At 29.6% G+C, this 57,671-nt stretch carries 58 protein-coding genes (2 of these 58 running past the window's edge); 39 read left to right on the forward strand and 19 right to left on the reverse strand.

The window, feature by feature from the left end:
• Positions 1-1,152 carry the 5' portion of a CTP synthase gene (locus I1A51_RS04875; RefSeq protein WP_196891634.1) on the reverse strand. It extends 462 nt beyond the left edge of the window, so the window shows 1,152 of its 1,614 coding nt (coding positions 1-1,152); the start codon lies at positions 1,150-1,152; its stop codon lies off the left edge, out of view.
• 182 nt (positions 1,153-1,334) lie between these two features.
• On the opposite strand from I1A51_RS04875, the gene I1A51_RS04880 reads away from it, so the two are divergent.
• The 3 genes from I1A51_RS04880 to I1A51_RS04890 all read left to right on the forward strand — a co-directional run bounded on the left by I1A51_RS04880 (position 1,335) and on the right by I1A51_RS04890 (position 4,612).
• Positions 1,335-2,561, forward strand: coding sequence for a hypothetical protein (locus I1A51_RS04880; RefSeq protein ID WP_196891636.1), 1,227 nt, complete (start codon positions 1,335-1,337; stop codon positions 2,559-2,561).
• A 52-nt stretch (positions 2,562-2,613) separates the two neighbouring features.
• Entirely contained in the window at positions 2,614-3,216 is a 603-nt protein-coding gene (locus I1A51_RS04885; RefSeq protein WP_196891642.1) for a rhomboid family intramembrane serine protease, read from the forward strand.
• Positions 3,217-3,328: 112 nt separating this feature from the next.
• Positions 3,329-4,612: a hypothetical protein gene (locus tag I1A51_RS04890; protein ID WP_196891643.1), complete on the forward strand. Its 1,284-nt coding sequence runs from the start codon at positions 3,329-3,331 to the stop codon at positions 4,610-4,612.
• A 61-nt stretch (positions 4,613-4,673) separates the two neighbouring features.
• On the opposite strand, the gene I1A51_RS04895 is transcribed toward I1A51_RS04890, so the two are convergent.
• Together I1A51_RS04895 and I1A51_RS04900 are read right to left on the reverse strand one after the other, a co-directional pair.
• Positions 4,674-5,849 (reverse strand): MalY/PatB family protein, encoded by a 1,176-nt coding sequence (locus I1A51_RS04895; RefSeq protein WP_196891649.1) that lies wholly within the window; start codon positions 5,847-5,849, stop codon positions 4,674-4,676.
• 12 nt (positions 5,850-5,861) lie between these two features.
• Positions 5,862-6,737, reverse strand: coding sequence for an SDR family oxidoreductase (locus I1A51_RS04900; RefSeq protein WP_196891651.1), 876 nt, complete (start codon positions 6,735-6,737; stop codon positions 5,862-5,864).
• 191 nt (positions 6,738-6,928) lie between these two features.
• On the opposite strand from I1A51_RS04900, the gene rpmH reads away from it, so the two are divergent.
• From rpmH to I1A51_RS04915, 3 genes are all read left to right on the forward strand, one after another.
• Positions 6,929-7,087 carry a 50S ribosomal protein L34 gene (gene rpmH / locus I1A51_RS04905; protein ID WP_196885025.1) on the forward strand — a complete coding sequence of 53 codons (159 nt, stop codon included), beginning with the start codon at positions 6,929-6,931 and terminating at the stop codon, positions 7,085-7,087.
• Positions 7,088-7,205: 118 nt separating this feature from the next.
• Complete coding sequence (gene carB, locus I1A51_RS04910) at positions 7,206-10,052, forward strand: carbamoyl-phosphate synthase large subunit (RefSeq protein ID WP_196891658.1); 2,847 nt, start codon at positions 7,206-7,208, stop codon at positions 10,050-10,052.
• Between the two features lie 238 nt (positions 10,053-10,290).
• Positions 10,291-11,520 carry an MFS transporter gene (locus I1A51_RS04915; RefSeq protein WP_196891659.1) on the forward strand — a complete coding sequence of 410 codons (1,230 nt, stop codon included), beginning with the start codon at positions 10,291-10,293 and terminating at the stop codon, positions 11,518-11,520.
• A 132-nt stretch (positions 11,521-11,652) separates the two neighbouring features.
• On the opposite strand, the gene I1A51_RS04920 is transcribed toward I1A51_RS04915, so the two are convergent.
• The gene (locus I1A51_RS04920; protein ID WP_196892378.1) at positions 11,653-13,281 is read right to left on the reverse strand and encodes an acyl-CoA carboxylase subunit beta; all 1,629 of its coding nucleotides are present in this window, start codon (positions 13,279-13,281) and stop codon (positions 11,653-11,655) included.
• A 137-nt stretch (positions 13,282-13,418) separates the two neighbouring features.
• Between I1A51_RS04920 and I1A51_RS04925 the strand changes: the two genes are divergently transcribed.
• Genes I1A51_RS04925 through I1A51_RS04935 form a run of 3 tightly spaced genes read left to right on the forward strand, consistent with a single transcriptional unit; the run spans position 13,419 to position 14,763 of the window.
• Complete coding sequence (locus I1A51_RS04925) at positions 13,419-13,790, forward strand: DoxX family protein (RefSeq protein WP_196891661.1); 372 nt, start codon at positions 13,419-13,421, stop codon at positions 13,788-13,790.
• On the forward strand, positions 13,787-14,317 hold the full coding sequence (locus I1A51_RS04930; protein WP_196891663.1) for an NADPH-dependent FMN reductase: 531 nt from the start codon (positions 13,787-13,789) through the stop codon (positions 14,315-14,317). Before I1A51_RS04925 ends, I1A51_RS04930 begins: the two co-directional genes overlap by 4 nt.
• 8 nt (positions 14,318-14,325) lie before the next feature.
• Positions 14,326-14,763 (forward strand): MarR family winged helix-turn-helix transcriptional regulator, encoded by a 438-nt coding sequence (locus tag I1A51_RS04935; protein ID WP_196891665.1) that lies wholly within the window; start codon positions 14,326-14,328, stop codon positions 14,761-14,763.
• Positions 14,764-14,797: 34 nt separating this feature from the next.
• On the opposite strand, the gene I1A51_RS04940 is transcribed toward I1A51_RS04935, so the two are convergent.
• Together I1A51_RS04940 and uvrA are read right to left on the reverse strand one after the other, a co-directional pair.
• Positions 14,798-15,508, reverse strand: a complete 711-nt coding sequence (locus tag I1A51_RS04940) for an LOG family protein (RefSeq protein ID WP_196891667.1) — start codon at positions 15,506-15,508, stop codon at positions 14,798-14,800.
• Between the two features lie 24 nt (positions 15,509-15,532).
• Positions 15,533-18,361 carry an excinuclease ABC subunit UvrA gene (uvrA, locus tag I1A51_RS04945; RefSeq protein ID WP_196891668.1) on the reverse strand — a complete coding sequence of 943 codons (2,829 nt, stop codon included), beginning with the start codon at positions 18,359-18,361 and terminating at the stop codon, positions 15,533-15,535.
• Positions 18,362-18,562: 201 nt separating this feature from the next.
• Here uvrA and tgt point away from each other — a divergent pair, with 201 nt between their 5' ends.
• The 8 genes from tgt to I1A51_RS04985 all read left to right on the forward strand — a co-directional run bounded on the left by tgt (position 18,563) and on the right by I1A51_RS04985 (position 27,612).
• Positions 18,563-19,693, forward strand: coding sequence for a tRNA guanosine(34) transglycosylase Tgt (tgt, locus tag I1A51_RS04950; protein WP_196891670.1), 1,131 nt, complete (start codon positions 18,563-18,565; stop codon positions 19,691-19,693).
• Between the two features lie 3 nt (positions 19,694-19,696).
• A complete protein-coding gene (locus tag I1A51_RS04955; RefSeq protein WP_196891671.1) occupies positions 19,697-20,788 on the forward strand; it encodes an LptF/LptG family permease in 1,092 nt (363 codons plus the stop codon).
• The gene (locus tag I1A51_RS04960; protein ID WP_196891673.1) at positions 20,775-21,680 is read left to right on the forward strand and encodes a DMT family transporter; all 906 of its coding nucleotides are present in this window, start codon (positions 20,775-20,777) and stop codon (positions 21,678-21,680) included. Before I1A51_RS04955 ends, I1A51_RS04960 begins: the two co-directional genes overlap by 14 nt.
• A 48-nt stretch (positions 21,681-21,728) precedes the next feature.
• Positions 21,729-22,682 (forward strand): acetyl-CoA carboxylase carboxyltransferase subunit alpha, encoded by a 954-nt coding sequence (locus tag I1A51_RS04965; RefSeq protein ID WP_196891675.1) that lies wholly within the window; start codon positions 21,729-21,731, stop codon positions 22,680-22,682.
• A gap of 135 nt (positions 22,683-22,817) precedes the next feature.
• Complete coding sequence (locus tag I1A51_RS04970) at positions 22,818-23,756, forward strand: DUF368 domain-containing protein (protein ID WP_196891677.1); 939 nt, start codon at positions 22,818-22,820, stop codon at positions 23,754-23,756.
• Positions 23,757-23,758: 2 nt separating this feature from the next.
• Positions 23,759-24,772, forward strand: a complete 1,014-nt coding sequence (locus I1A51_RS04975) for a DUF368 domain-containing protein (RefSeq protein ID WP_196891678.1) — start codon at positions 23,759-23,761, stop codon at positions 24,770-24,772.
• Between the two features lies 1 nt (position 24,773).
• On the forward strand, positions 24,774-25,505 hold the full coding sequence (locus I1A51_RS04980; RefSeq protein WP_196891680.1) for a shikimate dehydrogenase family protein: 732 nt from the start codon (positions 24,774-24,776) through the stop codon (positions 25,503-25,505).
• A 190-nt stretch (positions 25,506-25,695) separates the two neighbouring features.
• Positions 25,696-27,612 carry a DUF349 domain-containing protein gene (locus I1A51_RS04985; protein ID WP_196891681.1) on the forward strand — a complete coding sequence of 639 codons (1,917 nt, stop codon included), beginning with the start codon at positions 25,696-25,698 and terminating at the stop codon, positions 27,610-27,612.
• A gap of 86 nt (positions 27,613-27,698) precedes the next feature.
• Here I1A51_RS04985 and I1A51_RS04990 read toward each other — a convergent pair whose 3' ends face one another.
• Positions 27,699-28,721 carry an RluA family pseudouridine synthase gene (locus I1A51_RS04990; protein WP_196891683.1) on the reverse strand — a complete coding sequence of 341 codons (1,023 nt, stop codon included), beginning with the start codon at positions 28,719-28,721 and terminating at the stop codon, positions 27,699-27,701.
• Between the two features lie 5 nt (positions 28,722-28,726).
• On the reverse strand, positions 28,727-29,347 hold the full coding sequence (locus I1A51_RS04995) for a PASTA domain-containing protein (protein ID WP_196891685.1): 621 nt from the start codon (positions 29,345-29,347) through the stop codon (positions 28,727-28,729).
• A gap of 74 nt (positions 29,348-29,421) precedes the next feature.
• Between I1A51_RS04995 and I1A51_RS05000 the strand changes: the two genes are divergently transcribed.
• The 3 genes from I1A51_RS05000 to yaaA all read left to right on the forward strand — a co-directional run bounded on the left by I1A51_RS05000 (position 29,422) and on the right by yaaA (position 31,712).
• Positions 29,422-30,414 (forward strand): D-alanine--D-alanine ligase, encoded by a 993-nt coding sequence (locus tag I1A51_RS05000; protein WP_196891687.1) that lies wholly within the window; start codon positions 29,422-29,424, stop codon positions 30,412-30,414.
• The gene (gene coaD / locus I1A51_RS05005; RefSeq protein WP_196891688.1) at positions 30,411-30,887 is read left to right on the forward strand and encodes a pantetheine-phosphate adenylyltransferase; all 477 of its coding nucleotides are present in this window, start codon (positions 30,411-30,413) and stop codon (positions 30,885-30,887) included. The genes I1A51_RS05000 and coaD overlap by 4 nt, the downstream gene beginning before the upstream one ends.
• A gap of 66 nt (positions 30,888-30,953) precedes the next feature.
• Positions 30,954-31,712, forward strand: coding sequence for a peroxide stress protein YaaA (yaaA, locus tag I1A51_RS05010; RefSeq protein ID WP_196891690.1), 759 nt, complete (start codon positions 30,954-30,956; stop codon positions 31,710-31,712).
• Between the two features lie 2 nt (positions 31,713-31,714).
• Here yaaA and I1A51_RS05015 read toward each other — a convergent pair whose 3' ends face one another.
• On the reverse strand, positions 31,715-32,455 hold the full coding sequence (locus tag I1A51_RS05015) for a biotin--[acetyl-CoA-carboxylase] ligase (protein WP_196891692.1): 741 nt from the start codon (positions 32,453-32,455) through the stop codon (positions 31,715-31,717).
• A 90-nt stretch (positions 32,456-32,545) separates the two neighbouring features.
• Between I1A51_RS05015 and rsfS the strand changes: the two genes are divergently transcribed.
• The 8 genes from rsfS to I1A51_RS05055 all read left to right on the forward strand — a co-directional run bounded on the left by rsfS (position 32,546) and on the right by I1A51_RS05055 (position 38,675).
• The gene (gene rsfS, locus I1A51_RS05020) at positions 32,546-32,917 is read left to right on the forward strand and encodes a ribosome silencing factor (protein ID WP_196891698.1); all 372 of its coding nucleotides are present in this window, start codon (positions 32,546-32,548) and stop codon (positions 32,915-32,917) included.
• Between the two features lie 40 nt (positions 32,918-32,957).
• Positions 32,958-34,964 (forward strand): ATP-dependent zinc metalloprotease FtsH, encoded by a 2,007-nt coding sequence (gene ftsH / locus I1A51_RS05025; RefSeq protein ID WP_196891704.1) that lies wholly within the window; start codon positions 32,958-32,960, stop codon positions 34,962-34,964.
• Positions 34,965-35,011: 47 nt separating this feature from the next.
• Positions 35,012-35,596 (forward strand): LUD domain-containing protein, encoded by a 585-nt coding sequence (locus tag I1A51_RS05030; protein ID WP_196891706.1) that lies wholly within the window; start codon positions 35,012-35,014, stop codon positions 35,594-35,596.
• A 12-nt stretch (positions 35,597-35,608) separates the two neighbouring features.
• Positions 35,609-36,397 (forward strand): phosphatidate cytidylyltransferase, encoded by a 789-nt coding sequence (locus I1A51_RS05035; protein ID WP_231373979.1) that lies wholly within the window; start codon positions 35,609-35,611, stop codon positions 36,395-36,397.
• A gap of 3 nt (positions 36,398-36,400) precedes the next feature.
• A complete protein-coding gene (locus I1A51_RS05040) occupies positions 36,401-36,985 on the forward strand; it encodes a phosphatidylserine decarboxylase (protein ID WP_196891709.1) in 585 nt (194 codons plus the stop codon).
• 23 nt (positions 36,986-37,008) lie between these two features.
• Positions 37,009-37,275 carry an acyl-CoA-binding protein gene (locus I1A51_RS05045; protein ID WP_196891711.1) on the forward strand — a complete coding sequence of 89 codons (267 nt, stop codon included), beginning with the start codon at positions 37,009-37,011 and terminating at the stop codon, positions 37,273-37,275.
• A gap of 12 nt (positions 37,276-37,287) precedes the next feature.
• Positions 37,288-37,950 (forward strand): hypothetical protein, encoded by a 663-nt coding sequence (locus tag I1A51_RS05050; protein ID WP_196891713.1) that lies wholly within the window; start codon positions 37,288-37,290, stop codon positions 37,948-37,950.
• Between the two features lie 95 nt (positions 37,951-38,045).
• On the forward strand, positions 38,046-38,675 hold the full coding sequence (locus tag I1A51_RS05055) for a YceI family protein (RefSeq protein ID WP_196891715.1): 630 nt from the start codon (positions 38,046-38,048) through the stop codon (positions 38,673-38,675).
• Between the two features lie 36 nt (positions 38,676-38,711).
• Here the strand turns inward: I1A51_RS05055 and I1A51_RS05060 are convergent, their stop codons facing one another.
• Positions 38,712-39,089 (reverse strand): hypothetical protein, encoded by a 378-nt coding sequence (locus I1A51_RS05060; RefSeq protein WP_196891717.1) that lies wholly within the window; start codon positions 39,087-39,089, stop codon positions 38,712-38,714.
• Positions 39,090-39,374: 285 nt separating this feature from the next.
• Here I1A51_RS05060 and I1A51_RS05065 point away from each other — a divergent pair, with 285 nt between their 5' ends.
• Both I1A51_RS05065 and I1A51_RS05070 read left to right on the forward strand, forming a co-directional pair.
• The gene (locus tag I1A51_RS05065) at positions 39,375-39,782 is read left to right on the forward strand and encodes an acyl-CoA thioesterase (RefSeq protein ID WP_196891719.1); all 408 of its coding nucleotides are present in this window, start codon (positions 39,375-39,377) and stop codon (positions 39,780-39,782) included.
• A gap of 140 nt (positions 39,783-39,922) precedes the next feature.
• Positions 39,923-40,765: a DUF2911 domain-containing protein gene (locus tag I1A51_RS05070; RefSeq protein ID WP_196891721.1), complete on the forward strand. Its 843-nt coding sequence runs from the start codon at positions 39,923-39,925 to the stop codon at positions 40,763-40,765.
• 80 nt (positions 40,766-40,845) lie between these two features.
• Here I1A51_RS05070 and I1A51_RS05075 read toward each other — a convergent pair whose 3' ends face one another.
• The 3 genes from I1A51_RS05075 to I1A51_RS05085 all read right to left on the reverse strand — a co-directional run bounded on the left by I1A51_RS05075 (position 40,846) and on the right by I1A51_RS05085 (position 42,625).
• A complete protein-coding gene (locus I1A51_RS05075) occupies positions 40,846-41,640 on the reverse strand; it encodes an alpha/beta hydrolase (RefSeq protein WP_196891723.1) in 795 nt (264 codons plus the stop codon).
• A 216-nt stretch (positions 41,641-41,856) separates the two neighbouring features.
• Complete coding sequence (locus I1A51_RS05080; RefSeq protein ID WP_196891725.1) at positions 41,857-42,204, reverse strand: cupin domain-containing protein; 348 nt, start codon at positions 42,202-42,204, stop codon at positions 41,857-41,859.
• A 37-nt stretch (positions 42,205-42,241) separates the two neighbouring features.
• Positions 42,242-42,625, reverse strand: coding sequence for a group III truncated hemoglobin (locus tag I1A51_RS05085; protein ID WP_196891727.1), 384 nt, complete (start codon positions 42,623-42,625; stop codon positions 42,242-42,244).
• A 176-nt stretch (positions 42,626-42,801) separates the two neighbouring features.
• On the opposite strand from I1A51_RS05085, the gene I1A51_RS05090 reads away from it, so the two are divergent.
• From I1A51_RS05090 to folD, 3 genes are all read left to right on the forward strand, one after another.
• Positions 42,802-45,009 (forward strand): nitric-oxide reductase large subunit, encoded by a 2,208-nt coding sequence (locus I1A51_RS05090; RefSeq protein WP_196891729.1) that lies wholly within the window; start codon positions 42,802-42,804, stop codon positions 45,007-45,009.
• Between the two features lie 200 nt (positions 45,010-45,209).
• Positions 45,210-46,538, forward strand: a complete 1,329-nt coding sequence (gene ffh, locus I1A51_RS05095) for a signal recognition particle protein (protein ID WP_196885169.1) — start codon at positions 45,210-45,212, stop codon at positions 46,536-46,538.
• Positions 46,539-46,654: 116 nt separating this feature from the next.
• A complete protein-coding gene (folD, locus tag I1A51_RS05100) occupies positions 46,655-47,533 on the forward strand; it encodes a bifunctional methylenetetrahydrofolate dehydrogenase/methenyltetrahydrofolate cyclohydrolase FolD (protein ID WP_196891731.1) in 879 nt (292 codons plus the stop codon).
• 198 nt (positions 47,534-47,731) lie between these two features.
• Here folD and I1A51_RS05105 read toward each other — a convergent pair whose 3' ends face one another.
• Positions 47,732-48,010: a hypothetical protein gene (locus I1A51_RS05105; RefSeq protein ID WP_196891733.1), complete on the reverse strand. Its 279-nt coding sequence runs from the start codon at positions 48,008-48,010 to the stop codon at positions 47,732-47,734.
• Positions 48,011-48,239: 229 nt separating this feature from the next.
• On the opposite strand from I1A51_RS05105, the gene I1A51_RS05110 reads away from it, so the two are divergent.
• Positions 48,240-48,608: a DoxX family membrane protein gene (locus tag I1A51_RS05110; protein WP_196891734.1), complete on the forward strand. Its 369-nt coding sequence runs from the start codon at positions 48,240-48,242 to the stop codon at positions 48,606-48,608.
• A 3-nt stretch (positions 48,609-48,611) separates the two neighbouring features.
• On the opposite strand, the gene I1A51_RS05115 is transcribed toward I1A51_RS05110, so the two are convergent.
• Positions 48,612-50,000 (reverse strand): tetratricopeptide repeat protein, encoded by a 1,389-nt coding sequence (locus tag I1A51_RS05115; RefSeq protein WP_231373964.1) that lies wholly within the window; start codon positions 49,998-50,000, stop codon positions 48,612-48,614.
• A gap of 129 nt (positions 50,001-50,129) precedes the next feature.
• Here I1A51_RS05115 and pyrR point away from each other — a divergent pair, with 129 nt between their 5' ends.
• From pyrR to I1A51_RS05140, 5 genes are read left to right on the forward strand one after another with little or no spacing between them, the layout of a single operon-like run.
• A complete protein-coding gene (pyrR, locus tag I1A51_RS05120; protein ID WP_196892382.1) occupies positions 50,130-50,672 on the forward strand; it encodes a bifunctional pyr operon transcriptional regulator/uracil phosphoribosyltransferase PyrR in 543 nt (180 codons plus the stop codon).
• A gap of 3 nt (positions 50,673-50,675) precedes the next feature.
• A complete protein-coding gene (locus tag I1A51_RS05125) occupies positions 50,676-51,608 on the forward strand; it encodes an aspartate carbamoyltransferase catalytic subunit (protein ID WP_196891736.1) in 933 nt (310 codons plus the stop codon).
• 3 nt (positions 51,609-51,611) lie between these two features.
• The gene (locus I1A51_RS05130) at positions 51,612-51,947 is read left to right on the forward strand and encodes a ribonuclease Z (RefSeq protein WP_196891738.1); all 336 of its coding nucleotides are present in this window, start codon (positions 51,612-51,614) and stop codon (positions 51,945-51,947) included.
• A 26-nt stretch (positions 51,948-51,973) separates the two neighbouring features.
• Positions 51,974-52,336 (forward strand): T9SS type A sorting domain-containing protein, encoded by a 363-nt coding sequence (locus I1A51_RS05135; protein ID WP_196891740.1) that lies wholly within the window; start codon positions 51,974-51,976, stop codon positions 52,334-52,336.
• Positions 52,336-53,256 carry a ribonuclease Z gene (locus tag I1A51_RS05140; RefSeq protein ID WP_196891742.1) on the forward strand — a complete coding sequence of 307 codons (921 nt, stop codon included), beginning with the start codon at positions 52,336-52,338 and terminating at the stop codon, positions 53,254-53,256. Before I1A51_RS05135 ends, I1A51_RS05140 begins: the two co-directional genes overlap by 1 nt.
• Here the strand turns inward: I1A51_RS05140 and I1A51_RS05145 are convergent.
• The 4 genes from I1A51_RS05145 to I1A51_RS05160 form a co-directional block, all read right to left on the reverse strand.
• Positions 53,248-54,153 (reverse strand): TIGR01777 family oxidoreductase, encoded by a 906-nt coding sequence (locus I1A51_RS05145; protein WP_196891743.1) that lies wholly within the window; start codon positions 54,151-54,153, stop codon positions 53,248-53,250. The genes I1A51_RS05140 and I1A51_RS05145 overlap by 9 nt on opposite strands.
• A 22-nt stretch (positions 54,154-54,175) precedes the next feature.
• On the reverse strand, positions 54,176-54,928 hold the full coding sequence (locus tag I1A51_RS05150) for a class I SAM-dependent methyltransferase (protein WP_196891745.1): 753 nt from the start codon (positions 54,926-54,928) through the stop codon (positions 54,176-54,178).
• A gap of 144 nt (positions 54,929-55,072) precedes the next feature.
• A complete protein-coding gene (locus tag I1A51_RS05155) occupies positions 55,073-56,869 on the reverse strand; it encodes an acyl-CoA dehydrogenase family protein (RefSeq protein ID WP_196891746.1) in 1,797 nt (598 codons plus the stop codon).
• Positions 56,870-56,899: 30 nt separating this feature from the next.
• Positions 56,900-57,671, reverse strand: the 3' portion of a protein-coding gene (locus I1A51_RS05160) for an acetyl-CoA C-acyltransferase (RefSeq protein WP_196891748.1). Its footprint extends 413 nt past the window's final position; only the last 772 of its 1,185 coding nucleotides appear in the window; its start codon lies beyond the right edge, outside the window — the gene reads right to left on this strand; it ends in the stop codon at positions 56,900-56,902.

Below are 57,671 nucleotides of genomic sequence, written 5' to 3' on the forward strand. Positions count from 1 at the left end.
ACAGATTCCTAAAAATGGTATTTTCTGCTCTCTTGCATATTGCACCGCAGCTATTTTCCCTTCTATTCCTCGTTCTCCAAATCCTGGTGCAACCAAAATTCCATCTAAGTTTTTTAGTTTTTCCGCAGCATTTTCTTCTGTAAATTCTTCTGAATGTAACCAATTTACATTTACTTTCGTTTCATTTGTTGCTCCTGCATGAATTAAAGCTTCTGTAATTGATTTATAAGAATCATGTAATTCTACATATTTTCCTATTAATCCAATTTCAATTTTAGATTTTGGATTTTTATGTTTATTTACAAACGTATTCCAATCTTCTAATAATGGATTTTGTTTTGAAGTCAGATTTAAATTCTTAAGCACAACACTATCTAAACCTTCTTGAAGCATCAAATTCGGAACATCATAAATTGTTTCTGCATCTAATGAAGAAATAATTGCTTCTTCTTCTACATTACAAAATAATGCTAACTTCCCTTTAATACTCTCTGAAAGTTTATGTTCTGAACGACAAACTAATACATCAGGACTCACTCCGCTTTGCATCAACATTTTAACAGAATGTTGCGTAGGTTTTGTTTTCAACTCTCCTGCCGCAGCTAAATAAGGAACTAACGTTAAATGAATAACCACAGAATTATTCTTTCCTAAATCCCAACGTAATTGACGAACAGCTTCCACATAAGGAAGAGATTCAATATCTCCAATTGTTCCTCCAATTTCAGTAATTACAATGTCATATTCTCCAGTATTACCTAAAATCTGAATTCTATTCTTAATTTCATCTGTAATATGCGGAATTACTTGTACCGTTTTCCCAAGGAATTCACCTTTTCTCTCTTTCTCAATAACAGATTGGTAAATTCTTCCTGTAGTAACATTGTTTGCTTGTGAAGTTGGAATATTTAGGAATCTTTCATAGTGTCCTAAATCTAAATCGGTCTCTGCTCCATCATCCGTCACAAAACATTCTCCATGCTCATATGGATTTAAAGTTCCTGGATCAATATTAATATATGGATCCAATTTTTGAATGGTAACAGAATATCCTCTCTCTTGTAATAATTTGGCCAATGACGCGGCTATAATACCTTTTCCAAGAGATGAAGTTACACCTCCTGTAACAAAAACGTATTTCGTATTTTTCATGGTTGTGTTAGGTTTTGCCAAAAGTACGAACTCTATTTAAGTTGACAAACAATTATTCTTAACTATTTGAATTTATTGTTTTTACAAAAATATATAATAATTTACTAATTAACTGAATTGCAACATTTTACAATTAATTTTTATCGTAATATTAAGATATCAACCTAAAGATTTAACATTCTATGAAAATTAAATGTAACCCTATCGTTTTATTCTTTTTTTTGAATATCTTCTTTTCTTGTACAAATGACGAAATTGATACAAACCTAATCGATCCCGTTCGTCCTTATCCTGCAATTGATATTACAGGAATTAATGAACCAACCGAAATTCAAACACTTGCAACTATTTCACAATGGATGGCTCGACCTCAAGATATAACGGATGCTCATTTGTATTATGAAAACAAAAAACTAGACATCCAAGGAAACTGGAAAATGGTTTGGTATGCTAATGAACTGAAATCGGAAAAAGAAATTGGAGCAATTATTTCTAAACATAAAATCAATCGAAATACATTTAATATTTCACCTTCTTCTAAGAAAATTGCAAATTCAATAAATGAATTGCTTTCTATTTCTACATGGAACGATTTTTCTCTTCCTAATAATCATAAAAATGCACTTGAAAATATTCTTTCTTTAGAAGCTGTAAATTATCTTTCTGCAAAAAAAGAAACCATTATTGATGTTTTAGCAAATTATATTAAAAAAGATCCAAGTTTACATCTCCCTATAAAAATTTATGTTTCTGGAATTAGCAATTCAGGTAATCTGAGTTTATATTTATCTACAGCAATTTATCAAGAATTAAATACACAACTTCAAGATGTAAAATTACTCCCTAATGATGTTCGAATTGAATGTTTCACTTATAATCCAATTAATTTTACTTCTTCTAATTTTGTAAATTATTTTAATAGTTTACCTGAAAAACAAGGGAATCAACAAGAATTTATCACAATTGATTTTACTAATTTCTCTAATAATTCAGATGTTTTAAGTAATTTTTCTCTTTCGGAAAATTTTATTTCTTCTTTTTCCTATCCAATGTCTAACAATCTACAAAATCAAATTCAAAATGAATTTCAGAGTATAGCTTTAAATTCTGAAATCACAGGAATTTTTAATAATATTCGAGGAAATCATCAGGTTATTTCTGAAAATAAATTGAATAAAAATAGTTACCACGTTCCTACAACTATTTCTACTTTAGAAGAATTTAAATCTTATCTTCTTTGGAAACACGATACCAAGAATATTTTAATTACAAACAATGGAATTTGCATTCCTGTAAATCCACGAAAACATATAGATTGTCCAAATCCTGAAGATATTTTTGTTCCTCTGAAAAATCCAATTATTGATTCCTATTTGCAGTTAATTTTTAATATGCAAACTGAAAATTAATGAAAAAAATACATCAAATTTTAATTCCTTATTTTTGTGGAAAATTAGCTTCATGAGTATATATAAAGAATTAAAGTCAACAGCATTCACATCTTTAAAATTGGTTGCAATCATTTGGGTTGTATATATTTTAGATGTCATTTTATCAGGAATTTTCAATTATCCTTTAACACAGTTCGGAATTTACCCAAGATCTATCAGAGGTTTGATGGGAATTTTCGCCGCTCCATTTTTACATGGTGGATTGTATCACATTGTAAGTAATACATTACCTCTATTCTTTTTATTTACCATTTTTCTAACTATTTACAAGAAAAATGCAATAAAAATTATTCCGATTGCTATTATTTTTGTTGGTTTAATCACATGGATTATTGGTCGTAAAGCAATGCATATTGGCGCAAGTGGATTCATCTATTTCTTAGCAAGTTTTTTATTTTTTGCTGGAATTTTTGAGAAAAAAATGATTGCTATTCTAACTTCTATTTTAGTTTTCATTTTTTACGGAGGAATGTTTTGGGGAATTTTCCCAAGTCATCCATATATTTCATGGGAAGGACATTTAGCAGGTTTTATAAGTGGAATTATTCTCGCTTTTATGTTTAAACCAAAAAATGAACTTCCTGACAATGAATATCATAACGTTAAATTTTAGCCAAACTTAATTGTTTCTTGTTAAAGATTATATAATTAAAAAGCAAAAAAATTAAGCAATTTGTAACTTTAAGTAAAACCATTGCAATTTACTTTTTACAAAATGCTTAATTATGAAACGTATTTTACTTTTATTTCTTGTTTTAATTTCAATTGGTAATTTTATTTCTTGTTCAGATGATGATAATGATTATGTTATTAAAACTGTAACTATTAAAGATTCCAGTGATCCAAATAATTTAGGAGAAGAACCAAAAGACACAACAATCAATGAATTGTTGGAAATGGAAACGATTGGAACTATTGCAGAATGGATGATTCGTTCGCAAACTCGCGAAGATGCAAATGAATATTATCAAAATGAAATGCTAGACACCAAAGGAAATTGGGAAATGCTTTGGTATAACAATAAAGTTTATGAGCCTCTTTCCGTTGGAGGAATCATTTCCAAACATAAATATATTCCAAATACATTTTCTTTTGCTTCTTCAGGAATTGTAATTAATTCTGAACAAGCAGATTTAATCATTGCTGATATTTTTAGTTATGGTGAATTAAATGGAAAAAATATTGCGAAAGGTGCTGAAACTGCTTTTAATAACATTAAAAGTTTAACGGATAAAGGATATCAATCAGAAACGGAAGTTGATTTTGTCACCTTTTTTGTAGATTATATCAAAGAAAATCCAGAAAAAAATCTTCCAATAACAATTTATCTTCCAGGTGTAAGTCAAGCTGGTTCGATGGCACTTTTAACAAGTGCAGATTTATATGAAGAATTTAAAACACAACTTTCTGGAATTGATTTAAAAGCAAATGATATCATTTTAAAAGTATATGCTTTTAATTCGCCAAATTATATCACACAAGAATTTGCAGATTATTATAATTCTCTTCCAAGGTTTAAAGATGGAAGTGATGAATCTATCAAAGTTTTCTTTGAAGAATATACAGTAGATTTGGATCAAGTTTCTGCAAAATTTGCAAATAATTTTCAAGCAAAAACTACAGATATTACTTATCCAATGACACAAGAATTAAGAGATTTATTGGATATCGCATATGAAGCAATTTATGATTTAGAACAGCTAGAAAATGTTTCTTATGTTTCTATGCAAGATGCTATTAATGGAAATCATCATGTTTTAACAGGAAATTTCCAACCGAAATCGAATTTCAATGTTCCTGATACTTTAAAAACTTTTTCTGATTTTGAAGGATTTGTTACTTGGTATCATGATCACGCAAATATAATCATTCAAACTGGTGGAAAATGTTTACCAAGTGTTCCAACTGGAACGCCAATGTGTCCAGATGGAGATGGTCCAATAATTCCAGTTCATCGAGGTTTGGTAACAAATTATTTAGATCTTTTAGAAGAAAATTTACCAGAATAAACTGAAATTTACCTTGTAAACCCTGTTTTAAACCAATATAATTAAGTTTTATATTGGTTTTTTATTTTTCTAATTCTATAACTTTTTTTAAACGATAAAAAACTTTTTGAATTTTCTCTAAAGAAGTTCCAATATTCATTCGCATAAAATTCACGTAAGATTCTCCGTACCATTTCCCTGGAGTTAAACCAATTTTTGCTTTTCTAAAAATTGTTTCTTCTAAATCTTCTGGTTTTAATTCTAAATCTGAAAAATCAATCCAAATTTGATATGTTCCTTCTAGTTTAAAAACTTTAATTTCTGGACTTTCTTTCTCTAAAAAAGTGACAATCCATTGATAATTATTTTCAACATATTCTAACATTGCTTGCAACCATTCTTCTCCTTTGCTAAAAGCCGCAATTGTTGCATACATACTTAAAGAATTCACATGATTTAAAAACAAAGATTCTGTAAATGTTTTAATTTTTTCATGTAAATTTTCTTCTTCTACATAAATAAATCCATTTGAAATCCCTTGTAATCCAAAAGTTTTAGAAGGCGATCCAACCAAAGTAATATGTTTATTATTTGAAAAAGAAGCAAAACTTTTAAATTTCTCTTTGGTATAAATTATATCAGAATGAATCTCATCGCTTATCACAGTGATAGTATATTTTTCTGCCAAAGAATATATTTTTTCTACATCTTCTTTTTTCCAAACTCGACCAATCGGATTATGAGGATTACAAAACAAAAAATAACGAACATCTTCTCTTTTCATTTTTTGTTCTAAATCTTCAAAATCAATTTCATATTCATTTTTAACAATTTTAAGTGGATTTCTTAAAACATTTCTTTGATGAGATAAAATAATTTGCTCAAAAGGTGGATAAACTGGCGTTTGAATAAGAATAGATTCCTTTTCTTTAGTAAGAATTTTCACTAAAATGGAAATTGCAGTCAATAAATTATTGACTATAATAAAATTCTCTTGTTTTAAATCTATATCTTGTTTTTTCTTATACCATTGAGAAATTACATGAAAAACTTCTGAATGTACATCTTCATAAGCATAATTCTCTCTTGCAACAATTTTAGATAATTCTTTTGTAATAGGTTTTGCAATTTTAAAATCCATATCTGCAATCCAAAAAGAATCTAAATCCGAAACTCCAAAGTGTTCTTTCAAAATTTTCGGATTATTCTTTACAAAATAGGAATTCAGAATAGTATCAGAGATTTCAATCAAACTCATATAAAAGGAATATTATTTCTTTTTAGCACGAATCATTTGTTCTAACATATCCCACATTTCTTCTGGAATTTGCTCTAAGAAATTAAATTCTCCTGCTCCTTGTAACCATTCTCCTCCATCAATTGTAATTACTTCTCCATTGATATACGCAGAAAAATCAGAAAGTAAATAAGCAACTAAATTTGCTAATTCTTGATGTTCTCCAACTCTTTTTAAAGGAATTTTATTTTTTAAATCAAATTTCTCTTTTAAATCTCCTGGAAGCAGACGATCCCAAGCTCCTTTTGTTGGAAATGGTCCTGGTGCAATTGCATTCATTCGGATTCCATATTTTGCCCATTCAACCGCTAAAGAACGAGTTAACGCTAAAACACCTGCTTTAGCACATGCAGAAGGAACAACATATGCAGAACCTGTCCAAGCATAAGTTGTCACAATGTTTAAAAAAGTTCCTTGTTGCTTTTCTTTAATCCAATGTTTTCCTAAAGCAAGTGTACAATTTTTAGTTCCTTTTAAAACAATATCTAAAATTGTATCAAAAGCATTTGCAGAAAGTCTTTCTGTTGGAGAAATAAAATTTCCCGCTGCATTATTGATTAAAGCATCAATTTTTCCAAATTTTTCATTAGCGATTGTAATCATTTTTTCTACTTGCTCATAATCCCTAACGTCACATGCTATTGGTTCTATTTTTTTATCTATTTCAGCTTCAATTTCTTCTGCTGTATTTTGTAGTTTTTCAAAATTTCTTGAAGTAATAATAACATTCGCTCCTAGCTTAGCTAAATATTTGGCCATAGATTTTCCTAAACCACTTCCACCGCCAGTAATTACAATTGTTTGATTGAAAAAACTGTTCTCCTTAAACATTCCTTGTTTGTAGTTCATTTATCATTTTTTATCTAATGTATTAATTTTTTTGCAATTAGCTAGATGAAATATTTTTAAATTTTTTTGCAAATTCTGTTTGCGAACTATAAAAGTAATTGTATATTTGCCCACGCTTTTATAAAAGGAATTCGCAAAAGTAATCTAATAGATAAATAACAGAAAATACGATACTTTAAAAGATATTTACAATGAAAAGGACTTATCAACCATCGAAAAGAAAAAGAAGAAATAAACACGGTTTTAGAGAAAGAATGGCTTCTGCTACTGGAAGAAAAGTTCTTGCTAGAAGACGTGCAAAGGGTAGAAAAAGAATTTCTGTTTCTTCAGCTCCAAGACCGAAGAAATAATGATTTATTTTTTATAATATATGAGGTGTTACTTTTTTTTAGTAACACCTTTTTTTATATCTTTTTGAGTTCCAAACTATAAAATAAACAAAACAACAACACAACAAAACTAAATATCATGCCTAGAAACAAAAACATTAAGTCGATTTTAATAATTGGTTCTGGACCTATTATTATTGGACAAGCGTGTGAGTTCGATTATTCGGGCTCTCAAGCTATTCGCTCATTAAAAGAAGAAGGAATTGAAGTAGTTTTAATCAATTCTAACCCAGCTACGATTATGACAGATCCATCTTTGGCTGATCATATCTACCTGAAACCTTTGACTACTAAATCTATTCGTGAAATCTTGGAAATTCATAATGTAGATGCAGTTTTACCAACAATGGGAGGACAAACAGCCTTAAATTTATGTATCGAAGCTGATGAAAAAGGAATCTGGGAAGAGCATGGAGTTGAATTGATTGGTGTGGATATTGACGCAATTAATATCACAGAAGATCGTGAAAAATTCCGTGAATTAATGTTAGAAATCGGAATTCCAATGGCACCTCAGGCTACAGCGACTTCTTTCTTAAAAGGAAAAGAAATTGCTCAAGAATTTGGTTTTCCATTGGTAATTAGAGCTTCTTATACACTTGGTGGAGCTGGTGCTTCTATTGTTTATAAAGAAGAAGATTTCGACGAATTATTAAGAAGAGGTCTTGAAATTTCTCCTATCCATGAAGTAATGATTGACAAAGCTTTAATGGGTTGGAAAGAGTACGAATTAGAGTTATTACGTGATAAAAACGATAACGTGGTAATTATCTGTACTATTGAAAATATGGATCCTATGGGAATCCATACAGGAGATTCTATCACTGTTGCACCAGCAATGACTTTAAGTGACAGAACTTTCCAAAAAATGCGTGATATGGCAATTCATATGATGCGTTCAATCGGTGACTTCGCTGGTGGATGTAATGTTCAGTTTGCTGTAAGTCCTGATGACAAAGAAGAAATTATCGCAATTGAGATTAATCCACGTGTTTCTCGTTCTTCTGCTTTAGCTTCAAAAGCAACTGGTTACCCAATTGCAAAAATCGCATCTAAATTAGCTTTAGGTTATCATTTAGATGAATTAGATAATCAAATTACAAAAACAACTTCTGCTTTATTCGAGCCAACTTTAGATTATGTTATCGTAAAAATTCCTCGTTGGAATTTTGATAAATTCGAAGGTTCTGATAGAACTTTAGGATTACAAATGAAATCTGTTGGAGAAGTAATGGGAATCGGACGTTCGTTCCAAGAAGCATTACACAAAGCCACACAATCATTAGAAATTAAACGTAATGGTTTAGGAGCTGACGGAAAAGGAGAAAAAGATTATGAAACTATCTTACATAAATTAAAATATGCAAGCTGGGATAGAGTTTTTGTGATTTATGATGCTATCCAAATGGGAATTCCATTAAGTAGAATTCATGAGATTACAAAAATCGATATGTGGTTCTTAAAACAATATGAAGAATTACATATTTTAGAGAAAGAAATTTCTTCACACAATTTACAAACTTTACCACAAGATTTACTTCTTTTAGCAAAACAAAAAGGATTTGCAGATAGACAAATCGCTCACATGTTAGGATGTTGGGAAAGTGAAGTTTATAAGAAAAGAGATGAATTACAAATTAATAGAGTTTATAAATTAGTAGATACTTGTGCAGCAGAATTCGAAGCACAAACTCCTTACTACTACTCTACTTTTGAAAATAAAATGATTGTTAATGACGAAGCTTTCTCTGAAAATGAAAGTATCGTTACAGACAAAAAGAAAATTGTTGTTTTAGGTTCTGGACCAAATAGAATTGGACAAGGAATTGAGTTTGATTATTCTTGTGTTCATGGAGTTTTAGCTGCAAAAGAAGCTGGATATGAAACAATTATGATCAATTGTAACCCTGAAACGGTTTCTACAGATTTTGATACAGCAGATAAACTTTATTTCGAACCTGTTTTCTGGGAACATATTTACGATATTATTCGTCATGAAAAACCAGAAGGTGTAATTGTTCAGCTTGGAGGTCAAACAGCTTTAAAACTTGCTGAAAAATTAGATAAATACGGAATTAAAATTATTGGAACTAGCTTTGAAGCTTTAGATTTAGCAGAAGATAGAGGTCGTTTCTCTACTTTATTAGAATCTATGGATATTCCTTTCCCTAAATTCGGAACTGCAACTACTGCTGATGAAGCTTTAGCAATCGCTGATTCTTTAGATTTCCCAATCTTAGTTCGTCCTTCTTATGTATTAGGTGGTCAAGGAATGAAGATTGTAATCAACAAACAAGAATTAGAAGAGCACGTTGTAGATTTATTACGTAAGATTCCAAATAACACATTACTTCTAGATCATTATTTAGATGGAGCAATCGAAGCAGAAGCAGATGCAATTTGTGATGGTGAAGATGTGTATATTATCGGAATCATGGAACACATCGAACCTTGTGGAGTTCACTCTGGAGATTCAAATGCAACACTTCCTCCATTTAACTTAGGAGAATTTGTAATGCAACAAATTAAAGATCATACTTTAAAAATTGCAAAAGCATTAAAAACTGTAGGATTAATTAATATTCAGTTTGCGATTAAAGATGATAAAGTTTATATCATTGAAGCAAATCCTAGAGCATCTAGAACTGTTCCGTTTATTGCTAAAGCATACCAAGAGCCTTATGTAAATTATGCTACAAAAGTAATGCTTGGAGATAAAAAAGTGAAAGACTTTACTTTTAATCCAAGATTAAGCGGATATGCAATTAAGCAACCTGTTTTCTCTTTCAATAAATTCCCGAAAGTAGATAAAAGATTAGGACCTGAAATGAAGAGTACTGGAGAAAGTATTTTATTCATCGACAGTTTAAAAGATGATGCTTTCTACGAATTATATTCAAGAAGAAAAATGTATTTAAGTAAATAATTTACTTTTCTATAAAATTAAAAGCCAAACTATTATTTAAATAGTTTGGCTTTTTTTATTAGATCGAAATAAAACTATAATCTACGATGACTGAGCGAAGTCGAAGTCAATATTTTATTTTTCAATATATAAAATCGCTTTTCCATTTTCTAAAACTAATTTCTCACTATCTAAAATCACTTTTACGTTTTCTAAAAACACTTTTTTCATTAACTTAAAGACATAAACTTTGACTTAAATGAAAGAACATCAAGAACATTCGTTATTTAGTTTACCTGTTTTAATTGCCATGTTTGGTTATTTAGTAGATGTCTACGATATCGCAATATTCGGTATTCTTCGCGTAGAAAGTCTTCAAGATTTAGGTTTAAATGCCGAAGAAATTTCTGTTCAAGGAACATGGATTATCAATCTACAACTAATTGGAATGATTCTCGGTGGTTTTGTCTTTGGAATTCTTGGTGATAAATGGGGACGAAAAAACATTCTTTTTACTTCCATTTTTATTTATTCAACCGCAACACTTCTAAATGCGTTTGTTCATCATATCGAAATGTATATGATTCTTCGTTTTATCGCAGGTTTTGGTCTTGCAGGAGAACTTGGTGCAGGAATCACTTTAATGGCAGAAACTGTAAAGAAAAAACATCGAAGTTACGCTACTTCTCTAATCACTGGAATTGGTCTTCTCGGAGGTTCTTTAGCTTTTCTTGTTTACGATTTTACCACTTGGCGAACAGCTCTTTTCATTGGTGGTGTTCTAGGTTTCATTCTTCTTTTTGCTAGAGCAAAATTTTTAGATTCACATTTATTTGAAAAAACAAAAAACACTATAAAAGAAACACATTTAGGAAGTTTAAAACTCTTATTTTTTAGAAAAGAAATTTTAAAGAAATACTTATTCTGTCTCGGAGTTGCTGTCCCTATTCAATTTTTCTATGGAATGTTTATTTTCTTAGCAAATGAAATGACCAAAGCTTTAGGTTTTGAACAACCTGTGGAAGTTGGCGTTTGTGTCTTATGGTATTTTGTAGGAAATGCTATTGGTGATTTATTCAGTGGACCTTTGAGTTTTTACTTTAAATCTAGAAAAAAAGTAATTCGACTTCTAACTACAGGATTATTTATTTTAATGATTTTAACTTTAAGTGATGTCTTTAATACAACAAATCTTTATTATGCTTTATCATTAATCAGTGGAATTATCGCAGGATATTGGGCATTATTCTTAATTACAACTTCTGAAAATTTTGGAACAAATTTAAGAGCAACTGCAACAGTTTCAGCTCCAAATATTGTACGAGGAATTTTAATCTTTTTCTTTATTACTTATCAAACTTTAAAACCAATATATGGAGTTATTCATACAGTAATTATTTTAGCAATTATTTGTTTAATTATCTCTATCATTTCAAATTGGAAATTAAAAGAAAGCTTCGGAAAAGATTTGGATTATCATGATATTTAATTATTCATTTTATTAATTTCTTCTTTATTTAAACTTAACAATCGTGAATTTCAAATCTCAATTTTCTCAATAAAAAGAAACAAAAAAACTCAGACTAAAAAGCCTGAGTTTCTATTATATTTTTAAAGCAAATTAAACCTGAATCACACCTAAATTAAATTTCTTTTCAATCGGTGAATGATTTGCAGCTTCAATTCCCATACTAATCCATTTTCTTGTATCTAAAGGATTGATAACTCCATCTGTCCATAAACGAGCCGCAGCATAATATGGCGTAGTTTGATTATCGTATTTTGCTTGAATTGTCTTTAAAATTTCTTGCTCTTTTTCTGGAGAAATTTCTTCACCACGAGCTTTCATCGAAGCAGTTTCGATTTGTAATAAAACTTTTGCAGCTTGTGCTCCTCCCATTACAGCTAATCTCGCACTTGGCCAAGCGAAAATTAATCTTGGATCATATGCTTTTCCACACATTGCATAATTTCCTGCTCCATAAGAATTTCCTATAACTACACTAAATTTAGGAACAACAGAATTCGAAACAGCATTTACCATTTTTGCGCCATCTTTGATAATTCCTCCGTGCTCACTCTTACTTCCAACCATGAAACCAGTTACATCATGCAAGAATACTAAAGGAATTTTCTTCTGATTACAATTTGCAATAAAACGCGTTGCTTTATCAGCACTATCCGAATAAATTACACCTCCGAATTGCATTTCTTTTTTTGCATTTTTCACTACTTTTCTTTGATTTGCAACAATTCCTACTGCCCAACCATCAATTCTTGCATATCCACAAAGAATTGTCTTTCCATAGTCTTCTTTATATTGCTCAAATTCTGAATTATCAACCAAACGCTCAATAATCTCAATCATGTTATATTGATCTGCTCTTGATTTTGGTAAAATTCCGAAAATTTCATCCTGGTTTTTTGCTGGTTCTTTTGACTCTACACGATTAAATCCTGCTTTGTCATAATCCCCAATTTTATCCATGATATTTTTGATCGTATCTAAAGCATCTTTATCATCTTCAGCTTTATAATCTGTAACTCCAGAAACTTCACAATGCGTTGTTGCACCCCCTAAAGTTTCGTTGTCAATACTTTCTCCAATTGCAGCTTTTACTAAATAACTTCCTGCTAAGAAAATACTTCCAGTTTTGTTTACAATTAAAGCTTCATCACTCATGATTGGTAAATAAGCTCCTCCAGCAACACAACTTCCCATTACAGCAGCAATTTGTGTAATTCCCATAGAACTCATAATCGCATTATTACGGAAAATTCTTCCAAAATGCTCTTTATCTGGGAAAATCTCATCTTGCATCGGTAAATAAACTCCTGCAGAATCTACCAAATAAATAATTGGTAATTTATTTTCCATTGCAATTTCTTGCGCTCTTAAATTTTTCTTTCCAGTAATTGGAAACCAAGCTCCAGCTTTTACAGTTGCATCATTTGCAACAACAATACATTGCTTTCCTCTTACATAACCCATTTTCACAACAACTCCACCAGATGGACATCCTCCATGCTCTTCGTACATTCCATCTCCAACAAAAGCTCCAATTTCGATACTATCCTTATCATCATCTAATAAATATTCGATTCTTTCTCTTGCTGTCAATTTGCCTTTAGCATGTAGTTTTGCAATTCTTTTTTCTCCTCCTCCTAAATAAACTTTTTGTAATTTTCTCTTTAAATCTGATAATTCTAGTTTATTAAAGTCTTCGTTTTTATTAAATTGTATATCCATGTTTTTTGGTTTCATTTTTTGTTGTCGCTAATGTACAAAATCGATTCAAAATATTTCATTTCCATTCCTTGGAATTATTTTCCTTGGAAAATATATTTTATTTCTATACATTTGTCAAGAACTTTAAAACTAATATGATGAAAAAATTAAAAATCGCTTTTTGGATTTCAACGGTTTTACTTTGTATTATTCCGTTGTTTTCAGCAAGTATGTATTTTACTAAATATGAAATGATTGCTGGATTTTTTGAGTTATTAGGATATCCTACATATATTATTTATCCATTAGCAATTTTGAAAATTATTGCCGTTATTGTTTTATTAATTAATAAAGGAATTCGATTAAAAGAATGGGTTTATGCTGGATTATTTTTTAACTTCACACTTGCATTTTTTGCTCATGTAATGATTAATGATGGCGCACAAGGAACTGCATTAATCGGATTATTACTTTTAGCGAGTACATATATTTTAAATAGATTTATAGATAAAAAGAAATTCAACATATGAAAAAAATAGCAGTTTTGGGTGGAAGTAGTAGTAAAGCTTCAATTAATAAAAAATTGGCAGTTTATGCATCTACTTTTTTAAATGGATATGAAATTGATATTTTAGACTTAAATGATTATCCGCTTCCGATTTATAGTTTTGATACGGAAGAAGCAAATGGAATTCCACAAATAGCAAAAGAATTAAGTGATAAATTAAAAACATACGACGGTTTTATTATTTCTTTAGCAGAGCATAATGGAACTTATACAGTTGTTTTTAAAAATACTTTGGATTGGTTAAGCAGAACAGATTATAATATTTGGAATAAAAAACCAATGTTATTAATGAGTACTTCTCCGGGAGAAAGAGGAGCGGCAAATGTGATGCAATTAGGACAAACATTTTTCCCTAGAGTTGGTGCTGAAATTTGTGGATCTTTTATTTTTCCTTCTTTCCATGATCATTTTAATGAAGAAAGAATTATTCATGAAGAACTTTTAAAAGTATTAGAGGAAGAAATTCGTAACTTTGAAAATTCTTTATAAAAATTAATATGGGAGATATTTCTAAAGACATACAATCTAAATTTCCTTCTGAAAAAGTAAAAGCTCTAATTAATATTGCATATACAGCAAATTGGATTAATACAAAATCAAATGAGCATTTAAAGCCTTTTCAAATTACTTCTCAACAATACAATATTTTAAGAATATTAAGAGGAGCAGGAAAACCAATTACTGTTCAAACGATTAAAGATAGAATGGTTGTTCGAGCACCGAACGCAACAAGATTAATGGATAAGCTTTTTACAAAAGAATTAATTACAAGATCTCGGTGTGATAAAGATCGAAGAATTGTTTATGTAGAAATTACGGAGAAAGGTGCAGAAATGGTAGATAAATGTAAAATGGATGAAAATGATTCTCTCTTAATGAATATTACAGACGAAGAAGCAAAAATATTGAATACAATTCTTGATAAATTAAGATAAAAAAAGCTACTCAAATGAGTAGCTTTTATATTTTTTAGAAATTTGGCTTTAAACTATATTTCTTATAGAAATCATTAATTACATCTAAAACTTCTTTTTCTGTATCTACGATTTTAATTAAATCTAAATCTTTTTCACTAATATTTCCGTATTCTTCCAATAATGTAGATTTCACCCAGTCCATCATTCCTGACCAGAAACTAGAATCCACTAAAATAATTGGAAAAGCGCCAATTTTCTTTGTTTGAATTAAAGTAATCGCTTCAAAAACCTCATCTAAAGTTCCGAATCCACCAGGCATTACAACAAATCCTTGCGAATATTTAACAAACATTACTTTACGCACAAAGAAATAATCAAATTCTAAGTTTTTATCTCTATCAATATATGGATTATCGTGTTGTTCAAAAGGAAGTTCAATATTTAATCCTACAGAAACTCCTTCTCCACGATGCGCTCCTTTATTTCCAGCTTCCATAATTCCAGGTCCTCCACCTGTAATTACTCCATATCCATTTTTAGAAAGTTCGTATCCAATTTTCTCAGCTAACTCATAATGTTTAGTTCCTTCTTTTGTTCTAGCAGAACCGAAAATACTAACACAAGGACCGATTTTACTTAATTTTTCGTATCCATCTACAAATTCAGACATAATCTTAAATAAAGACCATGAATCATTTGTTTTTATTTCGTTCCAAGTTTTGTGTTCGAACTTTTCTCTAATTTTTCTATCATCATTTGTCATCTTCTCATGTATTTTTATAGAAAATTATCCTTCTAATTCTTGTTTTAAAAATTTTGCGGTATAACTTTCTTGGTTATTAATTATTTCTTCTGGAGTTCCTGTTCCTAAAACAGTTCCACCATTTTTCCCTCCTTCTTTTCCTATATCAATAATATAATCTGCAAGTTTAATCACATCCAAGTTATGTTCAATTACCAATACAGTATTTCCTTTATTCACCAATTTATTTAGAACTTCCATCAAAACTCTGATGTCCTCAAAATGCAATCCAGTAGTAGGTTCATCTAAAATATAGAAAGTATTTCCAGTTGCTCTTTTTGACAATTCTGAAGCTAATTTTATTCGTTGTGCTTCCCCTCCAGAAAGGGTCGTTGATTGTTGTCCCAACGTTATATAACCCAAACCAACGTCTTTTATTGTCTTTAGCTTTCTAAAAATTTTCGGAATATGCTCAAAAAACGCAACAGCTTGGTCAATTGTCATATCTAAAACATCTGAAATTGATTTTCCTTTATAACGAACTTCCAGTGTTTCATGATTAAATCTTTTCCCTTGGCAAGTTTCACATTCTACTTGAACATCTGGTAAAAAATTCATCTCAATTACTCGAACTCCCCCACCTTGGCAAGTTTCACATCTTCCTCCTTTTACATTAAAAGAAAAACGCCCTGGTTTGTATCCGCGAATTAAAGCTTCTGGTGTTTTTGCAAATAAACTTCTGATTTCTCCAAAAACTCCTGTATATGTTGCAGGATTAGAACGAGGTGTTCTTCCAATTGGAGATTGATCAATTGCAATTACTTTATCAATATTCTCTAAACCTTCAATTTTCTTGTAAGGCATTGGTTTTTTAACACCATTATAAATATGTTCATTTAAAATCGGATAAAGCGTTTCATTGATTAAAGTTGATTTTCCACTTCCTGAAACTCCAGTTACGCAAATTAATTTTCCTAATGGAAATTCTACAGAAACATCTTTTAAATTATTCCCAGTTGCACCAATTAATTTTAAGCTTTTTCCATTTCCTTCTCTTCTTTCTTTGGGGATAGAAATTTCTTTTTTTCCACTTAAATAATCTGAAGTTAAAGTATCATGTTCTAAAAGCTCTTGGAAAGAACCTTCACTTACAATTTCACCTCCGTGTGTTCCAGCTCCTGGCCCGATATCCAAAACATAATCTGCTTGTAAAATCATGTCTTTATCATGTTCTACCACAATTACAGAATTTCCAATATCACGAAGTTTTAAAAGAGAATCAATTAATCGCTGATTATCTCTTTGGTGTAAACCGATACTTGGTTCATCCAAAATATAAAGAACTCCAATTAATTGTGAACCAATTTGCGTTGCCAAACGAATTCGTTGCGCTTCTCCTCCTGATAAAGATTTTGAAGTTCTATTTAAAGTTAAATATCCTAAACCAACATCTAATAAAAATTGAACACGAGTTCTAATTTCTTTTAAAATTTCATTGGCGATTTGTTTTTGTTTTTCGTCTAATTTCTCATCTAAATCTTCTAACCAAAGCTTTAAATCTGAAATATCAAATTTTGCAACTTCAGAAATATTTTTCTCATCAATTTTAAAATAAAGTGATTCTTTTCTTAAACGTTGACCATTACAAGATTTACACGGAACTTCATCCATAAAATCTTTCGCCCAACGAGTAATTGATCTAGATTCTGAATTTTCGTATTGGCTTTTAATAAAATTACTAATCCCTTCAAAATCAATTTCAAAAGTTCTAGTAATTCCCATTGTTTTAGAAACAACTTCAAATTTTTCATGTCCACCATTTAAAATAATATCCATTGCTTCTTTTGGAATTTTATTTATTGGATCCGAAAGTTTGAAATTATATTTTTCACCAATTACAGCCAATTGCTTAAAAATCCATGATTTCTTTTCTTCACCAATTGGAGCAATTCCACCGTTTTTAATCGAAAGAGAATTGTTTGGAATAATTTTCTTTAAACTGATTTCTCTCGTAATTCCTAAACCTTTACAATTTGGACAAGCTCCTTTTGGAGAATTGAATGAAAAAGTATTTGGTTCTGGAGTTGGATAAGAAATTCCTGTTGTTGGACACATTAAATCACGACTAAAAAATCGAGGTTGATTTGTATCCATTTCTAAAACCATCAAGATATTTTCACCAGCATATAAAGCAGCTTTAATTGCTTCAATCAGTCTTTTTTCAATAGTTTCAGTAATTCGGAAACGATCAATTACAATTTCGATATCATGCATTTTATATCGATCCAATCGCATTCCTTTTTCGATTTCACGAATTTCACCATCCACACGAACTTTCAAAAAACCTTGTTTTGCAATTTGTTCAAAAAGTTCACGATAATGTCCTTTTCTTGCACGAACTACTGGAGCTAAAATCATTACTTTTTTATCTTGAAATAATTCCAAAATAAGCTCTTTGATTTGCTCTTCACTATAACTTACCATTTTTTCATTTGTGTTATAAGAATAAGCAATTCCAGCTCTAGCATATAACAAACGTAAAAAATCATAAATTTCCGTAATCGTTCCAACTGTAGAACGTGGACTTTTATTAGTAGTTTTTTGTTCTATAGAAATAACAGGAGATAATCCTTCAATTTTATCCACATCTGGCCTTTCCAATCCTCCAAGAAATTGGCGAGCATATGCAGAAAAAGTTTCTACATATCTTCTTTGACCTTCTGCGTAAATAGTATCGAAAGCAAGTGAAGACTTTCCGCTTCCGCTTAAACCTGTAATAACTGTAAGTTTCTCTCTAGGTATTTGTACATTCACATTCTTTAAATTGTGAACTCTTGCACCTAATACCTCTATGATATCTTGATGTTTTGACATTGGCTTCTATGAAAACTACAAATTTAAAAAAATGAATGTAAATAAGACTGTTTATTTGAAAAGGATTCTAAAGATTAATGTTCTGTTATATTTTTTAAAAAGTTCTAAATAATTTGTAAAATAATTTATTTTTAGCTACTAATTTTTTAAGTAAAATTATTTTATGTTCTTTAATATAAATCTTTCTTATCTTTGCCCACTATGAAGTTTGATTTAAAAGTTAAAGATTCGCAAAGTAAGGCAAGAGCAGGAGTTGTAACTACTGATCATGGAGAAATTGAAACACCAATTTTTATGCCTGTTGGAACTGTAGGTTCTGTTAAAGGAGTACATCAAAGAGAATTAAAAGAAGATATCAATCCAGATATCATTCTTGGAAATACATATCATTTATATTTACGTCCAAAAACGGATATTTTAGAGCAAGCTGGAGGTTTGCATAAATTTATTGGTTGGGATAGAAATATTTTGACAGATAGTGGTGGTTATCAAGTATATTCTCTTTCTGGAACAAGAAAAATTAATGAGCAAGGAGTAAAATTTAAGAGTCATATTGATGGTTCTTATCATTTCTTCTCTCCAGAAAGTGTAATGGAAATTCAACGTTCGATTGGAGCTGATATTATTATGGCTTTTGACGAATGTACACCTTATCCTTGTGATTATGGATATGCAAAAAGATCGATGCACATGACGCATCGTTGGTTAAAAAGATGTATTGATCATTTAGAAAAAGTTCCGCCAAAATATGATTACAACCAAACGCTTTTCCCAATTGTACAAGGAAGTACGTTTAAAGATTTAAGAAAACAATCTGCGGAATTTATCGCTTCTGTTGGAGCAGAAGGAAATGCAATTGGAGGATTATCTGTTGGAGAACCTGCGGAAGAAATGTATGAAATGACAGATATCGTTTGTGACATTCTTCCAGAAGATAAACCAAGATATTTAATGGGAGTTGGAACACCAATTAATATTTTAGAAAATATCGCTTTAGGTGTAGATATGTTTGACTGTGTTATGCCAACTAGAAATGCAAGAAATGGAATGTTATTCACAGCGCATGGATCTATTAATATTAAAAATAAAAAGTGGGAAAATGACTTCTCTCCTATTGATGAAATGGGAATTACGTTTGTAGATACACAATATTCTAAAGCGTATTTACGTCATTTATTCGCAGCAAATGAATTGTTAGCAAAACAAATTGCTTCTATTCATAATTTAGGATTTTATCTTTGGTTAGTAAGAGAAGCTAGAAAACATATCATTGCTGGTGATTTTACAACTTGGAAAAACAGAATGGTTCAACAAATGAATAAACGCCTATAATAAGTGAAAATAATTGACAAATATATATTAAAGAGATATTTAGGTACTTTTATATTTACACTTTTAATATTAATCCCAATTGCAATTGCGATTGATATTTCACAGAAAGTAGATAAATTTTTAAAATGGCCTGATTTAACAACAGCAGAAATAATTAAAGATTATTATTTAAACTTTACAATTTATTATGCTAATACATTTATGCCATTAGCCCTATTTATTTCTGTCATTCTTTTCACTTCAAAACTTGCGTCAAATACCGAAATTATTGCCATAAATAGTGCGAAAATTTCTTTTACTCGTTTGCTTCGCCCATATATGATTGGAGCGACGATTATTACAATTTTCGCATTATCTATGAATCATTTTATCGTACCTAGCAGTCGTAAAACTTTTGAAGAGTTTAACGATAAATATATGCGAAGTACAAAAAAGAGAACTTCTGGTAATTATGTAAGAAATTCTACTTTACAATTATCAGATAATGATTATATTTTTATTAAGAATTTTAACCTTCAAAATAATACTGGAACTGGTTTTACGTTTGAACATTTTGAAGGTCATGAATTAAAGTATAAAATTTTGGCAGACAGAATAAAATGGAAACCAGAAGACAGTACTTTTGTATTAAGTAATTATAGAAAAAGGATATTATTAGCAAAAAAAGATGAAATTGAAAGTAAAAAAGAATTTGATACTACTTTCAATTTTAAACCCACAGATTTATTAGTAATGGATTATATTTCTATGGAAACTACAACTCCACAGTTAATTGACTTCATTGCTAAATCAAGAAAACGAGGAATTAAAAATTTAAATACGCACCTTGTAGAATATTACAAGAGAACTAGTTTACCAATTTCTTCTTATATTTTGACTATTATTGCAGTCGCGCTTTCTTCTCGAAAAAAACGTGGAGGAACAGGAATAAATTTAGCAATTGGAATTTCATTAATGTTTACGTATGTATTTTTTATTAGAATCGCGGAAGTTCTAGGTTCAGTATCTGGTGCCAATTCTTTACTCTATGTTTGGTTCCCAAATATTGTTTTTGGAGCAGTTGCAATATATCTCTATATCAATGCCAAAAAATAATTTAAAACACTTTCTACATCTTCACTTAATCGTATTTATTTGGGGATTTACAGCTTTACTAGGAGATTTAATTAACCTTGAAGCACTACCTTTAGTTTGGTTTCGAATGCTTTTAGCTGTAGGATTTATTTTTATTTATTTTTTAATCAAGAAAAAAGATTATAAAGTCGACAAAAAAGCTTGGTTTAAATTTTTAATTGGAGGAATAATAATCGCTCTTCATTGGATTACATTTTTCCATGCTATAAAAGTTTCCAATATTTCTGTCGTCTTAGTAACATTGAGTACAGGAGCTTTTTTTGCTTCCATACTCGAACCTATATTTTTCAAAAGAAGGATTCAACCACTTGAACTTTTCTTTGGAATGATTGTAATTTCTGGTCTATATGTTATTTTTAACTTAGATACAGAATATACTCTTGGAATAATCTACGCTTTAATTTCTGCATTTTTATCTGCATTATTCTCAGTTATTAATGGTTTATATGTAAAAAAATATGATCCTTCACTAATTTCATTTTATCAATTGTTTTTAGGAGTTGGATTCGTAAGTATTTTCCTAGGTGTAACTGGAGGATTTCATGCAGAATTTTTCTCTCTAGAAGTAATGGATTGGGTTTATTTATTTATTTTAAGTAGTTTTTGTACAGCTTACGCTTTTATCGGTTCGGTAAAAGTGATGCAATATTTAACTCCTTATACTGTAATGCTTACCATTAATTTAGAACCTGTTTACGGAATTATTTTAGCTGTTTTAGTTTTCCCAGAAAAAGAAAAAATGGACGCATCTTTCTATATTGGTGCTGCAATTATTATATTAGTCGTTTTATTAAACGGAATTATTAAGAATCAAAAAGAAAAGGCAATACAAAAAAAGCAAATAAGTATATGATACTTTTTCAAAGTTGCTATATTTGTATTTCCACTCAAATATATAAGTATGGAATATTTAGATTTTGAATTACCTATAAAAGAACTTGAAGATCAATTAAAAAAGTGTGTTGTAATCGGAGAAGAAAGTGATGTAGATGTCTCTGAAACATGCAAAAACATTGAAGATAAACTAGAAAAAACTCGCGGGGAGATTTACAAGAATTTAACTCCATGGCAAAAAGTTCAATTATCACGTCATCCTAATAGACCATATACATTAAACTACATTAATGCATTTGCAGGAGATACTTTCATGGAACTTCACGGTGACAGAAATGTAAGCGATGATAAAGCAATGGTAGGTGGTTTAGGTAAAATCGGTGACCAAAGCTTCATGTTTATAGGACAACAAAAAGGACACAATACAAAAACTCGTCAATATAGAAACTTCGGAATGGCTAATCCTGAAGGATACCGTAAAGCTTTACGTCTAATGAAAATGGCTGAAAAATTCGGTATTCCTGTAGTAACTTTCTTAGATACTCCTGGAGCATTTCCTGGATTAGAAGCTGAAGAAAGAGGACAAGGGGAAGCAATTGCAAGAAACATTTTCGAAATGGCTCGCTTAAAAACACCTATTATTTCAATCGTTATTGGAGAAGGTGCTTCTGGAGGTGCAATCGGAATTGGAGTTGGTGACAGAGTATACATGATGGAAAATACATGGTATACAGTTATTTCACCAGAATCTTGTTCTTCTATTTTATGGAGAAGTTGGGAACACAAAGAAAAAGCTGCGGAAGCATTAAAATTAACTGCTGAAGACATGCTTGAATTGAAAATCATTGATGGAATCATCAAAGAACCAGTTGGTGGAGCTCACTATAACAGAGAAGAAGCATACAATTCTGTAAAAGATCATATCTTAAAAGCTTTTGATGAGTTAAAAGATTTATCTGAAGAAGAATTAGTTGCTCAAAGAATGGAAAAATACTCTAAAATGGGTGTATACGACGAATAATATTAACTATTCATAAAAATATTTAAAATCGTATTAAGAGTTTTACTTTTAATACGATTTTTTTATGCCAAAACTTTACAACTTTCTCTTTTCTACGTTTAAAATAGTACATTTGTACATCACAATTAAAAATACATGAAGAACAGAACTTTTTTTGAATATGTTGTAATTTCTTTAAAAGGAATTGCAATGGGAGCTTCTGATGTCGTTCCTGGTGTATCTGGAGGAACGATTGCTTTTATCTCAGGAATTTATGAAGAATTACTTTCTTCGATTAATAGCATCAATCTTGATTTACTTAAAACATTAAAAAACGAAGGAATAAAAAGTGCTTGGAAAGCTGTAAATGGTAATTTTCTTGTAGCACTTTTATTAGGAATTGGAATTAGTGTTGTTTCTCTAGCAAAAACAATTTCTTGGCTTCTTGAAAATAAACCTATTTTAGTTTGGTCTTTTTTCTTCGGATTAGTTTTAGCCAGTATTTTATTCGTTGGAAAACAAGTAAAAAAATGGAATGTATTAAATATTATTCTTGCACTTTTAAGTGGATTTTTAGCTTATTTCATTACGACTTTAGAACCTGTTGCAAATGATGCTCATTCTTCTATATTTTTATTTTTTGCAGGTGCTTTGGCAATTTGCGCAATGATTTTACCAGGAATTTCTGGTTCTTTTATTTTAGTTCTCTTAGGTGCTTATAAACCAATTTTAGAAGCAATTCATGAAAGAAATCTTAAAATTATTGCAATCGTTGGAGCTGGTGCAATTTTTGGTTTGCTGACATTCTCTAGAGTTTTAAAATGGTGTTTCAATCACCAACGAAATGCAACTTTGGCAATTTTAACTGGTTTTATTATTGGTTCTTTAAATAAAATTTGGCCTTGGAAAAAAGTATTATCTTGGAGAGAGAACTCAAAAGGTGAAAAAGTTCCATTTTTAGAGGAAAGTATTTCTCCTTTTCATTTTGAAGGCGATAATCAATTACTTTTTGCAATCGGTTTGGCTTTTATAGGATTTTTAGTAATTCTTATTTTAGAGAGAATTTCAATTAAAAAAGAAGCAACAGTAGCATAATCATGGCTAGAAAAGAACGAAAATTTTTAGATTATTTTGGATTATTCATAAAAGGTTTATCAATGGGAGCTGCAAACAAAGTTCCTGGTGTTTCTGGAGGAACAGTTTCTTTCGTACTTGGCTTTTATGAAGAACTTATATATTCTTTTAAAAAATTTAATGGAAAAGCTCTTAAACTACTTCTTAGCGGAAGATTTAAGAGCTTTTTTCAATATATAAATGCTCCTTTTTTACTTCTAATTATGGGAGGAAGTACTTTTAGTTATTTTAGTGTTTCTCTTGTTTTGGATTATTTTATCACTCATTTTGAACTTTATGTTTGGAGCTGGTTCTTTGGTTTAATTATCGGTTCTATTATTTATATTGGAAAAGGATTTAAAGAATGGAATGTTGTCAATATTATTTCCATGATAATAGGAATTGGAATTGGAATAGCAATCAGTTTTATGAATCCAGCGAAAGAAAATGACAATCTTTGGTTTGTATTTTTCTGTGGAATTATCGGAGTTTCTGGAATGACTCTTCCTGGTCTTTCTGGTTCATTTATTCTAATTCTCTTAGGAAATTATGTATTACTTTTGGTAGATTCTGTAAATGCTTTATCCAAAGCAATTTCTGCTATTTTTATGGCAAACTGGGAAGTTTTTGACGATCCAAACTTGATAAAATATTTAAAAATTGCTGGAACTTTTACCGCTGGTTCAGCTTTTGGTTTGGTTTCTCTTTCACATATTTTAGGTTATGTCTTAAAACGTTGGCACGGAATTGTAATTTCTGTAATTATCGGTTTTATTACAGGTTCTTTAGGAATTGTTTGGCCATGGAAAGATGAAATTTATCGTACAGAAAATGGAAAACCAATGATTGATGCAAAAGGAAATTTTGTTGTAGAAAATTACGAACGATTTTTACCAAATTTAGGAGAAGGACAAACTTGGTTAGCAATTTTTTACATTTTCATTGGAATTGGAATTGTACTTTTAATTGATTATTTAGGAAATAGAAAAACAGCTTAAAATGAAACTATTAGGATTAATTGGAAGAAATATTTCCTATTCTTTTTCTAGAAGTTATTTTAAAGAAAAATTTGAAAAATTACATCTCGAAAATGATTTTCAATATAGAAATTTTGACATTGAACAAATCAATCTTTTTCCTTCTATAATTAAAGAAAATAAAAAGCTAATTGGTTGTAATGTTACTATTCCATATAAACTTGAAATTATTCCATATTTAGATGTTTTAGATGAAGTTTCAAAAGAAATTGGAGCTGTAAATACCATTAAAATAAAAGATGGAAAATTGTATGGTTTTAATACAGATGCATATGGTTTTGAAAACTCTATAAAACCATTAATTAAGCATCAAAAAAAAGCATTAATTTTAGGAACTGGAGGCGCTTCAAAAGCAGTTGTTTTTGCTTTGAATAAATTAGGAATTTCACACAAATTTGTTTCAAGAACAAAAACAGAAAATAACTTTACTTATAAAGAAATTGACCAAAAAATTATGGAAGATTTCGAAATAATTATAAATTGTACTCCAATTGGGACATTTCCAAATGTAACATCAAAACCAGATTTACCATATGAGTTTCTTTCGGAACATCATATTTTGTATGATTTAGTTTATAATCCAGAAGAAACTGCTTTTTTAAAAGAAGGAAAAAAGAAACATTCTACAATAAAAAACGGATATGAAATGCTTGTTTTACAGGCAGAAAAATCATGGGAAATTTGGAATTTATAAAAGAAAATTGCTTTGTAAATTAAAAAGAAATGATAAATAAATTTTAAAATAAAGGATAACAAATCATTAATTATTAAAAAATAGATAAATTGAAAAAATTTCTTTCGATATAAGATATTTTTGTTAATTTCGAAGCTATTGTTATCTTATAAACAATATTTGAAATAAAGGAACTTAAACATTATATAAAATGTTAGACGAAAAAAATGATAACTTATCAAATGAGGTAGATAATACTTCACAAGAAAAAGACCAGGAAAATACTATGATGAACAGCGAACAAGTACAAGAAAACGTATCTGAGGCAGAAGTGCCAACAAATGCAGCAGTTGAAGAAATAAGTGAAAAATTAGCTGAAGAAGCACAAGATACAGAAGAAAAGCAGGAAATCGAAATGCAAGATTATGATGCAATGTCACTTGAGCAGCTTGTTGATGCATTGGAAAAGCTTGTGAAGAATCATCCTGTCCAAATGATTAGTAAGCATGTAAATGCTATCAAAAATTCGTTTAATTCTAAGTTCGGTGCTTTACTTGAGGAAAAAAAGAAACAATTTCTTGCGGAAGGTGGAAATATTATAGACTTTCACTATTCTAGTCCGTTGAAAATGAATTTCAATGTTGCAATGGGATCTTATAGAGAAAAAAGAGATGCACATTACCAAGCAATAGAAAAAAGATTAAACGACAATTTAAAACTTCGTTTAGAAACTATTGAAGAGTTGAAAAACTTAGTTGAAGAAGCACACGGAGAAAAAAATATGTTTAATGATTTCCAGAAAATTCAAGAAAAATGGAAGTCGATTGGACCTGTTCCAAAAGATAAGTATAACAATACTTGGCAAACATATCATTTCCATGTAGAAAGATTCTATGATTTACTTCACATTAGTAATGATTTAAGAGATTTAGATTTTAAGCATAATTTAGAAGAAAAAAGAAAGTTAATTGAAAAAGCAAAAGGGTTATCTGAATTAGATGATATCAATGAAGCTTTTAAAGGTTTACAAGAATTACATAGAGTTTGGAAAGAAGATATCGGACCTGTTTCTAGAGAACACAGAGAGGAAATCTGGCAAGAATTCAGTAATATCACAAAAGGTATTCATGATAAAAGACATGAATATTATAAAAACTTAAAACAATCTTTTGAAGAAAATATTGATAAAAAATTAGAAGTAATTGGAAAAATTAAAGAATTAGCTTCTGAAAATCCAAGTTCACATTCTGATTGGCAAGAGAATATTCAAAAATTAGAAGCTTTAAGAGAAGATTTCTTTAAAATTGGAAGTGTTCCTAAAGCGAGAAATGAAGAGATTTGGAATTTATTTAAAGAAGCGACAAGAAGCTTCAATCATTCTAAAAATCTTTTCTATAAAAATATCAAATCAGAGCAACAAGAAAATCTTACAAAGAAATTAGCTTTAATTGAAGAAGCAGTTGCATTAAAAGATAGCGAAGATTGGCAATCTACAACTGAAAAATTAAAGAAAATTCAATCTGATTGGAAGAAAATTGGACATGTTCCGAGAAAACATTCTGATAAGATTTGGAAAGATTTTAAAGATGCTTGTAATCATTTCTTCAATAGATTAAGAGAAAATCAAGACGAAGATAATAAGAAGCAATTAGAAGTATTTAATAAGAAAAAAGAATACTTAGAAAAAATTAAAGCAGAAATTGCTGCTTCTGAAAAAATCACTTTAGACAGAGCAAAAGAATTTATTAATGACTGGAGAACTTTCGGAAAAGTTCCTCAAAACTTACGTCATATTGATATTAAATTTAATAAAGTTCTAGATAAAGTTTTCAATGAAATTTCTGAAGATAGAAATGAATTTGAAATGGTGAAATTTAGAAATTTAGTGGATAGTTATTTAGAACAAAATGATACTAGAAAACTAAATAATGAAATCATGTTTGTTAGAAAACGTATTGATGAAATAACTAAAGAAATTCAACAATTAGAGAATAACATCAATTTCATTTCAAATGTTTCAGAAGACAATCCTCTTATCAAAAATGTAAGAAGAAACATTGCTAAACACCAAGATCATTTAAAAATTTGGAAAAGTAAATTGGCATATATTAGAACCTTAGACTACTAATATTTGTTAGTTTTAAAACATAAAAAAAAGAGTTAATTCAATTAATTGAATTAACTCTTTTTTATTTTATGATTATTACAATTAATTTAATCTCTTTGATTAACTGTATAAGTTCTCCATTTTTCTAAACAAGCTTGGATATCTTCTGGAATTTCAGAATTAAATTGCATTTTTTCTCCAGTTTCTGGATGAATAAATCCTAAAGTTTTTGCATGAAGTGCTTGTCTTGGTAAAATTTTAAAACAATTTTCTACAAATTGCTTATATTTTGTAAAAGTTGTTCCTTTTAAAATTGCATCTCCTCCATATCTTTCATCATTAAAAAGTGTATGTCCAATATATTTAAAATGCGCTCTAATTTGGTGTGTTCTTCCTGTTTCTAAACGACATTCTACTAAAGTTACATATGTCAATCTTTCAATAACTTTATAATGCGTAATGGCAGGTTTACCAAATTCTCCATCAGGAAAAACAGACATTTGAAGTCTATTTTTTAAACTTCTTCCAATATGTCCTTCAATAGTCCCTGAATCTTCCTCAATATTACCCCAAACTAAAGCATAATAAACTCTTTCTGTAGTTTTATCAAAGAATTGCTTTGCCAAATGTGCCATTGCAAATTCGGTCTTTGCAACAACTAATAATCCACTTGTATCCTTATCAATTCTATGAACTAAACCTGGACGTTCATTGCTATTTGTAGGTAAATTTTCAATATGATGAATTAATCCATTCACTAAAGTTCCGCTATAATTTCCATGACCTGGATGCACAACCATTCCCGCTGGTTTGTTTACAACTAAAAGACTATCATCTTCATAAACAATATTAACAGGAATATCTTCAGCAACTAATAAATTCTCATGTGGCGGATGCGATAAAACCACGCGAACCACATCATGAGGTTTTACTTTATAATTTGATTTTACAGGAACATCATTCACTAAAACATTTCCAGCTTTTGCAGCTTGTTGAATTTTATTTCTCGTTGCATTTTCAATAAAATTCATTAAATATTTATCTACACGCAAAGGATCTTGCCCTTCTGCGGCTTCAAACCTATAATGTTCGTATAATTCGTCGTTATCTATTTCTTCTATTTTACTCATCTAAATTATTGTTCATTTTGAACTTCTTCAGTTTCTGTATCTGAAGTTTCATTGTCTTTTTTAGCTCTCTGATTGGCTAAACCATTTCCTAATTTTAATTCAATTGTAGAATATTTTGGAATTAAATCTCCTTCTTCAATTGGTTTTCCTTCATAAAAAGCTCCTCTTACAACATCTTTTGCAATGTCATTTACATAAACTGGCTTATCTCCTATTTTTATTCCAACTGCATTCAAAATCGCTAATGCATTTCGTTTTGAAATACTTGTAATTTTAGGCAATTTCACACTTCGGTAACCTGATGGATTTACAGTAAGATAAATTTGTCTATTTTCTTTTACATTATCATATGCTTCAGGAGATTGTTCAATAACGGAATATGGTGGAAATTTTGGATTATAATTCGCTGTATCACGAATTACATATCTTAAATTTTTATCTGCCAATAGTTTTTCAGCTTCTTCTAATGATTTTTTCTCAAGATTTGGTACTTGAATTTTTTGATCATGATTTGTAGTGATATTCAACCACTTTAACATAATAAAAATCAACAAAATAATACCTACAATTGCAATTGCTAGGTGTTTAAAAAAAGTTTTCGATTTTAAAAAATTTACTAAACTCATATAATTTTTATTTTCAGCAAAGATATAAAACGTATTTTTATGCTTTGAATTATTTTAAAAAATTCTGAAATACAATGCAAAAGGACAAAAAAATCAATGTTGCAATCATTATGGGAGGCTATTCTTCTGAATATCAAATATCTCTAAAAAGTGGCGATGTTGTTTCTAAAAATTTAAATAAAGAAAAATTTAACATTTATAAAGTTCATATATTAAAAGAAAAATGGGTCGCTGTTGTAGATGATGTTGAATTTCCGATTAATAAAGATGATTTTTCTTTTGAATTAAATGGTGAAAAAATCAATTTTAATGTCGTTTTCAATGCAATTCATGGAACACCAGGAGAAGATGGAAAAATTTTAGCTTATTTAGAACTTTTAAATATTCCACATACTTCTGCTCCATTTTATCAAATGGCATTAACTTTTAATAAAAGAGATACGCTTTCAGTTGTAAAAGCACATGGAATTAAAACTGCAAATTCTTATTATGTTTATGAAAATGATTCTTACTCTATAGATGAAATTATCGAAAAAGTTGATTTGCCTTGTTTTGTAAAACCAAATAGAGCTGGATCCAGTTTTGGAATTTCTAAAGTAACGAAAAAAGAAGAAATGCAAAATGCTTTAAATATTGCTTTTAAAGAAGATAATGAAGTAATTGTTGAAGCATTTTTAGACGGAATTGAAGTTTCAGTTGGTGTTATCGAATATGAAGGAAAAGTAAAAGTTCTTCCTTTTACAGAAATTGTTTCAGAAAATGATTTCTTTGATTATGAAGCTAAATATCTTGGAAAATCTCAAGAAATTACACCAGCTAGAATTTCAAAAGAAGTAGAAGATGAAACTGCTGAAATAGCAAAAAAAGCATATCAAATTTTAAACATGAAAGGTTTTTCACGTTCTGAATTTATTTTAGTGAATGAAGAACCATTTTTCTTAGAAATGAATACTGTTCCAGGTCTTACAGCGGAAAGTATTTTACCACAGCAAGCAAATCATGCAGGAATTTCTTTAGAAGATTTATTTGGAAATGCAATTGAAATGAACTTAAACCCTAAAAAATGAGAAAGGCAATTTTCCCTGGATCTTTTGATCCAATCACTGTTGGACATGTAGATGTAATCAAAAGAGCTGTTCCACTTTTTGATGAAATTATCATAGCAATTGGAACAAATTCTACAAAAAAATATATGTTTTCTTTAGAAGAACGAAAAATGTTCATCGAAGAAGCCTTTAAAGAATTTCCCTCAGTTAGCGTAAAAACTTACGAAGGCCTAACTATTGATTTTTGCAAAGAAGAAAATGCCGGCTTTTTATTAAGAGGTTTAAGAAATCCCGCAGATTTTGAATTTGAAAAAGGAATTGCACAAACAAATCGAAAATTATCGGGGATAGAAACCGTATTTTTACTAACAAGTGCAGAAACTTCATTTATCAGTTCAAGTATCGTTCGTGACTTGATTAAAAATGGTGGAAATGTAGAATTATTTACACCTGAAATCATTACAAAAACATTAAAAGCAAAGAAAAATATTTAACATTTTTTAGAATTTTAAGCCAAAGTATTTTTCTTATCTTTTAAGGATAACTAAAAGAATGTAACCATGAAAATCGTAATATCTCCAGCCAAGTCATTAGATTTCGAAACGGAAACTCCCTCAGATTTCTTTTCGGATCCAATTTTTATACAAAAATCTGAAAGGATACAAAATACTTTAAAACAAAAAAGTCCTAAAGAACTTTCAGAATTAATGAATATTTCTGATAAGCTTGCCGATTTAAACTGGCAAAGAAATCAGGATTGGTCTTATCCTTTTACACTTGAAAATTCGCGTCAAGCTTTATATGCTTTCAAAGGTGATGTGTATCAAGGATTAGATGCATATTCTATTGCAACAACTAAAATTCCGATGCTTCAAGATAAAGTTCGAATTCTTTCTGGATTATACGGAATTTTAAAACCATTTGATTTAATCCAACCTTATCGTTTGGAAATGGGAACAAAACTAGAAGTTGGTTCTCATAAAAATCTTTACGATTTCTGGGGAAATTACATCACAGAGGCTTTAAATCATGAATTAAATGATGGTGATGTTTTAATCAATTTGGCAAGCAATGAATATTTTAAAGCAATTAAACCAAAAGAATTAAAAGTTGACATCATTACTCCTGTTTTTAAAGATTATAAAAACGGAAAACTAAAAGTAATTAGTTTTAATGCTAAAAAAGCAAGAGGAATGATGGTTCGATATATCATTGAAAATCATGTAGAACAACCTTGTGATATTAAAAACTTTAACGAAGGAGGTTATGCATATGATGAAAACTTATCTTCAGATAAAGAATTTGTTTTCACAAAATAATATTAGACAAATTGTGCGAATTTGATTTGCTTTAATTCAAATTCGTACACTTTTTCGTCTTCTTTCTCTATTTGCAAAATTCCATCCTCCGTAATTCCTACAATTTTTCCCATAAAATAAGTTTCATCAGAATAAAACATCGAAGGTTTTCCTAGGTGATATAGAGATTTTAAATAATCTTTTGTGATTTTTTCATCTTTTCCTTGGTAAATCTGATGTATTCTTTTTTCAATATTTAGAAGAATTTTTTCCAACAAAATATCTTTATCTAATTTTTCTTTTTTTAATAAAATACTTAGAGAAGAAGCATGTTTTAAGTCAGGATTAAATACTTTTTGATTGACATTTAAACCAATTCCAATTATACTGGCGTGGATTTTTCCTTGACGAAAAATATTTTCGATTAAAATCCCAGCAATTTTTTTCTTTTGTGACAAAATGTCGTTTGGCCATTTTATCTTATTTTTTAATTTACAATGTTGTGAAATTGTGTCAGATACTGCCAACGCAATTGCTTTACTAATTAAAAAAGGATGCTTTATAATTTCATTAGAAAAATCCACATAAACACTAAAGGTCAAGTTTTTACCTTCTTCAACAGACCAAGTAGTTCCCATCTGCCCTTTTCCAGCATATTGATGTTCTGCAACAACGGTTGTAAAATTTTTCAAATTATCCGACTGACACAAATTTTTAAGAAAAATGTTAGTAGAATCAATGGCATTAAGTTTGATTATATTCATAACTTTACATTCAGAAAAACTAAGTTATTAACTTAGGGTGAAATACTCATAAAAAAACAATAACTTTGCAAAAAAACTAAATAATTTTTAATGGTTAAAGATAATATTAGTACGGACGAACTTATTGCTGTGATTTTAAAAGGAATCGAAGAGGTTAAAGGAGAAGATATTCAGCTATTAGATTTACGAGATATTGAAAATACAGTTTGCGACTACTTTATCATTTGTAGTGGTACTTCAAATACGCATGTGAATGCAATCTCAGGTTCAATCCAAAAAATAGTAAGTAAACAATTAAAAGATAAACCTTGGCATGTGGAAGGAGAACAAAATGCCGAGTGGATTCTTATGGACTATGTAAATCTTGTAGTTCATGTTTTCCAGAAACAAACAAGAGAATTCTATGATTTAGAGAATTTATGGGGCGATGCAAAAATCACAAATATTCCGACAAATTACTAGAATTTAATTATTTTTAAGTAACACAATGAAATTTGTATAAATGAACCAAGATAACAATCAAAAAAAAGATAACAGCCCATTTAACAACAAAGGGAAAGGTGGTGGTTCAAAATTCAATTATTTTTGGATTTACGGAATACTTTTCGCTTTGATAATTGGGTATCAATTATTCAATGGTGGTGGAGCTTACACTGCTAAAGAATTAACTTACAATGAGTTTTCTGAAATTTTGGAAGACAATGATATCAAGCAAATCTTGATTATCAACAAGCACGAAGCTGAAATTTTCCTTAAAGAAGATGCTCTTAAAAAAGAGAAACATCAAAAAGTAAAAAGCAATAGTCTTTTTGGAAAAAATGCTCCAGTTTACACATATAACATTGGAGATTTACAAAACTTCGAAAAGCAATTAGCTCAAGAAAAAATGGATCATAACTTAACTTTCGATGTTAAGAATGAGCCTAGAACAAATATTTTTGATACACTTTTAACACTTTTACCTTTTATTTTCATTATCGGTTTATGGATTTTCTTCATGAGAAGAATGTCTGGTGGTGGAGCTGGTGGTCCTGGAGGGCAGATTTTCAATATTGGAAAATCTAAAGCAAAACTTTTCGACAATGATCAAAAAGTAAAAGTAAACTTTAAAGATGTTGCTGGATTAGAAGGAGCAAAAGAGGAAGTAACTGAAATTGTTGACTTCTTAAAAAATCCTAAAAAATATACTTCTCTAGGAGGAAAAATTCCAAAAGGAGCCTTATTAGTAGGACCTCCTGGAACTGGTAAAACTTTATTAGCAAAAGCTGTTGCTGGTGAAGCGGGTGTACCTTTCTTCTCTTTATCTGGATCTGATTTCGTTGAAATGTTTGTAGGGGTTGGAGCTTCTCGTGTTAGAGATTTATTTAAACAAGCACAACAAAAATCGCCTTCAATTATTTTCATCGATGAGATTGATGCCATAGGTAGAGCTAGAGGAAAAAACAATTTTACTGGAGGAAATGACGAAAGAGAAAATACATTAAACCAGTTACTAACGGAAATGGACGGTTTTGGAACAGATACAAATGTAATTGTAATTGCTGCAACAAACCGTGCAGATGTATTAGATAAAGCCTTAATGAGAGCTGGACGTTTCGATCGTCAAATCTATGTAGATTTACCAGATTTAAATGAACGTAAACAAATTTTCAAAGTACATATCAAGCCATTAAAAATGGATGCAGATGTGGATATTGATTTCTTATCACAACAAACTCCTGGATTCTCAGGAGCAGATATTGCAAACTTATGTAATGAAGCTGCTTTAATTGCTGCGAGAAATGGTAAGAAAGCAGTTCACCATCAAGATTTCATGAATGCGGTTGATAGAATTATTGGAGGTCTTGAAAAGAAAAATAAAATTATTACTCCTTTAGAAAAAAGAACAATTGCTTTCCATGAAGCTGGGCACGCAACTGCAAGTTGGTTATTAAAACATGCTGCACCTTTAGTGAAAGTTACAATTGTTCCAAGAGGACAATCTTTAGGAGCTGCATGGTATTTACCAGAAGAAAGAATGATTGTAAAAACAGAGCAAATGCTTGATGAAATGTGTGCTGCATTAGCTGGTAGAGCTGCTGAAAAAATCATTTTTGATGAGATTTCAACAGGTGCTTTAAGTGATTTAGAAAAAGTTACAAAGCAAGCAAAATCTATGGTAAGTATTTATGGATTAAATGATACTATTGGAAATATCACTTATTATGATTCATCTGGTCAAAGTGAATTTTCAAAACCATATAGTGAAAAAACAGCACAAAAAATCGATGAAGAAATTTCTAAAATTGTAGAATCTCAATACCAAAGAGCAATTCAAATCTTAACTGATAATAAAGATAAATTAACTGCTCTTGCTGAGAAGCTTCTTGAGAAAGAAGTAATCTACAAAGACGATTTAGTTCATATTTTTGGAAAGCGTCCTTTCGAGGATAAAGCGGAAGAAATCATTGAAAGTTCTTCTTCAGAAATAGATAACGAATCTAAATCTAAAGAAGAGAAATCGGAATAATCTGAATGTTTTTTAGTATTTTTGAATAAATTCAAGCACTTAATCACATGAATTTTTTTAAAAAGTTGTTTAAAACAAAAGAATCATCATCTGAAGATAATATTTCTGAAGAACCAAAAGAAAAATTATCTTTGGATGATTTTTTTGTTCATAATTTTATTGAAAAAGGTGGAAAGTTTATATACTGTACACACTTAAATGAGGTAAGAGAAAATTTAAAAAATATCTTGGAAGAGAATAATTGGGAAACGATTACTTGTATGAATCATCATTTAGCTCAATATATTCCTTCTTTGGAAATTCAATACGATTATCGTGAGGATTCTCCAATTTTTACCGCTTGCGAACAATTAATTGCACATGATGGAAGTATTTTACTTTCTTCAAATCAATTAAAAGATAATAAGATTGATAAGTTACCTAAAAACTTTATCATCTATGCGACAACAAGTCAAATTGTACAAAACAGTGGTGAAAGTTTAACAAGTATAAAAAATAAATATAAAAACAATATCCCTTCAAATATCAGTGCAATTAAAAGTTATAAATTACACGATGATACGGAGGATGATTTAACAAGAAATAATAACAATGCCAAAAATCTTTATCTGTTATTATTTGAAGACCTTTAACATATGAATAACATGATCATTCGAGCTATTTCAGGGCTCGTTTTTGTAGTTCTTTTAATCTCACTAATATTAATTAACCAATATACATTTTTCGCATTAACCATCGTGTTAATGTTATTTTGTCTGTATGAATTTAAAAAATTAATTCATCTAAAAAGTAAATGGATTTTTGTTTCAGGAATAGCTTTTTTGTTCGGAACAGCATCCATTTTTAATTTTCCAAAAGAAACAACCATCTTTAGAGCAATTTTCCTTCTTTCTATTTTTATTCCTTTGATTCAACATTTATATGCAGAAAAAAATATCCAAGAAAGTTTAGGAAAATATTTTTTAGCAATTGTTTATATCGTAATTCCTTTTAGTTGTTTGTATTTAATTCCTTTTAATGGAAATAGTTCAGGATTTGTCCCTCAAATTGTTTTAGGAATTTTTATCTTAATCTGGTCTAATGATACTTTTGCTTATTTAGTAGGAAGAACTTTTGGGAAGAATAAATTATTTGAAAGAGTTTCACCTAAAAAAACAATTGAAGGTTTTATAGGTGGATTTGTATTTACAATTATTGCTGGTATAATTTTAGCTTATTTCTACCAAGAACTTTCAACAATTCATTGGATTGTTATCGCAGTTATTACAAGTTTTACTGGTGTTATTGGTGATTTAATCGAATCGAAATTCAAAAGAGAAGCTAATATCAAAGATAGTAGCAACTTTATTCCAGGTCATGGAGGATTTTTAGATCGATTAGATAGTATCATTTTTACAGCTCCATTTATATTTATTTATTTACAACTTTTTTAAATTATGTTTCATCGAGAAGGAATAAAATCTATCGTTATTGCCATATTTACTGTGGGAATTGCAATTTTGATTATCGACAAATTTGTGATGCATTTTTGGTATAACAAAGTGCTAGCTTTAGCTCTTTTAATCGGTTTTGTTGGAGTTTTATATTATTATAAAATCCCAAAAAGAAGATTCCATAGAGATACACACAATTTTCTTGCTCCTTTTGATGGAAAAATTACTGCAATAGATAAAGAAAATTCATCACCTTATTTTAAGGATAAAAAAATAAAAATTACTGTAACAAGAAATATTTTTGATTATAGAATGTTTCTATATCCTGTTTCAGGAAAAATTGAAAAAAAAGAAAAAGCAACGAATGAAAAAGTCCTAACAATTAACGATTTATATTTTATTTTTGATAAAACAGAAGATATCGTATTGTACAATGAATCTGGTGATAATGTAGAGCAAGGAGAAGATGCTGGCTTTTTGAAAAAATGTAGAAAAATTGATGTTTATCTACCTATTGATTCAAAAATTAATGTAAATTTAAACAGCAAAATTAAAGGAGGTCAAGACTCTATCGCTTCATTATCATAAAAAAACAAAATCACTTTGAAATTATGAAAGATTTAGACAAAAAATTCAATGAAGCTTATAAAATCGCTAGTAATACAAACAAAAAATTGCCAGCTGATGTTATGTTAGAGTTTTATGCATATTATAAACAAGCTACAGAAGGAGACGCAGATAATGAAGATGATGCCTTAAATAAAGGTGTAAGAAATGCTTTTAAATTTAATGCTTGGCTTCAGTTAAAAACCTTGACAAAGGAAGAAGCTAAATTAGGATACATCAACTTAGTTGAGAAATATATATCTAAACTTTAAATTTAAATTACAATGAAAAAAAAATTACTATTCTCTATTATTTTTCTATTACCTCTTCTATTAATTACTCTCTCTTGTGCTGAAGAAACAAACCAAGAAACAAAAACAAGTCAACGTAACTTTAATTCTGCTTTAGTAAAGCCAAAAATTAAAAAAATTACTTGGACTTCTTTTAAAACAACAGACAAAATCCCACTATCAGGAACATTTACGAAAAGCTGTATTTACAATCCAGCGAATGCTACAGATTTGTTTTCTGCTGTAAATGGATCTCACTTTATAGTTACTGTAAATAGTATTTTTAGTGACCATGAACTTCGTGATTTTAGAATTGAAAATTACTTTTTTAAAATCATGAAAAATACTGAAGTTTTAAGTGGAGATATTTATTTAGAAGATGCGTCTAAGGGTTACATCGATCTAAAAATGAATGGAATTACAAAAGTTTTACCATTTACTTATACAATTCAAAATTCTACTTTAAGATTGCGTGCTGTAATGGACATTACAGTGTGGGAAGCAGAAGATGCAATGGATTATTTCTTAGATAAAACTTACAGCGAACATAAAGGTGAAGATGGTGTAAGTACAATTGATAATGAAGTTGAAGTTGATGTGGAAATCACCGTTGAACCAGATAATGGTCAAAATGCAGAAGAATGTGGAGATCAATAGTTTTAAACATTTTTTCTGTGTAAATTTGTAAAACTTTGATTAGATCAATAATTTAACAGTAGATAATTAACAAACAAATACTTTAAACAGTTAGCATGAAAACAAAACTATTACTTGCATGTATTGTAGCTTCAGGTATTGCTTTTACTTCTTGTAAAAATGAAGTGACAAAGAAAGCTAAAGAAGAAAAAGTTGAAGAAAAAGCTACTCCAGAGGTAAAGTTAAATCCAGCTTTAACAAAACTTACTTGGACTGCTTATAAAACAACTGAAAAACTTCCTGTATCTGGAACATTTCAAGAAATTGAAATTTCAAATAAAAATAAAGCTATAAACGTACGTGAAGCTTTAAATGGAGCTCATTTCAGTATTCCTATTTCAAGTATCTATAGTAAAGACAGCATTCGTGATGGAAAACTTCAAACTTTTTTCTTCAATGTAATGAAAGATACAGAATTATTAAGTGGAGATATTACTGTTGAAAATGATTCTTTAGGTTTTGTAAATTTAAAGATGAACGGAATGACAGAGAAACTTCCTTTCTCTTATAAAGCTCAAAACGATACAGATATTGAATTAAATGCTACTTTAGATTTAAATAAATGGCATGCTCAAGCAGCTGTAGAAGCTTTAAATAAAGCTTGTTTTGATTTACATAAAGGAGCTGATGGTGTTAGTAAAACATGGTCAGAAGTTGCAATTAAAGTTTCAACAACTACAAAATAAATCACATAAAAAAGAGGCTTTAATTAGCCTCTTTTTTTATTGTTTCTTCAAGATAAAAATATCTGTGTGTTCCCCTTTTTCTTCCGTGAAATTTTCTGGATGCTTATCGTGATTAAAGAAAAATTCTAACTTTATCTCTGAATCAGAAGTAAATTCAACCAAACCATACACTTTCATTTCTGTCCCATCTACAGTTGTTACCAAATCAATCCATTTCGGATTTTTATCATTATCAACTGTATATGTAAACTCTGGAAAATCTGGTAATATTTTTACCTTATTGTCTTGAGTGAATTCATACTCTGTCGGTAGTCCATTTTTATCTTTTCCAGCCCATTTTCCCACAATTTTAGATTGTGAAAACGCTGAAATCCCCGTTAAAATAAATAGAATTACAAAAATTTTTTTCATCATGCGTTAGTCTTTTTAGGGTATCAAAAATATTTAAATACGCATGAATAAAACATGATAATTATCAAGTCTAAATGTATTACTATTGACTATATTAACAGTTACTTTATCAATTAGTAATGTCTTGATTTTAAAATATATCTATTTAATAATTATTTCTATCTTACTTTAAATTATTTTCATTTTATCTTCTTCATTTTTATGAAATAATTTTATCACTTTTAAAAAATTTAATTATTTAATTTTTATCTAAATTAATGTATACATTTGCTTCCCAATCTAAGAAATATGCAGGAAGAAAGGTTTAAAATGGAAATTGTTGTTCGAAATTCAGATTTGGACGATTTAAATCATGTAAACAATGTTCGATACGTTAAATGGATGGAAGATGTTGCAAAAGCACATTGGTTTCATCTGTTAGAAAAAAACAATCTAGAAAATAAATATATTTGGGTAGTTGCAAATCATTTTGTCGAATACAAACGTCCTGCTCTTCTCGATTATAAACTTAGTCTAGAAACTTATCTAACTGGTTTTGAAGAAAATCATTGTTATCGTATGATTGAAATTAAAAATGCAGAAACAGGAAAAATCATGATTCAATCAAAATCAAAATGGTGTTATATCGATTCTAAAACTAACAGACCCGCTCCTATTCCTGATGAAATTTTAGATTTAGTCGGAATTTTAGTTTAATATTTTTTTAAAAGAAAAATCAATTCTCGAATTAAGTAAAAAGAGAATTAAAAACTTAAAGATATGTTAAAAATCATTTTCTTAAATTTAAATATTTAGCAAAAAAAATATATTTGTTTGAAATTTTTAAAATACATATCATGTTAAGAAAAATAGCTACTGTTTTTTTATTCGCTGCAGCCTTAACAACTGCGGAAGCTCAGATCACAACTCCTCAACCGAGTCCAAAAAGTTCTTTTGAACAAATTGTAGGAATTTCTGAAATCACAGTTGATTACTCTAGGCCAGCAACAAGAGGGCGTCAAATTTTTGGGAACTTAGTTCCTTATGGAAAAATTTGGAGAACTGGAGCAAACTCAAGTACTAAAGTAACTTTTAACTCAGATGTTTCTATCGAAGGAGAAAAGATTTCTAAAGGTGCTTATGAACTATATACAATCCCAAATAAATCTGATTGGGAAATTATTTTTTATGAAAATTCGGATAGCTGGGGAGTTCCAAGAAAATGGGATGATAACAAAGTTGCAATTCGTTTCCGTGTTCCTACAATGAAAGTTGCGAATACAGAATCATTTACAATTGATGTTTCAGATATCAACATGGGTGGTGCTACAATGAGCATCTACTGGGCAACTACTAAAGTTAGTTTCAAAGTTACTGTTCCTACAAACGAATTAGTTACACAATCAATCAATCAAGTAATGGAAGGTCCTAGTGCTGCAGATTATGCAAGTGCTGCAAGATTCTATTTTGATTCTGGAAAAGATACGAAAAAAGCATTAGGATGGATGAATAAAGCTATCGAATTAGGTGGTGAAAAATTCTGGTTATTACGTCAAAAATCTTTAATGGAAGCTAAATTAGGTGATTATAAAGAAGCAATTAATACTGCAAAAAGATCTTTAAAATTAGCGAAAGAAGCAGGAAATGATGATTATGTAAAAATGAACGAAGACTCAATTAAAGAGTGGAAAAGAATGTAATTCTTAATTCCGTACATTGTATATATTAATTTTAAAAAAACCTATAGATTTTTTCCGATTTCTATAGGTTTTTTGTTTTGTTATTGCTTAATACTTTTCAAAAAGTTCTTTACTGCATCCCAATATTCTTGATGATCTGGTTGTTTTTCCCATAAAGCTTTAGAACCGTGAACTCCTTCTCCTTTTGGTAAAAATGCTACTTTGTCTTTAGAAGGAATTACTTCATAAATTTTCTTCCAACTTTTTTCTTCGTTTTTAGCAGAAGTAATAAATACAGGAACTGTCACTTTTGAAGCATAATCTGAAATTGTTTTTCCATCATAAGTAAAATATTCTCCTGGAGAAAATGCTAAAATTGCATCTACATTTTTATTTTCAGCTCCTAAAATAAATGTCAAAGAAGCAGAATACGAACTTCCCCAAATAATTAATTCTTTTGGACTAAATTCTTTTTCTACATAATCAATTGCAGCCTGTGCATCTTGTAAAGCATCTGGATATTTTGTTGGTTTTCCAGCTTTTTCCGCTGCTAAATGTGTTTCATTAATTACATTATTCACTTCTTTTCCTGAACGTTGATCAATCGCTAAACAATTATACCCTAAAGCATTTAATTTTGGCGCAATTTCCAAATATTCACCTCTACTATATCCTGCTTGATGAAACAATAAAATAAATGGATTATCCTTATTATTTGTCATATAAAGGTTTCCCTTAATTTCAATTCCATCTTTAGAAGGAAATTTAATTGTTTGTGGATTTTCAATCTTTTTTTCTTCTTTTGAAGCTTCTTTCTTTTCTTCGATTTTTGGTTCAGTTTTCTCTGAATTAGTATTACAACTTATCATCACAAGTGCAAATACTAAAAAAATCATTCGGTTTAGATACGACATTTCTTTATGTTTTAGTTTCTATAAATTTAAACATATTTAGTCTTAAAAAAATGGAAAAACCTACAATATGACGGAAAATAAAAAAGCTCTAAGTTTCTATACTTAGAGCTTCTTTATTAATTTTTTCTCTTAAAAATAAAATAATGGTAAGGAAGTAATATGAGAGATAAATTTTAAAAGAAAAAATTAAATCTATGTTTATTCACTTTTGTTCGCAACATCTTGAACTCTTTCCGCTGTATCAAATTTTGAAAGTGTCAAACGAACAATCGAATTTTCATTTGCTACTAAATGATGAGGAATCGAGGCTGGCAACGTTACCAAATCTCCTTTTACTAATTTATATTCCTCATTTTCTACACCAAAAACAATTTCTCCTTCAAAGATTTCTACAATAATTGGAAAAGCTGTTTTATGCTCTTTCATCTCTTGTCCTTTTTGGAAAACAATTCGAATTTCTTTTGAAAATTCTGTTTCTAAAACCATAGAAACACTTGGTTTCTTTTCTCCGTAAACAATATTTTCTATTAATGATGTTTTATTCATAATTCTACTTTTTTTCGTTTGTGATAAGAATATATTTTTAATCTTTTTTAGTTCTATTTTCAAAAATATTAAGATACATAAAAGTTGCCATTTTTCTGGCTCTACGTTTGGCTGTTTCTGCAACTTCTCCTTCAAAAAGTGTATCCATATTTTGAAACCAAAGTTGTAACCAAATTCCGAAATGATATTGTTCAAATGGGAATTTTTGATCTAATTCATGATGTGCCAAAAAAGGATTGTTTTTATATTTTCTGACAAAAAGAAGATTCGTTTCCCAAAAATCTACCAACTTTTCTGTGTGTTTATCCCAATCTTTGATTGTTTTATTAAAAAAATATCCAATTTCTTCATTTGCTCGTACTTTTTCATAAAAACTACTTACAAGAAGTTGAATATCTTCTCTTGTTTCGATGTCTTTCATTTTTCCTTTAATTCTACATTACAAAGTTATTTTGTCTGAAAATGAATATTTATGATTTCAATCACAATCTTATTAAGAATGAATTAAAATAATTTCCTGTTTCTGATTTGAATCATAAAAACAAAGCTTCATCTAGAAATACATTTGCTTCCAGAAATCATAAAATACCACGCACGATGAAAAAAATATGGATAGCATTTAGCTTAGTCATACTTTTATCTTTTTCAGCATTAATTTGGGTTGGAGTAAAAATTTACCAAGAACAGCCACCAATTCCTGAAAAAGTTTTAGTAGATGGGACAAATGAAACTTTATTTACAAAAGAACAAATTCAAAGAGGACAAAATGTTTGGGAATCTATCGGAGGAATGGAAGTTGGTTCGATTTGGGGACATGGAAGTTATGTTGCGCCAGATTGGAATGCAGATTGGATTCATAAAGAAGCTGTTTATTTGTTAGATAAATGGGCTTTTAAAGATTATAATAAAACTTATGAGAGTTTAGCTGAAGAGCAAAAAGCAATTTTGAAAGCTCGACTGATTTCACAAGTAAAAACAAATACATTTGATTCAGAAAATATTACTATTTCAAAAGATCGCAAAGAAGCAATTGAAAGTAATATGGAGCATTACACAAAAATCTTTTCGGAAGGTCATGAAAAATATGCAATTCCAAGAGATTTATTGACTGATAAATCTAAATTACATGATTTAAACGCATTTATTTTCTGGTCTTCTTGGGCGGCTTCTACTAATAGGATTGATGATAATGTAACTTATACTTCCAATTGGCCTCATGAGCCGTTAATTGATAATGAAATTACAACTGGAGCGCAAATGTGGTCTGGATTTTCTATTATTCTTTTGTTATTTTTTGTTGGAATGATGGTTTGGTATTATCTGAAAAATATTCATCAAGAAGATCATACAATTCTTTCTGATAATGATCCTTTATTAAAAGTGAATATTTTACCTCAACAAAGATCGATTTTAAAATATTTCTTTGTCATTAGTTTATTAATTGGCTTACAAGTTCTTCTTGGAATTGTAACTGTTCATTATGGAGTTGAAGGACAACACTTCTTCGGTTTTGAATTATCACAATATTTACCTTATACAATTTCTAGAACTTGGCATACACAATTAGCGATTTTCTGGATTGCAGCTGCTTGGTTGGCAACAGGATTATTTATCGCACCAATGATTAGTGGAAAAACATTTAAATATGAAAAATTCGGAATCAACTTCTTATTTTTTGCATTGTTAATTATCGTAGTTGGTTCTATGATTGGAGAATGGCTTGGTGTAAAACAATATTTAGATTTAACAGTGAATTTCTTCTTCGGTCATCAAGGTTATGAATACATGGATTTAGGAAGGTTTTGGCAAATACTTTTAGGAGTTGGATTAGTTCTATGGATGGTAATTGTTGGAGCGCATATTTTAGTTGGAATTAGAAGAAAAGATAGCTCTAAAAACTTATTGATTTTATTCTTAATTGCTGTAGTTGCAATTGGTTCTTTCTTCTTCTCTGGATTAATGTATGGAGAACATTCTACACTTTCAATGATTAATTATTGGAGATGGTGGTTAGTGCATCTTTGGGTAGAAGGATTCTTTGAAGTTTTCGCAACAGTTGTAATTGCTTTCTTATTTGTAAAAATGAAATTACTTCGTCCGAAATCTGCTGGAAAAGCAACTGTTTTATCAGCAATCATTTTCTTATCTGGAGGAATTATCGGAACATTACACCATTTATATTTCTCAGGAACAACAATTCATGCAATCGCACTTGGAGCTACATTTAGTGCTTTAGAAGTTGTGCCATTGACATTAATCGGATTTGAAATCTGGGAAAACTGGAATTTATTAAAAGTAAAAAAATGGGTGCAAAGATATAAATGGCCAATTTATTTCTTCCTTTCTGTTTCTTTCTGGAATATGCTTGGAGCTGGAGTATTTGGATTCATGATCAATCCGCCAATTGCTTTGTATTATGTACAAGGATTAAATACAACAGCAGTTCATGCACACACAGCTTTATTTGGAGTTTATGGAATGCTTGGAATGGGATTAGTTTTATTCTGTTTACGAATTATTTCTAAAACAAATTGGAATGAAAAACCATTGAAAATTGCTTTTTGGGCTTTAAATATCGGATTGATTGCAATGGTTGCTTTAAGTCTTTTACCTCAAGGAATTATTCAAACAATGGCTTCAATCGAACATGGATATTGGTATGCAAGAAGCAGTGAAGTTTTATATTCTGACAGTATGCAAATCATCAAATGGTTACGTGTTGTAGGAGATGTTATTTTCTCTGTAGGAATTGTTTATTTCTGTACATTCATTGTAAAAGAAACCTTGAATTGTTTTAAAAAATAGTCTTTTTAGTTTAGTTATAATTTGAAGAATGAAAAGAGAGATTTAATTGCTCTCTTTTCATTTTTTGATTTAAAAACCAAAATATCTAGAAAAAAAATTGTGTATCATGCTTTAAACAACAAAAGAACTCCTCTTTAAAACTTTGACACTTCGCACCTTTCTTGTATATTTGTTGCTTCAAAAAAACGATGTAAGACACTATGTTTAATAATTTAAGTGATAAATTAGATAAAGCATTTCATGTATTAAAAGGACATGGAAAAATTACCGAAGTAAATGTTGCTGAGACTTTAAAAGAAGTTAGAAGAGCTTTACTAGATGCCGATGTTAACTTTAAAATTGCAAAAGATTTTACAAAAAGAGTAAAAGAAAAAGCTATTGGACAAGATGTATTAACGACATTGAATCCAGGGCAATTGATGGTTAAGATTGTAAAAGACGAATTAACAGAATTAATGGGTGGTGACTCTGTAGGAATTAATCTTTCAGGAAATCCTTCAATAATTTTAATGTCTGGTTTACAAGGTTCTGGTAAAACTACATTTTCTGGTAAGCTTGCTAATTACTTAAAAACAAAAAAAACTAAACAAGTTCTTTTAGTTGGTTGTGATGTTTATCGTCCTGCCGCTGTAAATCAGCTTCGTGTTGTTGGGGAGCAAATCGGTGTTGAGGTTTATGCTGAAGAAGGAAACCAAAATCCAGTTGAAATTTCTCAAAACGCAATTAAATATGCAAAAGAAAATGGAAAGAATGTAGTTATCATCGATACGGCTGGTCGTTTAGCTGTTGACGAAGAGATGATGACAGAGATTTCCAATATCCATAAAGCAATTGAGCCACAAGAAACTTTATTCGTTGTGGATTCTATGACAGGTCAAGATGCTGTAAATACTGCAAAAGCTTTCAACGATGTATTAAACTTTGACGGAGTTGTATTAACAAAGTTAGATGGTGATACTCGTGGTGGAGCTGCATTGACAATTAAATCTGTTGTAAACAAACCAATCAAGTTTATCGGTACAGGAGAGAAAATGGAAGCAATTGATGTTTTCTATCCAAGTCGTATGGCTGACCGTATTCTTGGAATGGGAGACGTTGTTTCTCTTGTAGAAAGAGCGCAAGAGCAGTTTGATGAGGAGCAAGCAAGAAAGATTCAAAAGAAAATTGCAAAGAACCAATTTGGTTTTGATGATTTCTTATCGCAAATTCAGCAAATCAAGAAAATGGGTAACATGAAAGATTTACTTGGAATGATCCCAGGAGCTGGAAAAGCGTTAAAAGATGTAGATATTGACGATGATGCTTTCAAAGGAATTGAGGCGATTATTTTCTCAATGACACCAGATGAAAGACAAAATCCTGCGACAATCAATGCAAGTAGAAAGAAAAGAATCGCAAAAGGTTCTGGAACTTCCGTACAAGAAGTAAATCAACTTCTGAAACAATTCAACCAAATGAGCAAAATGATGAAGATGATGCAAGGTGGTGGCGGAAGAAAAATGATGCAAATGATGAAAAACATGAAATAATAAAAAAAAGCAAGCAACACGCTTGCTTTTTTTTATTCTAATAATTACTAACCATGAAATGATTTAATTTATTTTCAGTGGATTAAATTATTTCCTTAAAATAACAATACAACTCCATGACAATTTTAGACGGAAAACAAACATCTACTAACATTAAAAACGAACTAAAAGAGGAAGTTCAATTAAGAAAAGAAAATGGTTTAAAAGCACCACATTTAGCAGCAATTATTGTTGGAAATGATGGAGCGAGTATGACATATGTAAGCAGCAAAGTGAAAGCTTGTGATTTTGTTGGTTATGATTCTACTTTAATTGAATTACCAACAGAAACTACAGAAGAGGAATTGTTACAACAAATTTCTGATTTGAATACTAATCCTGCTATTGATGGTTTTATTGTACAGCTTCCTTTACCAAAACATATTGATGAGCAGAAAGTATTGTTAGCAGTAGATCCTGATAAAGATGTTGATGGATTCCACCCTACAAATGTTGGTAAAATGACTTTAAACTTACCAACCTTTTTACCAGCTACACCTTATGGAATTTTAGAATTATTAGAGCGCTATAACGTAGAAACTTCAGGAAAAAATGTGGTTGTAATCGGTAGAAGTCATATTGTTGGAAGTCCAATGAGTATTTTAATGTCACAAAAAAGACCAGCAGGAAATGCTACGGTAACAATTACACACTCTAGAACAAAAAACTTAGAAGAAATCACAAAAGAAGCAGATATTATTGTAGCCGCTTTAGGAAAACCTGAATTCTTAACTGGAGATATGGTAAAAGATGGTGTAACGATTATTGATGTTGGAATTACTCGTGTAGAAGATGCTACTAAAAAACGTGGATATCGTTTGGCTGGAGATGTTGATTTTGCTTCTGTTAGTCCAAAAGCAGATTTCATTACACCTGTTCCCGGTGGAGTTGGACCAATGACGATTGCAATGTTATTAAAAAATACAATGTTAGCTTGTCAGAGAAGAAACGATTAATTCTTATAAAAAATATAAAAAGAAAAGAGGTCAAATGACCTCTTTTTTTTGTAAGACTCTTTTAAAAATTTGAAAAAGCCATAATGTAGGTTATAGCTTAAAACTATTTAGTAGAAGCTAAATCTACTACTAAGAAAGGATATTCATTACACTCACTCGTGGAAAAGAGTATTCACTGATATAAAATTGTTCGTTTATTTATGAGAATCTAATTTTTTTTTTGATTCTTAAAATTGACATTCTAAGATAATATTTCATTATAATTCCAAAAGCTTGACCTATCAAAAACCAAATTATTATTTTCCAAAAAACAAAGGAGAAAGAAAATTCGAAAAGTCCCATTGTATAATTTTGAATGCAATTTAAAATGAATAAAATTCCACCAAAAATTAATCCTGACTTCACCCATTTCTTTCCTTCATATTGTTTTTGTTGCTCATAATAAAACTCCAGTTTATCATATAGCTCATCTTTCATAATTTCTTTATTTAAAATAGATGTTTTGTTTTTTCAAAAGTAGAAATAGTTATTTGTATATTAACCGTTTATATTTTTAATTTTATTAATTAAGGGAATCCCCCTACCACATTAAGCATACACTTTTCTTTCAAATAGAAACAAGAAATTTTAGCATTTTATTAATTTTTAATCTTTATATCGGCATATACTTTGTTATTCCACTGTTTGTATAAAAAATAGTGATATAATGAAAGCTTATGATTTTTTAAGAATAATTTTAGGATTCAATTTTTTATTTCACTTAGTAAGTCGACTTTTAAGTGGAATTCCTGAATTTTCTATTTGGATGGTTGAAAGATTTTCAAGTACGATAATCCCCACTTCATTAATTAAGCCCTTTGCAATAACATTACCATTTATAGAAGGAATTATTGGATTACTTTTAATCTTAAATTTATATACTAGAAAAACTCTTATCGTAGGATTGTTTATTATGCTTATTCTAATTATGGGAACAAGTATACTTGCAGATTGGAATTTGGTAGCTTTTCAAATGTTATATGTAGTTATTTTCTATTTACTTTTAAAAGATATAGAAGAGAAAAAAGTAGCTTAAATTTTATTCAAAAATCTTTAGGATTTTCTGTACATCTTCATTTACAACAACAGATGGAAAAATCAATCTAAAAATTTTACTTTCTTCTTTGTTTAAAGTTAAAGCTTCTTTTAAATATTTTTTACCAACAACAAATTCATTTGCTAAGAAGTAAACACCACTTAAACGAATAGAAACACCACTATGTTCTTTCAAATATTTTTGAGAACGAAGTAAGATTTCCATTGCATGATCGAATTCACCAATGAATAATAAAACATCAGCTAAACCAAGCCAAATTTCTTCTGTATTATCTTGTAAATCGATACATTTTTGGAATGCAGTAATTGACTCTTCATAGAAGTTTAAACGAAGATTAATTTCTGCATATTTTCTCCAGTAGATAGAAGTTACTTCATCAATTTGAATGGCACGATTGATATAATATAGTGCTGAATGATAATCTTCTCTTCTACAGCAAATATCTGCCATTTGATACCAACCTTTATCTAAAACAGGATCTTGGTTTACAGTCTTTTTAAAAAACTGAAAAGCATCATCCATTTTTCCCATTTTCATGTAACATTCTCCAATTCTAAAAAAAGCAAAGGCACTTGGATCATCCAATTCTAGAGCAATCAAATAATTATCAATTGCAATTTCAAATTGTTCTAATTTTTCAAGAGTTTTAGCTTTTTCTAAATAACCTCCAACGAAAAATTCATCAATAATTACAGCATAATCAAAAGCTCTTAAAGCTTCTTCATACTTTTTAATTGTATAATATTGTCTTCCTAATTGATGCCAAGCAATTTCAGAATATGGATCTCTATCAATAAATTCTAGTAAATATGTAATTGCTTCTTCTTGCTTATTTTGCATATCGAAACAATAAATCACATTATAAAGAGAAGGATAATCTTCTACATCAATTTCCAGACATTTTTTAAAATTTTCTCGTGCTTCATCAAAAGAATCCATATGTAAATATTCCATTCCAATTAAAGAATATAAATCTGCTGGCTCTTCCGAATATTGCAATCCAATTTTCAAATATTCTATCGCTTTTTCGTGTTTAAATTGTTTAGAAAGTATCGAAGATTTTAAGATATAAATCTCATCATTTGTAGGTTCAATTGCATAAACTTGTTTTAAAATTTTATTTGCTTCTTCTAATTTTTCATCAAAAATAAGGAGTTCAGCTAAAAGTAATTTTAATGTAACAGAAGTTGGATGTTGTTCTAAACCAAGCGATATTGCTTTATGTGCTAAAGATTTTTTTCCTGCATCTAGATAATGATGTATAATATCTTCAAACTCTTGCGAGTCGAAAAAATATACTTCATTTGTTTTCAACATAGCTTCAAATTTTGAAAGTGCTACATTGTTATGTTCATCAGGCATCTGCTTCATAAAGCTGTTCTTCTCTTATTGTAAATTTAAACTTTCCACGGCTGTGTTTTACACAAATTAAGATTTCTTTTTAACAAAGTAATTAACAAAAATCTTATATTTGCTTTCCAAACAATGTTTGGAACAATTATGAGTCAAAAATTATTACTTAACTCAAAAGAAATTCATCTTACACTACATCGATTAGCTTGTCAATTAATCGAAAACCATGGGGATTTCTCTAATACGGTTCTGATTGGAATTCAACCAAGAGGCGTTTTCCTAGCAGAACGAATTGCAAAAGTACTAAAAGAAACGTATCAAATCAAAAATATTCAACTTGGACAATTGGATATTACTTTCTACCGAGACGATTTTAGAAGAAGAGACGAGCCTTTAAAAGCAAATCAGACCAATATTCATTGTATTGTAGAGAACAAAAATGTCGTATTTATTGATGATGTTTTGTATTCTGGAAGAAGTATTAATGCTTCTCTTTCTGCGATTCAATCATTTGGAAGACCAAATAATATTGAATTAATGGTATTGATTGATCGAAGATTCAGTCGACACTTACCAATACAACCAACATATAGAGGTCGTCAAGTAGACGTGATTAACGAAGAAAAAGTCGTTGTAAATTGGCATGAAAACAACGATGAAGATGCAGTTTATATTATTACAAAAAATTAGGAAATGAGCCAGCTAAGCACACAACATTTATTAGGAATAAAACATTTAAAAGAGGAAGATATCAATTTAATCTTTGAAACTGCAGATCAGTTTAAAGAGGTAATCAATCGACCTATTAAAAAAGTTCCTTCATTAAGAGATATCACAATTGCTAATTTATTCTTTGAAAATAGTACAAGAACAAAACTTTCTTTTGAATTAGCAGAAAAAAGACTTTCTGCTGATGTAATAAACTTTTCTGCCTCGCAATCTTCTGTTAAAAAAGGAGAAACTTTAATTGATACGGTTAACAATATTCTTTCGATGAAAGTAGATATTGTTGTTATGCGTCATCCAAATGTTGGAGCAGCAGATTTTTTGTCAAAACATGTTGATGCTCGAATTGTAAATGCAGGTGATGGAACACATGAACATCCAACACAAGCTTTACTAGATTCTTATTCTATCAGAGAAAAATTAGGAAGTGTAAAAGGAAAAAAAGTAGTAATTGTAGGAGATATTCTTCATTCTCGTGTTGCACTTTCAAATATTTATGCTTTAAAACTACAAGGAGCTGAAGTAAAAGTTTGTGGGCCAACTTCCTTAATTCCAAAGTATATTACAGAACTTGGAGTTGGCGTTGAGACAAATTTGAGAAAAGCTTTAGAATGGTGTGATGTGGCAAATATGCTTCGTGTTCAAAATGAACGTATGGAAGTGAAATATTTTCCGACTACTAGAGAGTATGCACAACTTTTTGGAATAAATAAAGATTTATTAAATTCGCTAAGTAAGGAAATTGTAATTATGCATCCTGGACCAATTAATCGTGGAGTAGAAATTACTTCAGATGTAGCAGATTCAAAGCAATCAATTATCTTAAATCAGGTAGAAAATGGTGTTGCTATTCGTATGGCTGTAATCTATCTTTTAGCACAACAAATCAAAAGAAATTAACCCATGAAGTTAAATAAAACAGAAAAATATATACAAATAACGTCTGAGACTACTGATTTCTCAGATTTTTATACTAATTTTACAAAAGACTTTCAAAATACCGAAAGTGATAATGTTATAATTGATTTATTATCAATTAAAAACATTGAAGTAAAAAATATTGAATTATTTATAAATATCGCAGAGAAACACCATGAAAATGGCACGTCTTTTGTGGTTATCTCAAAAGATTTAAACATTGATGAATTACCAGATGAAGTCAACGTTGTTCCAACACTTATCGAAGCTATTGATGTTATAGATATGGAGGAAATGCAAAGAGATTTGTTGGATATGTGATTTCATTTAAATATAAAAACTAAAATATGAAAAGAACATTACTTTTACTTATATTAATTTTTGCAACTGCAACTTTCACTTTTGCACAAGGTGATAGAAGTGATGTTGTACAAAATTTATCTATAAATCCACCAACTATTTCTAAAGTTGTTGCTTCTCCAAATCCATTGGCAGATAAGACAACTATTACCTTTCATACATCAAAACGCCAAAAGGTGGAGTTTATTGTGAAAAATCTATTAGGTAGAACTGTTTACAGAGAGACAGTTCAAACTAACGAAGGAACAAATAGAATACCTTTCTATAAAGACGATTTGAAATCAGGAGTTTATCTTTATACTTTAAAAACTTCTGACCAATCGGTTTCAAAAAGAATTATCATTAAATAATGAGTTTAAAACTTACGATATTAGGATGCCATTCTGCAACTCCAAAAGTAGAATCGCATCCTACTTCTCAATTACTTGAAATAAAAAATCATTCTTTTCTTATTGACTGCGGCGAAGGAACTCAAGTTCAACTTAGAAAATACGGAGTCAAATTCACTAAAATAAATCACATTTTTATTTCCCATCTTCATGGAGACCATTTCTATGGTTTAGTTGGTTTAATTTCAACATTTAGTCTATTAAATAGAAGAACTGAATTACATGTTTATGGACCAAAAGGAATTAAAGAATTAATTACTTTACAACTTAAAATGTCTGATTCTTGGACTAATTTTTTACTGATTTTTCACGAATTAGAAAGTAAGGAAAGTGAATTAATTTTTGAAGATAAAAAAGTCGAAGTTTATACAATACCTCTAAAACATAGAATTTATGCTAATGGTTTTCTTTTTAAAGAAAAAACAAATGAAGAGCGTAAATTAAATATGAATGAAATTAAAAAACATCGTGAAATTGAGGTTTGCGATTATCATAATTTAAAACGTGGACGAGATTTTACATTTGAAAATGGAGAAATAATTTCTAATGCAAAACTAACTTTTGATCCTCCAAAAAATCTAAGTTACGCTTTTTGCAGTGATACAATGTACTTCCCTTCTATTGTATCAATTATTAAAAATGTGGATTTATTATACCATGAATCTACTTTTCTAAAAAAAGACGAAGAAATCGCTAAAAAAACAAAACATTCTACAGCAGAACAAGCTTCTCTTATTGCAAAAGATGCAGAAGTTAATCAACTAATTTTAGGACATTATTCTGGAAGATATAAAGATTTAGAATTATTTAAAAAAGAGGCACAAGAAAATTTTGAAAATGTCATCTTGGCAGAAACAGGAAAAGTAATTGAATTAAAGTAAATTATTCAAAGCCTTTTCAGAAGTTTTAAAATCGAATTTAAATCCAGACGCTAAAATTTTATCTGCGGAAATTTTACTACCTTTTAAAACTAAATCACTCATTTCCCCTAAAGCAAGTCGTAAAACAAAACTTGGTACATTTGGAAAGAAATAAGGTTTGTTTAACTTCTCTGCAATCTCTTTATTAAAATCATTTGAAGTGATAAATTCTGGAGCTACTGCATTAAAACTTCCATGTAAATTCGTATTTTCTAAAAGAAAGACATACATTTTACATAAATCATCTATATGAATCCAAGGAAAATATTGTTTTCCATTTCCTAAAGCAGATCCAACTCCCATTTTAATAGGTTTCATTATTTTTTCCAAAGCTCCTCCACTTTCACTCAAAACCACTCCAGTTCTCACACAAACAGTGCGAATTCCTAATTTTTCAAAAGGATGAATTGCTTTTTCCCAAAGTGTACAGCAAGTTCCAAGAAAATCTTTTGCAGGTAAATCATTTTCCATAAAAATATGGTCAGAAGTAATGGAACCATAATATCCAATTCCAGAAGCAGAAATTATAGTTTTCACTTTATTTGGAAATTTTTTAAACGTATCATATAAAAAATTTGCTGTTTTCACACGACTATCTATAATTTCCGCTTTTCTTTTATGTGTCCATTTTTTATCTGCAATTCCGCAACCTGCCAAATGAATAATAACTGTAATTTCTCTTAGCATCTCTTCATTTTCAATTTCATTCTTTTCAATATTCCAATAAATTGTCTGATATTCAGAAACAGCATTTTTATTTCTTGTTAAAATATAAATCTCATGGCCTTTTTCACTTAAAAGCTTTGCCAAACGATTTCCGATAAGTCCTGTTCCTCCAGTAATTACAATTTTTTCCATTAAAAAAAATAAAATTTATAGCTTATTTTATTGCTTTGATTAAAATATCGTACGGATATGCAATATACTCTTCCCAATATTTCTCACCAAATTTTTCTTTTCCCTCTTCTGAGATTGTTAAAGAAATCCATTTAAATGATTTAAATCCTACATCTCTAAAAGCCTTTTCATAAACTCTTGGATCCATAAAATAATCTGTGATAAAAATCCTTCCATGTTGATCTGGAATTATCTCAATATTTACTGGGCTTCCATTAGAATAATCATCTTCTTTAATAGAAATATCAATTTTATAATTTTTATATCGATCTCGAATATATCCTTTATGATGAAAATTAAAAGTACAACTTAAGAAAATTCCATCTTCCTTTAAATTTTTATAAATAACCTCAGCAATTGTTCGAACTTCTTCTTCAGATTTTGCATGATTTAAAAGAAAAATAGAAGTTATAATATCAAATTCATCTAATTTTTCTAAATCTTTCACATCCTTTTCTATAAATTCAATATTTTGAACACCTAACATTTCTTTTTTACGATTTGCTAGTTTAATCATTCGAGGAGAAATATCTACTCCAACAATTTTTTCCGCTTCTTTTTTTTGAAATAGAAAAGCATAATGTCCTGTTCGACAAGCTAAGTCCAAAATCTTTTTTCCTTTCAAATTTCCTAAGTGCATTAAAATTGAAGGTTCTTCCACATATTTTCTGGTGGGAATTTCAAGCGAGAAATCATACATGATTTCCAACTCTTCTTCATTTGGTATTTTTTTCATTTTTTAAGTTTTATATTCTATTTCTCTAAAATACTCATATTAATGTTATTAACCTAGATTATAAAACCAAAAAAACCTACTAAAAATAGTAGGTTTTTAAATTCAAAACTTAAACTTTTGATAAAATAAATCAAAATCTAATTCTTAAAAACAATATTTATTTTCTTTAATTAATTTTTCTGCTATTTGTTTCTGTAAAGCAAAAATATTTGGTTCATTTACATATTTCGTAAAACGTTTTAATCCTAATAATAAAAGACGTAAATCATCTCCTTCAGCAAAAGAAATTATAGCTTCTCTTCCACTTCGTTTTGTAACTTCTACGGTGTGGAATAAATTAATTTTAGCCATCGCAATTTCTGCATCGTAATTTTTATCTGGATTATTTTTTATCGCTTTTTCTGTTCTTAAAATGGTAGACTCAGATATGAAAATTGCCATCATAATATCTGCTGCGGCCATTAAAATCTGTTGTTGTTCTTCTAGTTCCATTCCAAAAGTTTCAACAGCTTTTCCTGCAACCATTAAATAAGCTTTTTTCAATTTACCTAAAATCTCTTTTTCTTCTGAAAAAAGCTCTGCATAATCAGGAACATCAAAAGAAGGTATTTCTAAAAGTTCATTTGCAACATTCATTGCTGGTCCCATCAAATCAACTTCTCCTTTCATTGCTTTTTTCAGCAACATTCCAACAGTTAACATTCGATTGATTTCATTTGTACCCTCATAAATTCTAGCAATTCTAGCATCACGCCAAGCAGATTCCATCGGTGTGTCTTCAGAGAATCCCATTCCTCCAAGAATCTGAATTCCTTCATCTGTAATATATTGAATTGCTTCCGAAGCATAAACTTTTAACATTGCACATTCAATTGCATATTCTTCAGCGCCTTTTAATTCTGCTTCTTGATGTGATTTTCCTTCTGCGATTAAGCTGTCGATTTTATCTTGAATATATTTTCCAGTTCTATAAATTCCACATTCACTAGCATATGACTGTGTTGCCATTTCTGCTATTTTCTGTTGAATTGCTCCAAAATTTGCAATTGCAGTTTTAAACTGTTTTCTTTCATTTGCATAATTTACAGCATTTGTTATAGTTCTTCTTCCAGCTTCAAGAGTTGCAACAGCCAATTTTATTCTTCCAATATTTAAAGAATTTAAAGCAATTTTAAATCCTTTATTTCTTTCTGAAAGCATATTTTCAACAGGTACTCTTGTCTCACTAAAGAAAACTTGTCTAGTTGAAGATGCACGGATTCCTAATTTATGTTCTTCTTCTCCTAATGTAATTCCATTCGGATTTTCAGAATCATATTCGATAATAAAAGCAGAAAGATTTTTATCATCTTCTATTCTTGCAAAAACAATCATCACATGACAAAAACCTGCATTGGAAATCCACATTTTTTGTCCAGTAATTGTATAAAACGTTCCATCTTCAGATAAAACAGCCTTTGTTTTACCTGAATTTGCATCACTTCCCGAATCTGGTTCCGTCAGACAATAAGAACCAAACCATTCTCCAGATGCTAATTTTGGAACGTATTTTTGTTTTTGTTCTTCTGTACCATATAAAATGATTGGCATTGTTCCAATTCCAGTATGTGCTCCAAAAGCAGTTCCAAAAGAACCTGTTGCACCAGAAATATAATCACAAACCAAAAGTGTTGAAATGAAATTCATTCCCAAACCTCCATATTCTTCAGGAACAGAAACTCCTAAAAAACCTAATTCTCCTGCCTTTTCCATACATTCTTTTGTGAATGTATAATCTTTATTTTCAAAACGATTTTTATTTGGCCAAAGTTCTCTATCAACAAACTCTGATACTGCCTCTTTCATCATTTTTTGTTCTTCAGTAAATTCATCTACTGTAAATATGTCGTCTATTTGAGATTCTTTAATAAGATATTCTCCACCTTTGATAATGCCACTCATGATAAATATTTTTTAGGTTTTGAAAAGTTTTTATTCTAATAATTCATAAATTCCTGCGGCTCCTTGCCCAGTTCCTACACACATTGTAACCATTCCGTACTTATTCTTTCTACGTTTCATTTCGTTAAAAAGTTGTACAGAAAGTTTAGCTCCCGTACATCCAAGTGGATGTCCTAAAGCGATTGCTCCTCCATTAACATTGACAATATCTGGATTCACTCCTAATTCTCTAATAACAGCTAAAGATTGTGAAGCAAAAGCTTCATTTAATTCAATTAAATCTATATCATTTAAAGACATATTAGCTATTTTCAATGCTTTTGGAATTGCTTTTAATGGTCCAATTCCCATAATACTTGGTGGAACACCAGCAGCAGCATAAGAAACCATTCTTGCAATTGGTTTTAATCCCAATTCATTAACCATTTCTTCACTCATTACTAAAGCAAAAGCAGCTCCATCACTCATTTGTGAAGAATTTCCAGCAGTCACACTTCCTCCTTGAGCAAAAACAGGACGAAGTTTGTGTAAAGCCTCAATAGAAGTGTCTTTTCTCGGACCTTCATCTATTTCCATTGTATATTTTTTCGTTTGTCTTTTATCAGAGCTATCAATAAAAATTTGTTCAATGGTAATTGGTGCAATTTCATCAACAAATTTTCCTTCTTTTAATGCATTTAAAGCCTTTTGATGTGAATTAAAAGCAAATAAATCTTGATCTTCTCTGGAAACATTGTATTTCTTAGCAACAGCTTCTGCTGTTAATCCCATTCCCCAATAATAATCTTCATGACCTTCTTTT

The organism is Aureivirga marina, from assembly GCF_015767265.1.
Classification (GTDB): domain Bacteria; phylum Bacteroidota; class Bacteroidia; order Flavobacteriales; family Flavobacteriaceae; genus Aureivirga; species Aureivirga marina.

What these genes read in the sequence shown, in the direction of transcription:
- I1A51_RS04880 (WP_196891636.1), top strand. Translation starts at nt 1,335, where the DNA reads ATGAAAATTAAATGTAACCCTATCGTTTTATTCTTTTTTTTGAATATC.
- I1A51_RS04885 (WP_196891642.1), top strand. Translation starts at nt 2,614, where the DNA reads ATGAGTATATATAAAGAATTAAAGTCAACAGCATTCACATCTTTAAAA.
- I1A51_RS04890 (WP_196891643.1), top strand. Translation starts at nt 3,329, where the DNA reads ATGAAACGTATTTTACTTTTATTTCTTGTTTTAATTTCAATTGGTAAT.
- I1A51_RS04895 (WP_196891649.1), bottom strand. Translation starts at nt 5,849, where the DNA reads ATGAGTTTGATTGAAATCTCTGATACTATTCTGAATTCCTATTTTGTA.
- I1A51_RS04900 (WP_196891651.1), bottom strand. Translation starts at nt 6,737, where the DNA reads ATGAACTACAAACAAGGAATGTTTAAGGAGAACAGTTTTTTCAATCAA.
- rpmH (WP_196885025.1), top strand. Translation starts at nt 6,929, where the DNA reads ATGAAAAGGACTTATCAACCATCGAAAAGAAAAAGAAGAAATAAACAC.
- carB (WP_196891658.1), top strand. Translation starts at nt 7,206, where the DNA reads ATGCCTAGAAACAAAAACATTAAGTCGATTTTAATAATTGGTTCTGGA.
- I1A51_RS04915 (WP_196891659.1), top strand. Translation starts at nt 10,291, where the DNA reads ATGAAAGAACATCAAGAACATTCGTTATTTAGTTTACCTGTTTTAATT.
- I1A51_RS04920 (WP_196892378.1), bottom strand. Translation starts at nt 13,281, where the DNA reads ATGGATATACAATTTAATAAAAACGAAGACTTTAATAAACTAGAATTA.
- I1A51_RS04925 (WP_196891661.1), top strand. Translation starts at nt 13,419, where the DNA reads ATGAAAAAATTAAAAATCGCTTTTTGGATTTCAACGGTTTTACTTTGT.
- I1A51_RS04930 (WP_196891663.1), top strand. Translation starts at nt 13,787, where the DNA reads ATGAAAAAAATAGCAGTTTTGGGTGGAAGTAGTAGTAAAGCTTCAATT.
- I1A51_RS04935 (WP_196891665.1), top strand. Translation starts at nt 14,326, where the DNA reads ATGGGAGATATTTCTAAAGACATACAATCTAAATTTCCTTCTGAAAAA.
- I1A51_RS04940 (WP_196891667.1), bottom strand. Translation starts at nt 15,508, where the DNA reads ATGACAAATGATGATAGAAAAATTAGAGAAAAGTTCGAACACAAAACT.
- uvrA (WP_196891668.1), bottom strand. Translation starts at nt 18,361, where the DNA reads ATGTCAAAACATCAAGATATCATAGAGGTATTAGGTGCAAGAGTTCAC.
- tgt (WP_196891670.1), top strand. Translation starts at nt 18,563, where the DNA reads ATGAAGTTTGATTTAAAAGTTAAAGATTCGCAAAGTAAGGCAAGAGCA.
- I1A51_RS04960 (WP_196891673.1), top strand. Translation starts at nt 20,775, where the DNA reads ATGCCAAAAAATAATTTAAAACACTTTCTACATCTTCACTTAATCGTA.
- I1A51_RS04965 (WP_196891675.1), top strand. Translation starts at nt 21,729, where the DNA reads ATGGAATATTTAGATTTTGAATTACCTATAAAAGAACTTGAAGATCAA.
- I1A51_RS04970 (WP_196891677.1), top strand. Translation starts at nt 22,818, where the DNA reads ATGAAGAACAGAACTTTTTTTGAATATGTTGTAATTTCTTTAAAAGGA.
- I1A51_RS04975 (WP_196891678.1), top strand. Translation starts at nt 23,759, where the DNA reads ATGGCTAGAAAAGAACGAAAATTTTTAGATTATTTTGGATTATTCATA.
- I1A51_RS04980 (WP_196891680.1), top strand. Translation starts at nt 24,774, where the DNA reads ATGAAACTATTAGGATTAATTGGAAGAAATATTTCCTATTCTTTTTCT.
- I1A51_RS04985 (WP_196891681.1), top strand. Translation starts at nt 25,696, where the DNA reads ATGTTAGACGAAAAAAATGATAACTTATCAAATGAGGTAGATAATACT.
- I1A51_RS04990 (WP_196891683.1), bottom strand. Translation starts at nt 28,721, where the DNA reads ATGAGTAAAATAGAAGAAATAGATAACGACGAATTATACGAACATTAT.
- I1A51_RS04995 (WP_196891685.1), bottom strand. Translation starts at nt 29,347, where the DNA reads ATGAGTTTAGTAAATTTTTTAAAATCGAAAACTTTTTTTAAACACCTA.
- I1A51_RS05000 (WP_196891687.1), top strand. Translation starts at nt 29,422, where the DNA reads ATGCAAAAGGACAAAAAAATCAATGTTGCAATCATTATGGGAGGCTAT.
- coaD (WP_196891688.1), top strand. Translation starts at nt 30,411, where the DNA reads ATGAGAAAGGCAATTTTCCCTGGATCTTTTGATCCAATCACTGTTGGA.
- yaaA (WP_196891690.1), top strand. Translation starts at nt 30,954, where the DNA reads ATGAAAATCGTAATATCTCCAGCCAAGTCATTAGATTTCGAAACGGAA.
- I1A51_RS05015 (WP_196891692.1), bottom strand. Translation starts at nt 32,455, where the DNA reads ATGAATATAATCAAACTTAATGCCATTGATTCTACTAACATTTTTCTT.
- rsfS (WP_196891698.1), top strand. Translation starts at nt 32,546, where the DNA reads ATGGTTAAAGATAATATTAGTACGGACGAACTTATTGCTGTGATTTTA.
- ftsH (WP_196891704.1), top strand. Translation starts at nt 32,958, where the DNA reads ATGAACCAAGATAACAATCAAAAAAAAGATAACAGCCCATTTAACAAC.
- I1A51_RS05030 (WP_196891706.1), top strand. Translation starts at nt 35,012, where the DNA reads ATGAATTTTTTTAAAAAGTTGTTTAAAACAAAAGAATCATCATCTGAA.
- I1A51_RS05035 (WP_231373979.1), top strand. Translation starts at nt 35,609, where the DNA reads ATGATCATTCGAGCTATTTCAGGGCTCGTTTTTGTAGTTCTTTTAATC.
- I1A51_RS05040 (WP_196891709.1), top strand. Translation starts at nt 36,401, where the DNA reads ATGTTTCATCGAGAAGGAATAAAATCTATCGTTATTGCCATATTTACT.
- I1A51_RS05045 (WP_196891711.1), top strand. Translation starts at nt 37,009, where the DNA reads ATGAAAGATTTAGACAAAAAATTCAATGAAGCTTATAAAATCGCTAGT.
- I1A51_RS05050 (WP_196891713.1), top strand. Translation starts at nt 37,288, where the DNA reads ATGAAAAAAAAATTACTATTCTCTATTATTTTTCTATTACCTCTTCTA.
- I1A51_RS05055 (WP_196891715.1), top strand. Translation starts at nt 38,046, where the DNA reads ATGAAAACAAAACTATTACTTGCATGTATTGTAGCTTCAGGTATTGCT.
- I1A51_RS05060 (WP_196891717.1), bottom strand. Translation starts at nt 39,089, where the DNA reads ATGATGAAAAAAATTTTTGTAATTCTATTTATTTTAACGGGGATTTCA.
- I1A51_RS05065 (WP_196891719.1), top strand. Translation starts at nt 39,375, where the DNA reads ATGCAGGAAGAAAGGTTTAAAATGGAAATTGTTGTTCGAAATTCAGAT.
- I1A51_RS05070 (WP_196891721.1), top strand. Translation starts at nt 39,923, where the DNA reads ATGTTAAGAAAAATAGCTACTGTTTTTTTATTCGCTGCAGCCTTAACA.
- I1A51_RS05075 (WP_196891723.1), bottom strand. Translation starts at nt 41,640, where the DNA reads ATGATTTTTTTAGTATTTGCACTTGTGATGATAAGTTGTAATACTAAT.
- I1A51_RS05080 (WP_196891725.1), bottom strand. Translation starts at nt 42,204, where the DNA reads ATGAATAAAACATCATTAATAGAAAATATTGTTTACGGAGAAAAGAAA.
- I1A51_RS05085 (WP_196891727.1), bottom strand. Translation starts at nt 42,625, where the DNA reads ATGAAAGACATCGAAACAAGAGAAGATATTCAACTTCTTGTAAGTAGT.
- I1A51_RS05090 (WP_196891729.1), top strand. Translation starts at nt 42,802, where the DNA reads ATGAAAAAAATATGGATAGCATTTAGCTTAGTCATACTTTTATCTTTT.
- ffh (WP_196885169.1), top strand. Translation starts at nt 45,210, where the DNA reads ATGTTTAATAATTTAAGTGATAAATTAGATAAAGCATTTCATGTATTA.
- folD (WP_196891731.1), top strand. Translation starts at nt 46,655, where the DNA reads ATGACAATTTTAGACGGAAAACAAACATCTACTAACATTAAAAACGAA.
- I1A51_RS05105 (WP_196891733.1), bottom strand. Translation starts at nt 48,010, where the DNA reads ATGAAAGATGAGCTATATGATAAACTGGAGTTTTATTATGAGCAACAA.
- I1A51_RS05110 (WP_196891734.1), top strand. Translation starts at nt 48,240, where the DNA reads ATGAAAGCTTATGATTTTTTAAGAATAATTTTAGGATTCAATTTTTTA.
- I1A51_RS05115 (WP_231373964.1), bottom strand. Translation starts at nt 50,000, where the DNA reads ATGAAGCAGATGCCTGATGAACATAACAATGTAGCACTTTCAAAATTT.
- pyrR (WP_196892382.1), top strand. Translation starts at nt 50,130, where the DNA reads ATGAGTCAAAAATTATTACTTAACTCAAAAGAAATTCATCTTACACTA.
- I1A51_RS05125 (WP_196891736.1), top strand. Translation starts at nt 50,676, where the DNA reads ATGAGCCAGCTAAGCACACAACATTTATTAGGAATAAAACATTTAAAA.
- I1A51_RS05130 (WP_196891738.1), top strand. Translation starts at nt 51,612, where the DNA reads ATGAAGTTAAATAAAACAGAAAAATATATACAAATAACGTCTGAGACT.
- I1A51_RS05135 (WP_196891740.1), top strand. Translation starts at nt 51,974, where the DNA reads ATGAAAAGAACATTACTTTTACTTATATTAATTTTTGCAACTGCAACT.
- I1A51_RS05140 (WP_196891742.1), top strand. Translation starts at nt 52,336, where the DNA reads ATGAGTTTAAAACTTACGATATTAGGATGCCATTCTGCAACTCCAAAA.
- I1A51_RS05145 (WP_196891743.1), bottom strand. Translation starts at nt 54,153, where the DNA reads ATGGAAAAAATTGTAATTACTGGAGGAACAGGACTTATCGGAAATCGT.
- I1A51_RS05150 (WP_196891745.1), bottom strand. Translation starts at nt 54,928, where the DNA reads ATGAAAAAAATACCAAATGAAGAAGAGTTGGAAATCATGTATGATTTC.
- I1A51_RS05155 (WP_196891746.1), bottom strand. Translation starts at nt 56,869, where the DNA reads ATGAGTGGCATTATCAAAGGTGGAGAATATCTTATTAAAGAATCTCAA.